The sequence below is a fragment of the Pseudomonas sp. EggHat1 genome (genome assembly GCF_014892995.1).
Classification (GTDB): Bacteria; Pseudomonadota; Gammaproteobacteria; order Pseudomonadales; family Pseudomonadaceae; genus Aquipseudomonas; species Aquipseudomonas chaetocerotis.
This window is the reverse complement of the sequence record NZ_JACKQK010000001.1, coordinates 628,187-684,243: the sequence shown is the minus strand read 5'-3', so window position 1 is coordinate 684,243 and position 56,057 is coordinate 628,187. Positions and strand designations below refer to the sequence as shown.

Here is a 56,057-nt window from a genome sequence, read left to right as displayed (position 1 = left end):
TGTCGCACTCACGGATCAGCAATTGCTTGAGCTCTTGTTCTAGTAATGTGTCGTCCATTGCGTTTGCTGCACTCGTTTGCGGAACAGGAAAAGCCCGGTGCCGCCCAGCAGGATGGCGAACAGCAGAAGACGGGCACAGTCAGGGGCGATGTCGGCAAGCGTTCCCTGGCCCACCAGCAGGGTCAGGAAGGCGTCCAGTGCCCAGCTCATCGGCGAGATTTCCGCCAGTTGGCTCATCGCTTCTGGCATCACGCTCTTGGGCACCATGATGCCGCCGATTGCGGCGAGGATGATATTGAGGCCACCGCCCAGCAGCAACGCCTGTTCGCCGCTACGTGCCAGTGCGGCCAGCAGCAGGCCCAGGCTGCAGGCCGCCAGGCTCAGGCTCAGGGCCAGCAGTACATAGGCCAGTGGCGAGCCTGGCAGGTTCAGGCCGCTCAGGCCGAGCAGCGGCAGGATATGGATGCCGATGGCCAGCAGCAGGGCGAACTGCAGCAGATTGATCGCCAGGTAGGGCAGCAACTTGCTCAGAACCAGGGTGGCAGGGCTCACGCCCAGCGCACGAAAACGAAGGAGTGCGCCGCTCTGTTGTTCGCGCTGGAAGCCGCCGGCCATCGGCAGGGCGACGAAGAACATGCCGAAGATCAGCCAGGCTGGCACGCTCAGCTGGCTGGCGTTGGCCTTGCCGCTGAGTTCGCCGCTGGCCAGTACCTGGAATTCAACGACTTCGCTCTGCGTACGCTGGCGGATAAGTTGCCAGCGTTCGTCTGCCGTCATCTCTGCTGGCAGCGCTTCGCTGTCTTCGAGGTAGGCGAGCAGGCGCGTCTGCGCCAGAGCGATGTTCAGCGCCGCGCGCAGGCGCTGACGGCTCTGACTGTCGAAGCGCGCGGGAAAGCTCAGTACCGGACCCTTGTGGGGAATGTTTAGCAGGGTCTCGGAGAAGTCGCTGGCAAGGCTGATTCGCGGCAGTGCTTCATCGCTGCTGGCCAGCAGCAGGCTGCCCGGCAGCTGGGCCATCAGCGCCTCATGGAAGAACTGGCTGGCCTCGCTGCTGCGTGGCACCTCCAGCACCACGCTCAGCGGTGGCGGCTGGTCGCGCAGGTAGTTGGACAGCGCGGCGGCCATCAGCACGAGAAACAGGATCGGCATGATGAACAGCACGGCCAGCGCGTGCGGGTCGCGCAGCAGCAGCAGGCATTCCTTGCGCACCAGCGCCAGCAACGGGCTCACAGGCGGCCTCCGTTGAGGCTCAGGTAGAGCTGTTCCAGTGATGGCCGGCCAAAGCGCAGCAGGCTCGGTGGGGTCGGCTGCGCGGCAAGGTACTGGGTGATGGCGAGCAGTTGCTGGCAGTCCAGATTACTGATGCGCAGACCATCCGGCAGCGCCTCGGCGCTCAGCTGCAGTTGGTCAAGCAGCGCTTGAAAACCGGCCGGTACCTGCTCCGGCCATTCCAGCAGCAGGCCGTGGCCGGCATCGAGCAGTTGATTCTTGTCCACATCGAGGCGCACCTTACCCTCATGAAGAAGCAGGATGCGCCCGGCCACGCGCTCGACCTCGTCCAGATAGTGACTGGTGTAGATCACCCCATGGCCTTGCGCAGCGAGTCGCTCTACGGCATCGAGCAGCAACTGGCGGCTGCCGGCGTCGACGCCGACTGTGGCTTCGTCGAACAGGTACAGGCGCGCGGGTTGGAGCAGGCCAATGGCGAAGTTCAGGCGACGTTGCTCGCCACCGGACAGGCGTGCTGCTCGGCGCGGCAACTTGTCTTCCAGGGCACTGCTGGCGATGCACAGCTCCAGGCGCTGGCGGCGCTGGGTGCCCTGCAGGCGATAGAGATCGGCGAACAGGGCGAGGTTCTCGGCTACTGTGAGTTCGGCGTAGAACGCCAGCTGCTGCGGCACCAGACCCAGGCTGCGCGGGCCGTGCCAGCGGATTTCGCCCTGTTGCAGGGCCAGCGTATCGCTGAGCAAGGCCAGCAGTGTGGTTTTGCCGGCGCCGTTGCTGCCGAGCAGGCCCAGGCACTGACCTTCCTCCAGTTGCAGATCGATGCCTTGCAGCGCCGAAGTGTCTGCGCCTGGGTAGCGAAAGCTGACGTTGCTTAGTTCAAGCACGGACGAGTACCAGCAGCAGTTTGCCGTCCAGCAGCGGTTGCGCGCCGGCATGGATGGCAAAGGCATAGAGGGCGCCGGCCGGGCTCAGCGCCTCCTGCTGGGCGCTCACCAGCAGTGGCTCTGCACTGCGTGTGACCGGGTGCAGATGGAGCTGGGAAAGTTTGCCGACCAGGGCCATTTCGATGGCATCCGCTTCGCCGTATAGGGCACCATGTGCGGCGCAAAGCTGGGCTGCGGCTTCGAACAGCAGGCACGGCGAGGCATTTTCGCCAAGCTTGTCGAGGTGATGCCAGGCACTGAGGCCGCGGATATTGAGACTGTCATGATCGACCAATGCATCCAGCCATAGCGCGTCGCCCTGGTGCGGCAGCAGTGTGTGCAGTTGGGTGCGATCCATGGCAGGCGGTCGGTACGTACGGGTGACGCAGTGTAACAGAGGCAGGGATAGAGGGAGGATGCAGTGACAATCTGGCAGTTGGCGGCTTTTGTGATGCTCAGCGCAGTGCTGGTAGGCATTTCCTGGCGCACCTTGGGCAATCCGCGCAGTCACGGCTTCTATCGATTCCTCGCCTGGGAGGCGATGGCGCTGATGCTGGTGCTCAATGCGCCGTCCTGGTTTGGCGACCGGGGTGAACTGCATCAGCGCATATCCTGGGGGCTACTGAGTCTTTCGCTGGCGGTGCTGTTTGCGGGCGTGTACCAGATGCGCCGTTTTGGTCAGGCGGGTACGCAGCGCCAGGATGATGAGCTATTCGCCTTCGAGCGCACGTCGCAACTGGTGACGGGCGGTATCTTCCGCTACATCCGCCATCCGATGTACTGCTCGTTGCTGCTGCTGGCCTGGGGCATCGCTTTCAAGCGCATCGATGCGCTGATCGTCCTGCTGGCTGTGCTTTCCAGTGTGCTGCTGTGGTGTTCGGCGCGCTGCGAAGAGCGCGAGTGCCTGGCCTATTTCGGCGAGGCCTACCGCGAGTACATGGGGCGAAGCTGGATGTTCGTGCCGCTCGTGCTCTGATCTCACACAGGGTTGCTATTGCGCGCTCTGGTGCTCCAGCAGCAACTGTCGATAGGCGCGCTGATAGTCTTCATAGCCGAGGTTCTGCTGTTGCAGGTCGCGCACTCGTTCATCCAGGCTTTTGCGTGGCCCGGGTGTCGAGGTGGCCTGTGTGGCAGGTGGGGTTGTGCTGCTCAACTGAGCGCTGGCCAGCAACTCGTCGATGACCGGGTCGATCTTGCTTTTGGTGCCTTGCCATTTCATCAGCGACAAACCGCCTTTGCCGCGCAGGTGATAGTTGGCCTTGGCCAGTGTCTGACGACGGGGGCCGAGTATGGTGATTTCGGCGGTGGACAGATAGGGCGCCATGTCCCAGGAGCGGCGGGCGGTGTATGTCACCACATAAGGGCAGTCTGCTCTGGGAATCTTCGAGTAGATCTGCGTCTGGATTCCATGCCGTGCGAAGCCTTCTTGCAGTACGGACACGAAGTCGCTGACCTGAACTTTTGGGTTCTCTTCGATACACATCTGGTCGGCCGCCGCCTTTAGTGGCGTGACCCGGGTAGCAGTGCAACCGCCGAGCAGCGTGGCCGCCGCGAGCAGAGGCAGGGCAATGCGTATTGTCGACATGTTAGAGGGCTTCCTTGCGTGAAAAGGCCACCTCGAAGGCGGCCTTTGCGTGAGTGCCGCTGGTGTCACTTCACCTTGGCGTATTTGGCCTTCAGCGCGACACCGGCCATGATGGCGCCGGCATGGCATTCGTATTTGCTGTCGTCGCGGTATTCCTTGTTCTTGTAGTTGCTGGCCAGGTCGACCACGGCGTTGGCACCGGCAGCCTTGGCGGCGTTCTGCAGTTTGATCAGGGCCGATTGCAGAACCCAACTGCAGGCTTCTTCATCACTCTTGTTGAAAGCGTTGGTCTTCTGGCTGGTGGTGACGTTGGCGTTGATGATCTGTGCGCCAGCCGGAGTCTTGTTCAGGTAGAACTTCACCGAACCATCGAGACGACCGGCCTGGGTGGCTTCGTTGACCACCGACTGGAAGTCGAGGAAGTGAGCGGTGTCGCGCGCCTGGCTGAGGCCGGGCAGCAGGGCGACGGAGAGAAGAGCGGCAGTGGTCCAGATTTTGGCTTGCATGGGTATCTCCTTGAATATCACTGTGTGTAAGAGCGCGTTCAACGTCTGCTGCGCGTGGGCCTGTCGCACTGATGAACAGGCCGTTACCAACCAGGCACCTGCTAGAAGGAAGCCCTGTTCAGTTCCTGCTGGATGCTGCGATCCAGATTATGGATCCAGTTGTTGTAATTGCGATGGATCTTGCCGTTCTTGTAGCCAAGGTTCTGGCTGTCGCGATAGCGGATCGAATAGCTCGACACGCTATAGGGAATGGTGATCTCGGCCTGGTGGCTGCGACGCTGGATCAACGCCATGATATTGCCCCGGTCGGCACGCTCGACCGTCCACTGGCGGTTTTGCAGGGCGCTGAGAATAGCGCGGCGCATATCATCCTCATTCCTGACCGCCGAAGTGGGTGTACGGTTCTCAATGTTCATCACCGGTTTTGACGTACAGGCTGCGACGCCCAGCAGCAGCGCAACGATCAGAGCAGATCGAGTGAAATGAGACATCATCCTTGTTCCTTGTCAGTTGAAGGTCAGTGCCAGCGCTTGAAGATCAGCGAGGTGTTGACGCCACCAAAGGCGAAGTTGTTGTTCATCACGTACTCATGGCTCATCTGGCGGAACTCGCCGCGCAGATAGTCCAGCTCACCGCAGGCCGGGTCGATCTCGTCCAGGTTCAGGGTGTAGACGTAGCTGTCCGAGTTCATCATTTCGATGCTGAACCAGGACTCCAGCGCGCCGCAGGCGCCCAAGGTATGGCCGAGGTAGCTCTTCTGCGAGCTGATCGGCATCCGCGCGCCGAACAGGCTGCTGGTGGCCAGGGTCTCGGCGACATCGCCCTGCTCGGTGGCAGTACCATGACCGTTGACGTAACCGATGGCGGAAGGTTCCAGGCCGGCGTCATCGAGCGCCAGCTGCATGGCGCCGCGCATGGTCTCCTGCACCGGCTTGGTGGCGTGCTGGCCGTCCGAGTTGCAGCCGAAACCGACGATCTCGGCATGGATGGTGGCGCCACGAGCGAGGGCATGCTCCAGCTCTTCGAGCACCAGGATGCCGGCGCCTTCACCGATTACCAGACCGTCACGGCCGCTGTCGTAGGGGCGCGGGCTGGTGTGCGGCGCGTCGTTTTTCAGGCTGGTGGCGTAGAGCGCGTCGAAGACCATGGCTTCGGTGGGGCACAGCTCTTCGGCGCCGCCGGCGACCATCATCTTCAGGCGTCCGAACTTGATCGCCTCATAGGCATAGCCGATGCCCTGGCTACCACTGGTGCAGGCGCTGGACGTGGGGATCAGGCGGCCCTTGAGACCGAAGAAGATGCTGATATTGGCCGCCGTGGTGTGCGGCATCATGCGGATATAGGAATTGGCGTTGAGGCCGTCCGCCACCGAGTTCAGCAGCATGTTGCCGAAGGCCTTGACCTCCTCGGTGCTGCCGGTGGACGAACCACAGGCCACGCCCATGCGCCCGTCGGCGATGCATGGGTCGCCGAGCAGCCCGGCGTGCTCCAGGGCGCGTTCGGCGGCGTACACGGCCAGCTTGGACACCCGGCCCATGCTGCGCGTCTGCTTGCGGTTCCAGTGCTTGGGCTGGACGAAATCGTCCACCGGCCCACCCAGGCGGGTGTTCAGCTCGGTGAAGCGGTCCCATTCGTCCATGCGGCGGATACCACTCTTGCCGGCCTTGAACGCGGCCGAGATGGTTGGCCAGTCGCTGCCCAGCGAGGTGATACCGGCCATGCCGGTGACGACTACACGTTTCATCAACACAAACCACCATTCACCGCGAGAACCTGGCGCGTAATGTACGCCGCCTCGTCGGACATCAGAAAGTTCACCGCACCGGCCACCTCTTCGGGGGTGCCCATACGGGCGGCCGGGATCATCTTGAGAATCTCGTCCACCGGTACCAGCTCGTCGAGGATCTCGGTATCGATCAGGCCGGGCGCTACGCAGTTGACGGTGATCTTGCGCTTGGCCAGCTCGATCGCCAGGGCCTTGGCGGCGCCGATCACGCCGGCCTTGGACGCGCTGTAGTTGACCTGACCGCGGTTGCCGACCAGACCCGATACCGAGGTGATGCAGACGATGCGGCCTGGCGCGCGGCGACGAATCATCGGCATGGTCAGCGGGTGCAGCACGTTGAAGAAACCGTCCAGGTTGGTACGCATGACCTGATCCCAGTCGTCCTCGGACAGCGCCGGAAAGGCGCCATCGCGGGTCAGGCCGGCGTTGCACACCACGCCGTAGTAGGCGCCGTGTTGCTCGACATCGGCCTCCAGCGCCTCGCGGCAGGCTGCGCGGTCGGACACGTCGAATTGCAGGATGCGCGCCTGGCGACCCAGTTCGGCGATCTGCGCCTGCACGGCTTCGGCCTCATCGCGGCGCGAGCGGCAGTGCAGGACGATGTCATGGCCCGAGCGCGCCAGGCGCAATGCAATGGCGCGGCCGATACCACGGCTGGAACCGGTGACCAGAACGGTGGCGGCAGAAGTGCTTTCAGTCATGGGATTGTTCTTGCTGTTCTTGTAGATAGACCGCCGGTTGCGGCGGGCGGAACACGTTGAGGCGGGCTTCGGCCTGGATGCCGGGGCCTTGCAGGTGGCATTCGAACACACCCATGCCATTGTCGTCCTGTAGCGAGCACAGGGCGCGGATGCGCAATTCGCTTCCGGCCGGAAAGCTCTCGACGTTGCAGGTGTACTTGCGGGTGCCGAGGAGAAAGCCCAGCTCCACCGGCAAACCAGCTCGCTTGGCCTGGATACCGGCAAAGGCGGCAATGGCCTGTGCCATCAGCTCGATGCCGGTCCAGGCCGGCAGGCTGCCGTCAGCATCGCTGAGCAGGCCGCCGGGGCGCACTGTGAGGCGTACCTCGATCGCTTCGCTATCGCAGCTCAGTACTTCATCGAGCAGCACCATGTTGCCCGCATGGGGTACCAGTTCGGCGACTGGCCACAGGCTCATGACGCATCTCCCAGGATCAGCGCGACATTGTTGCCGCCGAAGGCGAAGGAGTTGCTCATCAGGTAGCGACCCTTGTCGCGGGCCAGGCGTGCGCCAGGCTGGACGAGCTCGAGGGGCGCCAGTTCGGGGTCGTGCTGGCCATCCCAGAGGTGCGGCGGAAGCAGACCGTCGCGGTTGTATTCGCTCAGGGTGAGCCAGCAGAAGGCCGCCTCCAGCGCGCCGGCAGCGCCCAGGGTGTGGCCGGTCATGGGTTTGCTCGAAGAGCAGGGCAGGCCGTCGGGGAACAGCGCGTGCACGGCCTTGCTCTCCATCACGTCGTTATGTCGGGTAGCGGTGCCGTGCAGGTTGAGATAGTCGATTTCGCTGGCGCCGACGCCGGCCTGGATCAGCGCCTTCTCCATGGCTGCTCGGGCGCCGAGACCTTCCGGGTGCGGTGCGGAGATATGGTGGGCGTCCGAGGTGGCGCCTCCGCCGAAGAAGGCGATGGGACTATGCTCGCGGGTCATCAGGAACAACGCCGCCGCCTCACCGATATTGATGCCGTGGCGGTTCACCGAGAACGGATTGCAGGGTTCGGCGCAGACGGCTTCCAGCGATGAGAAGCCATTCAGGGTAAGGCGGCACAGGCTGTCGACGCCACCGCAGATCACCGCATCGCACAGACCCTGGCTGAGCAGGCGATGAGCGCTGAGCATGGCACGGGCGCTGGAGGTACAGGCCGTGGACTGGCAGTACACCGGGCCCGTCAGGCCCAGCCAGTCGGCGAGGAAGTTGGCCGGTGCAGCCATTTCCTGTTGGGCGTAGTCGTATTCGGCGGGCAGCACGCCTTCGTTGAAGTGACGCGCGATATGCTCACCCGCTTCACGGATGCCCGAGGTGCTGGTGCCCAGTACCAGGCCGACGCGCTGCGCGCCAAAGCGGGTGATGGCTGCGCGCAGCTCGGGCTCGATCTGCTGCGCAGCGGCCAGCAGCAACTGGTTGTTGCGGCTGTGGAATGCCTCGAAACCTGCAGGCATGTCGGGCAGATCGACATGCACGGCGCCTACCGTCAGGCTGCGGTCGCTGACCCAGCCCGCTTCGGCACGCATGCCCGAGGCGTCGCCGGCAAACAGCGCATCGGCCACGGCCTGCTTGCCTTCGCCGAGGGCGCAGAGCAGGCCGAGTGCATTGAGGTAGCCGGGGGTGGGGGAACGGTGCATCAGTCGCTTTCTTCCAGGTTCAGTACGCGTATCCGGTAGTTCAAACCGGTCTTGCCAAGGGTGAAATCCAGTGGGCCGTGGTAATCGATGACCCAGTCCGGCTCGAGTCGGCGCTGCTCATCATTCACCTGCTGCCAACTGCCGGGCGGGTAAGCATGCAGTGCGTCGGCGCGAGCCAGGGCGAACAGCAGCGTGGCGAACAGCTCGCGCGCTTCGCTATTGGGTGGCAGCAAGCCGTCGTTGTGCCACTTCCCGGCATCCAGCAACTGGCGGGCCAGGGGAATACCGAGCGGATCCAGCAGCGACCAGCGCAGGAGCGAACCTTCCTGCTGGATCACCAGCAACCAGTCTTGGAGCGCGTCCGCCTGTTCACGCCGGATCTGCAAGGTGAGCGGCAAGGGCGCGACTAGTGCCGGGGCCACTTGCGGCACGGGTGTGCGTGCGGTGCAGGCGCCCAGCAGCAGGCTGGCGACGAGCAGGAGTATGCGTGGCATCACGGTTTGCGCGCCACCACGTTGAGCAGCGTTTCGTCGCGTTGGCCGACCGGCTTGGGCCGCATCAGGCCCCAACGTTCCAGCAGGCCGAAGTCCTTGGCCCGGCTCCACCACAGGTAGGGGTAGGAAACGCGGGTATCGTCGAATTGGAAGCCCTGTGCACGCAGCATGTCCAGGTACTGCTCGGCGCTACGTTGCACGTGCATCGGATGGCGGAACAGCCAGCGGATCACCCAGGTGTCGATGTAGAACTTGGTCGACTCGGCCAGCAGCAGCCGGCCACCGGGCTTGAGCACGCGCCAGAATTCGGCGAGCGCCTGTTCCTGCTCCACCAGGTGGTGCAGGGTCTGATGGCAGAACAGCAGGTCGACGCTGGCGTCGGGCAGGTCGATGGAGGCGCAGTCGCTGGCGATCAGTTCGACCTCCAGGCCCAGGCGCTCGGCCTCGCGACGCGAGCACTCGAGGCTGTGCGGGTCGGCGTCGAGACCGATCATCCGTGTCGGTGCGAAGGCGGCGTTGAGCAGGCCGAAGGAACGGCCCTGACCGCAGCCGGCATCGAGCAGCACGGGTGCTTGCGGCAGCGGGCTGCCGGTCAGGCGCACCAGGTCGTTGATCGCGACCCGCAACACATGGTGTTGCCACACATGGCTCTGCAGGAACCAGAAGCCGAAGCGGGTTTCTTCGACGTAGGTGGGCGAGACGGGGCGCAGGGCGTTCATCGACGATCCTTGTCAGTTTGGGGAGCAAAGCTCTGCGAGTACTCGCAGGCGCCGGCGTGGTTCAGAAACATAGGGATTTTTACCGTCCCAGGCGTAGCCGGCAAGGATCGAACTGATCATGCGGCGAATTTCCGGGGAGGCGTTCTCGTAATAGATCACGTCCTGGAAGGAGCCCTCGTACCAGCCCTCGACGTAAACGCGGAAGGTATCGACGCCGCGTTTGAGCGGGATGGCGAACTCGTTTTCCCAGTCCACCGCTTCGCCGTTCAATTGCCGATGCAGCAGCCCGGCGGCCATGCTCGCCGAGCGCATGGCGATGGTCACGCCCGAGCTGAACACCGGATCGAGGAACTCGGCGGCGTTGCCCAGCAGCGCGAAGCCCGGGCCGTGCAGGCTCTTGACGTTGGCCGAGTAACCGTTGATCTCGCGCGCCGGGGTATCCCACACCGCATTGCCCAGCACCTTGCTCAGCGATGGGGTTTCGGCGACGAACTGCTTGAGGCAGGCATCGAGATCTTTCGGGGAGTTCTGGTAGTGCTCGGCCGCGGCGACCACGCCCAGCGAGCAGCGGCCGTTGCTGAATGGAATGGTCCAGAACCACACGTCACGCAGGGTCGGGTGAGTGGTGATAAGGATCATCTCGCGGTTGAAACCCGAGGCTGGATCGATGTTGTCCTCGATGTGGGTGAACACCGCGCGGCGGACCGGGAAGGCCGACGGCGTGTCGAGATCGAGCAGGCGCGGCAGTACGCGGCCATAACCGCTGCCGTCGAGGACGAAGGCGCACTCGACCTGGTATTCATGGCCGTCGGCCAGGCGACGTACCGACAGGCGCGGGCAGTCGCCGCTGAAGTCGGCAGCGAAGATTTCCTCTTCGTAGCGGATTTCTACGCCCTGACGCTCGGCCTCGTCGGCCAGCAGCTTGTCGAAGTCGGCGCGGATCACCTGATAGGTCGAGCCCTTGCCCTCGGTGAACTTGTCGCGAAAATCGAAGCTGGTATAGCGCTCGCCCCAGGCGAATGCGGCGCCGTGCTTGGTCTGGAAACCGGCGGCCTGAACCGCTTCGAGCATGCCGGCCTCTTCGACGAAGTCCAGGCAATGCGACAGCAGGCTCTCGCCGATGGAAAAACGCGGGAAGCGCTGGCGCTCCAGCACCAGTACGTCATGGCCCTGGCGCTTGAGAATAGCGGCGGCGATGGCGCCGGAGGGGCCGGCACCGATGACGACGATCTGACGTTGTTCGAGTTCAGGAGATTTCATAGCGGGCTTTCGCTTCATGATTGACGGTGTGCCGGCCCAGCAGGGCAGGCAACAGAGTAGAGAACAGACTCATCAGCAGCAGGCCGAAGTACACCGTTGAATCAATCAGCTGGAGCTGCAGGAGCAGGTTTAGGAACACGATTTCGGTCAGGCCACGGATGTTCAGCAGCAGGCTTTCACGCCACTTGATCCGCGCCGACGCAGCCGGGTCTGCCCAATGCAGGCCCAGCCAACTGCCAAGCACCTTACTGATGACCGGCAGTGCCAGCAGGGTACCTATCACCAGCCAGGACATGTGTTGATCCAGGCCATGGAAATCCACACGCAGCACGCCATAAGTGAGAATCAGCGGGACCGCGATACCATTCATCAGCAGCTTCCAGTGGCGCTGCGACAACGGCAGGACGAAGGGTTGCTTCAGATAGGCCAGACACAGCATGTAGGCGATGCCGAACACCAGCGCATTCAGTCCAAGCTGCTGAAACAGCAGCATCAGGGCGAAGAACGGCAGGCTGTAGCACGACGGGTGGCGCCACTTGAACGCGCGCGCGAGCAGCGGCAGCAATGCCGCCAATAGCGGCCAGAGCAGCGTCGCCGGTTGGCTACTGCCCTGGGCCAGGCCGAACAGGCTCCAGCACATGAAGTCCATCAGGATTGCCGCATGCAGCAGACGCTTGGTGTCGGCGGCCGGGTAACCGACGCTCTGCAGAAACAGATAGAGCACCGGGATGGCGGTGATGGAGAACAGCAGGCCAATGCCCACGGCGCTCAGCCAGCCGCGCTCGCCGGGCAGTAGCCAGAGCGAACAGACCAGGCCTGCCAGCATGGGCACGAGAAAACTCGGCAGGGCGATCTTCACGCAGGCCGGGCTTAGATCGAGGTCGATCACGTCGCTGAGGATGTAGCCGAGCAGCAGCGCGAAACACAGGCCATAGGCAACACTCAGCCAGTCGGGCGCCAGCAGCTCGTTGGCGCTCAACTGCCAGTGCGGCTCGGCCCACAGCAACAGCAGCGCAGGAATGACCAGCGCCGCTACCAGCAACTGGCCGACGATGGGAATCAAGCGGCGCCCGCCGCCGACCGCGACCAGTGCATAGATGGCCAGGGCCAGCAACCAAAACAGGGCGACCGTCATGGCTGCTTTTCCTTTGTCTGCGCGTCACCCGCCCAGGGGGCGAGGAGGAAGCTGAAGGCCAGGCCGATGCTGATGGCCAGGCCGAAGTTACTCACCGCAGGTGTACTGGAAACGGCCAGCAGGCCGAACGACAACCAGGTGGTCAGCGCCGACAGCAGTGTGCCGAGCAGGCTGGTGGCCGCACCGCCGACCCGCTCGCGAATGAGGATGGCGTAGTCCACGCCGATGGCGGTGACCAGCAGCAGGCCGAACAGGCTGAACAGGGTCAAGGGCTGGCCAAGCCAGCCGAGACTGGCCAGGCTGGCCAGCGCGGCCAATAGAGAAACCGCCAGTACGCGAGCGGCGCCGCGTGCGCCGAAGAAGATGCAGAGTACGGCGAAGATCAGCAGGCAGGAGGCCAGCTTCAGTTCGGCGGCGCTGACTTGCGTGGCGGCGAACAGGCGATTGAGCTCGCCGAGACGGTCGACCAGTTTTACCCCGTCGAGTCCTTCGGCCTGGGCGTCGAGCAGGTCGCTGTCGGTCAATCCTTGCAGGCTGATCAGCCCGGCGACCCGGCCGTCATCGGCGTTGCCCAGCCAGAGTGGTCGCCAGGGCTCACTCAGCGGCGCGGCGAGCACCTGCTCGATACTCAGCGTCGGCAGGGCTTGCAGCTGTTGTGCTTCCTGTTCGATGGCTGCGGCGGGGATGCCCAGTTCGCTGAGTGCGGTGCTGTGGCTAGGGAGTTGTGCCACGGCCTGACGCAGTTTTTCCTGCTGTGTGGCCGGCGCGATCAGTTGGCTCAACGCCAGATAGCCCTTCAACTGACCCTGCTCGACCAGCCTGTCCAGGCGCTGGCTCAACGACTGCTGGCGTTGCAGCAATTGCTCTTCATCGTCGCCGCGCACCAGAAAGAACTGACTGGTCGGTTGCATGCCGACGATCTGGCTGATGGTTTTCGATTGCTCCAGCAATTGCGGCGGCACGCTGGCCCACTGGCGCAGGTCGTCCTTGTGCGAGAGCTGCAGCAGGCCACCAGCGCAGAACAGGGCGAAGATCAACAGCAGCCAGGGTGTGGGCAGTTTACGCAGCAAGGCTTCGCGCCAGTCGAGCAGACGCTGTGCCAGGACATGCGGCGGCTGCCAGGGGCGGATCTCGGCTTTGCCGAGCAGCGTTGGCAGCAGGAACAGGGTGCTCAGGTAGGCGCCGAGCAGGCCGGCTGCGGAAAAGATCGCTACCTGCTTGAGTGCCGGGAACGGCGTGAAGGCCAGGGCCAGATAGCCGATGACGTTGGTCAGCAGACCGAGACTCAGACCGAGCAGCGTGGCGCGCAAGGCACGCCAGCTATCCCAGGGTTGCAGCGTCCAGCTCTTCGACAGCAGGTGCAGGGGGTAGTCGATGGCCACGCCGATCAGGCTGGCGCCCAGCACCAGGGTCATCACGTGGATGTGGCCGAACACCGCGACGCAAGCCGTGAGCCCGGCGAATACGCCAATGGCAGCGGGGATGAAGGCGAGCAACACGCGTACCCGGCGAAACACCAGCAGCAGCATCAACAGGACGCCGGCACTGGCGATGCTGCCCATCAGGCTGATTTCGCGTGTGGCCTCGCGCTGGCCGTGGGCGGAGTACAGCAACCCGCTGCTGGCGAGCAATTGGCCGCCGCGTGCCTGCACCTCGTCGCGGGCCTGAATGACCAGATCGTCCACCGCCAGCGCCAGGTTGCCGTCGAAGGCGTCGGCATTGGTGCGGGCGCGTAGCAGGGCCCAGGTGATTCCCTCGCTTTCGGCGATCAGCGCGCCGCTGAGATCGACCTGGACATTGTGGTGGTGGGGAAGGCCTTTCTCCACCAGGGTGCTGAGGCCGAGCAGGTCATCGTTGGTGGCAACCACGCCCTGGCTGCGGAAGGGGTCGAACAGATCCTGAACACGTCGTTCGACGAAGGCGGCCGGGTTGTCGATCAGCAATTGGCGGTCGGCAGCCGGCAACAGCGCCAGGCGCTGATCCTGCAATTGCTGACGTATGCCAGACAGGTCGGCTTGCGGCTCCCACTGCACCTTCTCGAACAGCGCCTGCTGCTGCCAGCGCGTGCCCAGTGCGGCTGCAAGCGCCAGGGCTTGTTCGCGCTGCGGGTGGCTGATCAGCACCAGCAGCTCGCGGTTGAGCGGCTCCTGCATGCGCTGCACGGCCTGCTGCTCGAGCGCGTCCGGCTTGCCGTTGGGTACCAGCTCCAGCAGGTTGGCCGTGATGGGCGCGCCGCCGCGCCACTGCCAGGCTGCAACGATAATGAGCAGAAGCAGGGCGAGCGGGAACAGCCGTGAACCCCAGTATTCAACTCTGGAAGTCATGTCGCTCCGCATCGCTCAGGGACTGATCGGCCTGACTGTCCTCAAGGCGCAGCACGGTGCTGTCGCCCTGGGTTTCCTGCAGCTCGATGCGCTGTACCAGCTCACCGCCATTGATGACGATGGCCTTGAAGACCTGCTTGAGCAGAACGCTGCGAGGCGTCAGATCGAGCTGCCAGGCCTCGGCTGTGCCGCTCAGGCTGAGCTCGAAATCCTGACGCAGGCCGCTGCTGTCGCCCTTGAGCACGGCGAGGAACAGGCGATTCTGCTGAGCGGTGGCGCTTTGCTGGGCGACGAACTGCCAGCCCTGCTCACTGCGTCGGGCGATGCCTTGGGTGTCGATACGATAATCCTGCTGCAGCGGGCGTTCGAGCAGCCAGAGCAGGCCGTGATCCTTGGCCAGGACGAAGTGGCCACGGCTGGTCAGCGGTTGCGGCAGGGCGCGCAGGTGTTTTTCCTGGATGAAACTGCCGCGCACTACCTCGGGCTCGCCGAGTTGTGCGCTGAGCTGGTCGAGGTCGAAGGCCATGGCCTGCTGGGCAAGGCCCGCCAGCAGGAGCCCGGAGATAATCCGGAAGATGCACCTGGCAATGAGGTTTTTCCCGGATTGCATCCGGGCTACGCCAGCCAGGGCGGCGCTGAGCAGGCGGTTCACGCGATGGCCCTCTGCACGGCATCGATGAAGACCTGTGGCGAGGCGAACTGCATTTCCCGCGTGGCGATTTCCACGGCGACCTGCACGGTGCTGCCGCGGGTCATGCGCTCGCCCGTCTCGGCATCGCTGATCAGGTAATTGATCTTCAGGCGGCTTTCCCACTCCACCAGATCGGCGCGCACGATGATGCGCTGGCCGAATTGCGCGCCGCGCACGTAGCGCACTTGCAGATCGATCACCGGCCAGGCGTAGCCGGAGTCGCGCATCTGCCGGTAGTTGTGGTCGAGCTTGTCGAGCAGGGCGCAGCGCGCCTGCTCGAAGTATTTGACGTAATGGCCATGCCAGACGATTTCCATCATGTCGACATCGTAGAACTGCACCTGCAGTTCGATTTCCGCCTGCAAGACGCCTGACTTACGCATGGATTGCTCCTGAGCCGATGGTGCGCATGGCGCACCCTACTTGGTAGTGGGGCATCGGGTGCGTCATGCGCACCAGAACAGGCTCAGGCATACAGCCTCCAGTGCTGGGTGCGGATGCGTTCCAGGCACAGGCGCAGTTCGCCTTCCAGGGCGCGGTCTTCGATCACCGGCGGGAAGTCGCTGGCCAGTTGCTCGCGCATGGCAGCCAGTGGCGCGGGGATGTCCTGCTTGCCGGCGCGCTCGCGCAGCCAAACGCCCTGGTTGGCGGCGAGCAGCGTGGCGGCAGCGACCTGCTCGGTCAGTTCCAGGCTGCGCAGGGCATCGCGCGCGGCGATGGTGCCCATGCTCACCTTGTCCTGGTTATGGCATTCGGTGGAGCGCGAGAACACGCTGGCTGGCATGGTGTTCTTCAGCGCTTCGGCGGTCCAGGCGCTGGCGCCGATCTGCACGGCCTTGAAACCGTGGTTGATCATCGCCGTTTCGGCCGGCGCGCCGGACAGGTTGCTCGGCAGGCCGTGGTTGTAGCGAGTGTCCACCAGCAGGGCGAGCTGACGGTCGAGCAGGTCGGCGACGTTGCCGACCAGGTTCTTCAGGCTGTCCATGGCGAAGGCAATATGCCCGCCATAGAAGTGGCCGCCGTGCAGGGTGCGCTCGGTCTCGGCGTCGAACAACGGGTTGTCGTTGGCGCTGTTGAGTTCGATCTCGATGAACTGACGCAGCAGGCCCAGGCTGTCGGCCAGTACGCCAAGTACGTGCGGCGCACAACGGATCGAGTAGCGATCCTGCAGGCGATGCAGTGGTGGCAGCGGCGCCTCGACGGCCAGATCCTGACGAATCCAGGCGGCGACCTGGGTCTGGCCCGGGTGCGGCTTGGCGGCGAACAGGCGCTCGTCGAAGTGCTCCGGGTTGCCCTCCAGGGCGATCACGTTGAGCGCGGTGATGCGCGTCGCCAGCTTCAGCAGGTAGTCGGCGCGGGCATAGGCCAGGCAGGCCAGGGCGGTCATCACGGCGGTGCCGTTCATCAGTGCCAGGGCTTCTTTCGGGCGCAGGGTCAGCGGCGTCCAGCCGAGTTCTTCATGTACCTCGGCGGCGCTGCGACGCTCGCCCTTGTACAGCACGTCGCGCTCACCGCTGAGGGTGGCGGCGACGTAGGACAGCGGAGTGAGATCGCCGCTGGCGCCCACCGAACCTTCTTCCGGGATCAGGGGCAGCACGTCGTGATCGATGAAGGCCTGGATGCGCTCCAGCAGTTCCACGCGCACGCCGGAAACGCCGTGGCACAGCGACTGCAGTCGGGCAGCCAGAACGGCGCGGCTGCTCGGCGCGTCGAGCAGTTTGCCCAGGCCGCAACCGTGGAAGGTAAACAGGTGCTTGGGCAGCGCCTCGACCTGATGCAGCGGCACCGCTACCACGCAGGAGTCGCCGTAGCCGGTGGTCACGCCGTAGATCACGCCTTCCTTGTCCAGCAGGGTGTCGAGGAAGCGTGCGCCCTTGGCGATCTTTTCCCGGTAGGCGGCATTATCCTGCAGCTGGGCGCGGGCCTGGCGCTGCGACAGGGCTACGATGTTCTCGATGGTCAAGGCGCGCTCGCCGAAGATCACCGGCTCAGGCTGGTATGTCGTCATCTCGCTTCCAGAAAGGGTAGAAGTTGAACCATTGCAGCGGTGCGTCCAGGCAGTGTTCGCCCAGGCGCTGCGCGTAACGTTGTGCCCAGCCGTGAACCACCTGGTCGCGCTCGCTGCGCTTCCAGCTCACCACATCGGCAAAGTGCTCCAGGCGCACCTGATAGCGCCCGTCGATCTTCAGGCAGTGCATCAGCCCGACCGGGCATTGCAACAGGCCGGCCAGCAGCCAGGGACCTTGAGGGAATGCTGCGGGTTGGCCAAGAAAATCGACCGTGACATTGCGTCCGCCATGCAGCGGCACGCGGTCTCCAGCGATAGCCAGCCACTCGCCGCGTTCCAGGCGCTCGGCCAATTGCAGCATGATCGCCGGGTCCAGTTCGCTGACCTGAATCAGGCGCAGGTGGCTGGCGCCGGATTCGCCCAGCAGGCGGTTGAAGCGCTCGGCGTGCTTGGTGTGCACCAGTACGTTCATGCGTACCCGCTCGCCGAGTTCGGCCAGTGCCCGACAGACTTCCAGGTTGCCCAGGTGAGCGCCTACCAGCAGCCGTCCACGGCCGCCGTCGTGCAGCGTGTCGCGCAGGTTGCCGGGGTCGACCAGTTGTAGTTCCTGCAAAGGCAGGCGGCCGTTCCACACATCGAGCTTGTCCAGCAGACTATCGGCGAATGCCAGGAACTGACGCAGTACCGAACGGCGGCTCGGGCGCAGATCGGGACGTGCGCCCCAGCTCGCCAGGTTGTTCTGGTACTGATGGATGCTGGTCCGCGCGCTGCGGCCGAAGATGTAGAAATACAGGACGATCAGGTACAGCAGTGGCACCAGGGGGCGACGGCCAAGCAGGCGCGCCGCTACGACGGTAAAGCGCATCAGCAGAAAACTGCCGCGCTCCTTCTGCCGGGCCCAGTGATCGTTGTGCTCGGCAGCGTTCATGCGACCAGCCTGCGCCATAGAATCCTCGGCGCGCGCAGCAGCATGCCGAAGAACAACCGGGCATGCATGCCCGAGATCAGCAGGTTGTCGTGCCACAGGCGAAAATGCGAAAGGCCATCGGCCGGGTAGTGCACGCGGGTCGGCAGCCAGTGCATCGGCTGTTCACGCCAGGCCATGCGCACCAGTATCTCGGTGTCGAAATCCATGCGCCGACCGAGTTGCACCGTATCGAGCAGGGCCAGAGTCGCCGGTAGCGGGTAGATGCGAAAGCCGCACATGGAGTCGCGAATCTGCAATGACAGGCAGTTGATCCAGACCCAGACGTGGGTCAGGTAGCGGGCGTAAAGGCGCGACCTGGGCACGCTCGCATCGTATTGCGGATAGCCACAGACCAGGGTTTGCGGATGAGCGCGAGCGGCGGCGATGAACTGATCCAGGGTGCTCAGGTCGTGCTGACCATCAGCGTCTACCTGCAGGGCATGGCTGTAGCCGAGGCGCGCTGCTTCGCGCAGGCCGGCCATCACTGCACCGCCCTTGCCCTGGTTGCTCGGCAGGCGTAGCAGGTGAATGTTCGGCTGCTGCGCCAGTTCGTCGATTACCGCAGCGCAGGTTGCGTTCGAGCCGTCGTCCACCAGCAGGCACGGCAAGCCGGCGCTGCGCAGTTGCCCGACCACACCGGGCAATGGCCGCTCGTGGTCGTACACCGGGATCACCGCGCAGGGATTGAAGCCTGGCTCAGCCATGGGCCTGCTCCAGCAGAATGCGCCCGGAAGAACAGGCAGCCTCGCCATTGCGATAAGCGAAATACAGCTTGCCGCGTTCGGCATCGAAACGCAGGGACAACTGCAGGGTGTCGCCGGGGCGCACCAGTTGCTGGAATTTCAGCACTTCCATGCCGGCGAAGCGCGGTGGCAGATGTGCGATCAACTGGCGGGCCAGTTGTTGGGCCCAGTCGACCTGTACCACGCCCGGCAGTACCGGCGTTTGCGGGAAATGGCCGGTGAAGTGGGCGAGGTCCGGCGGTACCTGCAATTGCAGCAGCCATTCGCCGTCGCGCTGTTCGGCGCTGACAGGCTCCACCCGCGTTGGGCGTGGCGCGGCCAGCAGGGCGTCGATCTGGCTCTGCGCCAGCTTGCCCTGGCTGCTGTAGGGCAACTCCAGGAGCAGGCGCCAGCGGCGCGGCAGGGCGATGGCCTCGCAATGTTCGGCCAGGTGCCGGCGCAGGGTTTCGGTGACGGTGCGACGCCCCTGGTTGCGCAGGGCATGCACGCCGTTCGTGCTCAGGGCCAGCACGGCACCGAGGAAGGCTCGACCTTCCTGAATCACGCCAAGGCGGGCATCGGTCACCCAGTCATGACTCACCAGCGCCTGCTCGAGCATGGGCAGGGAGATGCGCTTCTCTTCCAGCTTGACGATGCGGTCGAGGCGCCCACGCAGGACGAAACGGCCGTCAGTGCCGATCTCGGCGGCATCTGCGCTCTGTTCGATATGCCCAGCTGGCAAGTACGGCGAAGCGATGCGCAGGGCGCCGGTTTCATCGAGGCTCAGCTCGACGCCTGGGAACGGCTGCCAGGCCGTATCGCCCTGACGCCAGCCAATGCCGCCGGTTTCCGAGCTGCCGTAGATTTCCGTCGGCCACTGGCCCAGGCGTTCGTGCAGGGATTCGGCCGCTTCGCCGGGCAGCGCGCCGCCGGAGGAAAATACCTGTTTCACGCGGCTCAGCGCCGACCAGTCGAGGTTGTCGCCCATGCGCTTGAGCAAGGCCGGGCTGGCTATCCAGGCAAAGTCGCCCTGATCCAGGCTGATGCGCTGCAGATCCTCGGGGAAGGGCACGGCGCGGCGGTACAGGGGGCGGCCTGCGCACAGTGGCCACAGCAGGCGAAACAGCAGGCCATAGATATGCTGGCAGGCGACACTGCCGAGGATGCTGGCCTGGCCGAGGTTCTGGCCCCACAACCGCTCCAATGCTTCGACCTCGTTGGCCAGCTGCGCAAGGCTCTTGTCGATCAGCTTGGGTTCGCCACTGGAGCCCGAGGTGCACAGGGTCAGGCGGCAATGCTCGGGCAGCAGGCGTGCACCAGGCAGTGGCTCGGCATCCAGCTCGCTCAGGTCGTCCAGCCATAGGTCGATCTGGGCCGACAGGCGCTGCCGGGTTTGCGTCTGGGCATCGGCGGGCAGCAGTACCTGCACCCCGATGCGCCAGGCGCCGAGCAGAGCGATGGCCAGCTCGGCAGCATCTTCCAGATACAGCGCCACGCGTTGTACACCGCGCGCCTGCAGGGCTGCGGCCAGGCGCAAGGCGCGCTCACGCAGCTCTGGATGATGCAGCGCGGGCTCCAGAGCAACCTGACGCTCGGGCTGAGCCTTCAGCAACAGATCGGTGATGGGCAGCCAGGTCATTCGTATTTCCTTACCTGCTGGCGGATCAACCATTCGCCAGCGAACAACAGGCCAATCAGGCCGTAAGAGATGAATCCGGTGTAGAGCGTCCACCAGGAAAGCGGCGCCCACATCGCCAGCGCCATCAGCAGGAGCGTGTTGCCGAGGAAGAACAGCGCCCAGACCTTGGTGACGGTGCGCGTGTAGCGCACGGCGACGTCCGGCAGCTCCGGTTCACGCAGGCGCGCCATGCGTTCCACCAGTGGCGGGCCGAATTTCAGGCTGAGGCCAAACAGCGCCAGCAGCATCAGGTTGAGCAGTACCGGGTACCAGCGCAGCAGCGCCGGTTCGTTCGCGACTCCGAGCAGCAGGCAGAACACCAACGCCGCCACGGCCAGCCACAGGCCGCCCGGTCGGCGTCGTGCCGTCAGTGCGCGGGCAAGCCAGAGTCCGCCCAGCAATGCGGCGAACACACGTGGCGACCAATGCTCCAGGCCGTAATAGACTGCGAACGGATAGAGCACGCCGGCTATCAGCAAGAGCAGGCCAAACAGGCGAGCCATGGAGTCAGTCTTGGGCCTGAGGCGTGTCATTGATCAGGCGATAGACGGCTTCGACCACATCGCCCACGCTGCGCACGCTCTTGAACTCTTCAGCGGCGAGCTTGCGCCCGGTCTGGCGCTTGATATGGTCGATCAGGTCGACCGCATCGATGCTGTCGATCTCCAGGTCTTCATACAGGCTGGCGTCCAGGGTCACGCGCTCGGCATCCAGCTCGAACAGCTCCACCAGGGCGCTACGCAGGGTGACGAAGATTTCTTCACGGCTTTGCATCGGTGAAATCCTCAGGCAGCTTTCTGGGCGGAAACGAACGCAGCCAGGCTCGCGACGTTGGCGAAGTGCTTGCGCGTGTCCTTGGCTTCAGCGTCGATCTTGATGCCGAAGCGCTTCTGGATCGCCAGCCCCAGCTCGAGCGCGTCCACCGAGTCCAGGCCGAGCCCTTCGCCAAACAGAGTCTGCTCCGCGCCAATGTCATCGGCGCTCATGTCCTCGAGGCCGAGGGCATCGATGATCAGGTTCTTGATTTCAAGTTGCAGATCGCTCATCTGAGGCGAGCTCCTTCATAAAGTGTTGGTGCAGATGGTCGTTGAGCTTGCGCGAGGCAATCGGCAATGGCGCCTGCTCGGTGAATTGCCGCGGGTCGATATCCTCCCCGACCCGCAGCCGAAAGTGAAAGCGGCGCGATGGAATGCTGTACCAGGGTTCGGCCTTGGTCAGCGTCGTAGGTGTCACGCTGATGACCACCGGGGTCACCACACTGGCGCCGCGCACGGCAATCGCGGCGGCACCACGATGAAATTCCGGGTTGGTGCCGGGTACGGTGCGGGTGCCCTCGGGGAAAATGATGAGGGTTTCGCCGTTCTGCAGGGCGCCGGCAGCTTCGTCGAGCATGTCCATGCTGCCGCTGTTGCTGATGTACTGGGCGGCACGAATCGGCCCGCGCATGCAGGGGTTTTCCCACAGGCTCTGTTTGACCACGCAGTTGGCATCGCGGATGAAGGCAATCAGCACGACCACATCGATCAGCGAGGGATGATTGGCAATGACCATTTGTCCTGGACGGCCCAGGCGTTCTGCGCCCTCGACCTCATAGGTGAGAACACCGGTGCGGAACATGAACTCGACGAATAGGCGAAACGACCGGCTGACCACTGCACGCGCTCGGGTTCGCCGGCGCAGGGTGTCGCCGGGCAGCAGGCTGAGCAGCGGGAAGACAAGCACGCGCAGCAACACCCCGCCGACGCCGAATAGGGCGAAGCTCAGTGCGGTGGCGACAAGCCTCCATGCATAAGGCGGGCTGTAAGGGCTCAGGCCTCGTTGCGTGACCAGATCCATTGGCGGTCTTTCCAGTAGTGAATCAGCGTTGGCTGCCCACCATACAAGGCGCGCAGCAGGTTCAGGGGGTGTGGCCAGGCGGCGGGTAAGCCGGATTCGGCGGGGGCGAGGCTCAAGGTCCAGGTTTTGCCCGGTTTCAGCAGCAGAGCCAGCGCGTAGGAGAAGGGTACGTCATCTATATAGGGCGTGTAGAGGTCAGGCGGTAATTCTTCTGCAATAACCAGTAATACTGCAGGAGCACCTTCGGCAAGCAGGCCACTGGCTTCGAGCATGGCCTGTTCCAGACCGTCCCCGGCAGCAGCCATGGCGGTCATCTCGCTGGTGTCTTCGCGCAGGATCGACCACAGGCCGATGATGGCGTTATGCACCGAGAGGCTGAATTGGGTGGGCGACAGCGGTTCGTCCTTCGCCAGTTCGCTGAGGATCGCCAGCGTGCGCGGCGTCTCGCCATGACGCGAGGCGAACACCAGTGGCAGAGGGCCTTGACCCTCTGCCAGCGGCCAGGCGACATGGAACAGCATCCGCGCCAGCCGGCTGAGGCGGCGGCGCTGCATGGCGGGTAGGAAACTCACGTCCGGCTGCTGCTGGTCGTCGGGCACGACCACGGGGGCGTTGCACCAGGCTCGCCAATCATCCTCTGACTCCAGGCCGGGGGCCCAGGCGCGCAATCCTTCGATCTGGAAATTCATAGCACGAGGCTTTTCGCCACTCCGGGCATACTGGTCGGCACGACGAGACGCCTGAAAGAGACAGTGTCAGTCAGTGCCATGGCATAGTGCCGGTACTTGTTCGGGCGGGCATTATCTAGATGCACGCGGCGCTGTGCAAATGTTGCGCAGCTTCTTCTGATGGGCGGATGATGGCGATGTGGCCTACGTCTCGTGCTTGTCATGGGCTTTGCATAGTATTCGGAACATTCCAGATCAGGGAGAGCGGCGATGCGACGTGTGGTGTTCAACCAGAAGGGGGGCGTGGGCAAGTCCAGCATCGCCTGTAATCTCGCGGCAGTAAGTGCGGCGCAGGGCTACCGTACTCTGCTGATAGACCTGGATGCCCAGGCCAACTCGACCCATTACCTCACCGGGCTCACTGGTGAGGAAATCCCCATGGGCATTGCCGACTTCTTCAAACAGACCCTGTCTTCCGGGCCTTTCGCCAAGAAGGGCAAGGTGGATATCTACGAGACGCCGTTCGACAACCTGCATGTGGTCACCGCCACGGCAGAGCTGGCCGAGCTGCAGCCGAAGCTGGAGCAGAAACACAAGATCAACAAACTGCGCAAACTGCTCGACGAACTGGCCGAAGACTACGACCACATCTACCTGGATACGCCGCCAGCACTGAATTTCTATACGGTTTCAGCCTTGATCGCGGCAGACCGCGTGTTGATTCCCTTCGACTGCGACAGCTTCTCGCGCAACGCCCTGTACGGCCTGCTGGCCGAGATCGACGAGTTGAAGGAGGACCATAACGAGGATCTGGAGGTGGAGGGTATCGTGGTCAACCAGTTCCAGCCGCGTGCCACATTGCCGCAGCAACTGCTGGATGAGTTGGTCGCCGAGGGCTTGCCGGTGTTGCCGGTGAACCTGATGAGCTCGGTGAAGATGCGCGAATCGCACCAGGTGTGCACGCCACTGATCTATCTGGATGCACGGCACAAGCTGACCCAGCAGTTCGTCGAGTTGCACGATCTGCTGAACGCGGCAGATTGACGCTGTCCAGGACGGCTGAGTAATAGATTTCAACAAGAACGCCCCAAGGTTATCGGGGCGTTCCTGTTTCAGCTTGATGCATCAGAGTTTGTTGGCGGTTTCCTGGGCGATTTCCCGGAGGCCAGCTTCGGTGATGGCTTTCCAGTCGCTGTCGGTAACGGCTTGCATGCCATCGCTTTTCAGCGTGACGATCTCCATGTTCGGTTGGCCTGCGGCTTCGATGTTCAGGCGCGACTTGTTGTTCACCGTCACGTAGAAGAAGCCTGGCGAAAACCATGACCAGAACTCCTTGACGCGAACCTTCACCTCAGTGGCGCCTGCTGCGTTGGGCTCTGTCACCACGTCATAGCCGGCTTGCCGATAGGCAGAGGCCACAGACTCTTCGACCAGGGCGGAAACGGTGCGGCCAGAGGGCAGCAGAACGTCGCCAAGCGCTTTGCCGTAGCCATTTCTCTTGCGACCAACGGCCCGCTCGGTGATCGAGCGATCAGCAGTTTCCGCATTCTTCAGTGACGGGATGTCGGCCTGACTCGGCTTGATTTCGAAAACGCGTTCATCGACTGCGCTGATGTACACCTTCTTGCCGTTGCCGGCTTCGGGGTTAGCGGCCAGCTCCAGTGAAGGAACCTTCACATCGATCTCGGAACGACTCGTTGCGCAGCCAACGCAAAGCGCCAGCAGGAAGGTAACGGCGACCAGTCTGAAGGTCTTTTCCATACTCATGAAACTACTCCTTGTATGCATCGGTTTGGCCATTAGGCGGGGCGATTCTACAAGGGTGATGGCTAATTGGCATCCGTGCTGCTGTGTCCAGGCATCGAGGGAGTCGGGATGCCGACCATGGGTTTACGACGCCTCTGCTCGGAAGGCGCGCGTGTTGCCGCAGTGCAAAGGGCGGCAGATCGGCCGCCCCGAGTGAGGGTGATGGGTGGCGGGGCTTGGCGGCGATCTGACCGCGCGGGCTAGCGCACCACGAACACGTCGCACGGTGCCTTGTGCAGGAAATGCTGCGCCAGGCTACCCAGCAGTGCCTGGGAGAAGGCGCTGCGGCCGTGGCTGCCGAGCACCAGCAGTTCTGCTCGACGCGTCTTGATCTGCTCCTGCAGACTGCGCAGGATGCCGCCCTGCAGCACGTCGTGGCTCAGCTTCGGCCCCCCGGGTGGCAGGCTTTGCGCTTCGTCCTGCAACAGCTGATCGATCAGGCCGCGCTGGGTCTGCAGTTGCAGTTCGACCTGCTGCGGCGTGCCCTTGTCTGGTTCGAATACATGCAGGGCGTGCAGCTCGGCATCGCCGGGCAACAGGCGATAGGCCTGGCCGAGGGCACTGCAGGCGCACAGGGAGAAGTCGATGGCGGCCAGCGCCCGCTGGTAAGGCTGGGCGTCGTTGCGTGCTACCAGCAGCAGCGGCACCGTGCAGCGGCGGGCGATGCGATCGAGGCTGGTGCCGGAGAAAAAGTCATGGCGCTGGTGGTGCCCGCCCAGCACCAGCAGGTCGCAGCCGCTGTCCTGAACCTGTTGCAGGACGACCTCGGAAGGTTTGCCGCTGAGCATGCGCAGTTCGGTGCCGGGTGGAGCGTATCGGGTCAGGCTGCGATCCAGCGCCTGGCGCGCCTTTTCGTGCTGTTCGCTACTCTGGCTGGGGTCGAGTACATGCAGGATGCTCAGGCGGGCCTTGTGCTGCTGAGCCAACTGCGTGGCACGGCACAACGCCATGTCAGCGGTGTCGCGCAGGTCATGGGCGATAAGAATATGGTTGAACATGGTGACGGCTCTCCTGCCGATACCCCTCGGCAATTTTATTGTGCCTGTTCAGATAGCCGCTCTTTTGACCTATGGCAAGGTCGGGGACTGTTACCGATTGCGAATGCAGGCAGCGGCGTCATTCAGCGTAAACGCAATTGGTAGTGGCCGCGACTTTCTGCGACCACTTCGCCGCTGCCGTCGGTCAGTTGCAGCTCCAGCAGATAGTCGGCCTTGCCCTGCTGGCTGGCTTGTTCTTCCAGGTGGGCGATTTCCTCGGCCGAGAGGCGCGCCTCGACCTGAATGTCGCCCGTGGCCGGGCGGCGAAAGCGCAGGTTCATTTCCTTGATGATGGGGTAGAAGCGCTCGGCGTCGAAGCTGGTCAGAAACAGCGCGCCGCCGGGTATTTCGGCGAGGGTGAAGAGGGCGCCCGCGTACATGCTGCCGATATGGTTCTGGTTGCCTTGCAGGGGCATGCGCAGGCGCACGAAGCCTGGCTCCAGCACCTCGGCCCTGAGGCCGCTGCGTTTGACGAAGGCGATCTGTTCCTCGGTGAGCTGGCGAGCGATTTCAACGGGCAGCGGCATGGCAAAACTCCCTGAGTGGACGTTTTGCCAGACTAAGGGGCGGGAGGTGCGCTGCAATTGACCGCAGCGCCCGTGCTGACTGACCGAAGCGCTCAAGCGTCCCAAGCACGCAGCCCGGATGCAATCCGAGGATAGCCGGCACGTTTCCCAGATTGCATCCGGGCTACAGGGGCATCCTAGATGCCCTGCTGACGCAGCCAGGCCTGCAGTTGGGGGAGAGGCATGGCGCCGCTCTGGCGGGCGATCTCGACGCCGCCCTTGAACAGGATCAGGCTGGGAATGGAACGGATGCCGAGTTGCCCGGCCAGGTTCGGATTAGCCTCGCTATCGAGCTTGCCCAGACGGCAGCGGCCATGCAGTTGTGCGGCTGCCTGCTGGAAGGTCGGAGCGAAGGCCTGGCAGGGACCGCACCAACTGGCCCAGACATCTACCAGCAGTGGCAGGTCGCCCTTCAACTGACTGGCGAAGTTGGCTTGGGTGAGCGTGATGGGCGCCGCGGGCAGCACGTCACTCTTGCAGCGGCCGCAACGTGGGGCGTCCTGCAGACGCTCGGCGGGAATGCGGTTGAGCCCGTTGCAGTGTGGGCAGGGAATCAGCAGTGGATCGGACATGAGGCGAGGCTCCGTGGGGCATACGCCTTAGATGGAGCCAGTGCCTGCGGATATCAAGTCAGAGCGGGGTCAGCGGGAAGAACCAGGGGATGATCAGCGTGGCGACGCCCCACAGCAGCAGGTTCAGGGGAATGCCGATCTTCATGAAGTCGGTGAAGCGGTAGCCACCAGCGTTGTAGACGAAGGTGTTGGTCTGGTAGCCGATGGGCGTGGCGAAGCTGGCGCTGGCGGCGAACATCACCGCGACCACGAAGGCGCGTGGGTCGACGCCCAGATGTTGGGCCATGCCGATGGCGATGGGCGTAACCAGCACTGCCACGGCATTGTTCGACAGCATCTCGGTCAGGATGGACGTGAACAGGTAGATGAAACTCAGCATCAGCAGCGGCCCGGCCCAGGGCAGCCAGCCCATGACGTTTTCCACCAGCAGCTTGACCAGGCCGACCTTGTCCATGGCGATGCTGATGGCCAGCATGCCGAAGATCAGACTGAGGATCTTCCAGTCCACCGCCTTGTAGGCGTCCTCCACATCCAGGCAGCGGGTTGCCAGCACGGTCACCGCGCCGATGATCGCCAGGCCTTCGATGGGCATCACGCCAAAGGCGGCCAGCAGCATGACCGCCAGGGTCGAGAGAATTGCGATAGGCGCCTTGTCGCGGCGGAAGGCGCGCTCCTGCACGGCGTTGAGGCTGATCAGCTCGCCGTTGTCGGCGAAGCGTTTGATCTGTGCAGGTGTGCCCTCGACCAGCATCACGTCGCCGAATTGCAGCTCGAAATCATCGAGGTTGCCCTGCACGTTCTCGTCCTGGCGATGCACGGCGAGCACCGCGATGCCGTAGCGCGCGGTGAGGTCCAGATCGCGCATCGGCCGGTGGCTGTAGCGCGAGTTACGCCCGACGATGGCCTCGGCGAGGATAACGTCGTGACTGCTGATGGTCTCGAAGGCGTCGCTGCGGTTGAAGCTCAGGTGGCCGCTTTCGCGCAGTTCCACCACGTCCTTGACCTGACCATGCAGCACCAGGCGGTCGCCGCTGGCCAGCAGGGTTTCGGCGCCGGGCTCGGTCAGCTCCTGCTCTTCACGGAACAACTTGAGCACCTGCAGGCCGCTGCCGCCATTGAGGTTGGCTTCGTGCAGAGTCTTGCCGATCATCGGTGAGTCATGCGGTACCAGCAGTTCGGTCATGAAGGTGCGCGACAGATCCGGGCGCAGCTGGCGCGACAGGGTCTCGCGATCGGGCAGCAGGCGATGGCCGACGGTCAGCAGATAGAGCATGCCGAAGGCCGCCATCACCAGGCCGACGCCGGTAATCTCGAAAATGCCGAACGGCGCCATACCGGCCTTGCGCGCGACGCCGTCGACCAGGATGTTGGTCGAGGTACCGATCATGGTCAGGGTGCCGCCGAGAATGGTGGCGTAGGAAAGTGGAATTAGCAGTTTTGAGGGCAGGGTGCCGGCGCGGCGCGCCAGTGCGATGGCTACAGGAGTGAGGATGGCCACCACCGGCGTGTTGTTCAGGCAGGCGGACACCACCAGCGCGGTGACGGTGAGGCCGGTGAGCACGCGAATCGGGCTGGTGCCCACCAGATTGCCCAGCCAGTTGCCGAGGGCGTCGATGCAGCCGGTACGCTCCAGCGCGGCGGAGAGCACGAACATGCAGGCGATGGTCACGGGGGCCGAGTTGGACAGCACACTGAGCACTTCGCCTGGCGTCAGCAATTGGCTGACCAGCAAGGCGGCCACGGCGATGGCGGCGACTATATCCGGGCTCCATTTTTCGCGGACGAAGGCATAGAGCACCCAGATCAGCAGGGCACCGACGAACAGCAGCGGCAGGGAGTCCCAGAGCATGAAAATCCTTAGAACCGGCCTCTGGTCCGCTAGGTGGCCTGGCTGTTTGGGCAGCAGGTCCTGGCCAGCGGGATCGGGCGCAGATTCTTTGCGTCGAATCTCGTGTGAGGTATCGGGCACGCACTGGGCGGCCTGGCAGGGCGCCAAGATAGAGGGGTTCTCTTAGATAGTCTAAGAATGTTTGGGCAGATTGATATGCCTTTTCGGTTTAATGGATAAGACGTCCAGCCTGGGTGGCTGGCGCGTTCTCCACCAACCTGAGCTGACTGCCTGAGCAGGGCGGGTGCAACCTGCTGGCAGCTGTGGTGGGTTCTATTCTGCGCGATCAGCGGACGGTTGGTGCGCGCGGCGCACGCTGCCGCCAGGGGGCACGCCTTATTCACGACGAACAGCTGATCTCCAGGTGCTTGCCCCACTGTGGCGGGCGCTCGGCATAGCGCTGCATGTCCGGCTGTTCGTCGAACGGTCGTGACAGCACCGCGTGCAGCTCCCGCACCGGGCCATAGTCGCCTTGTTCGGCGGCCTCAATGGCCTGCTGCGCCAGGTAGTTGCGCAGGACGTACCTGGGGTTGACCGAATGCATGCGCAGCTGGCGTTCGGCCTGTTCGCCACCTTCACGTTCGCAACGGGCCAGGTAGTCGCGGCCCCAGGCGTCGAAGCCTGCCAGGTCGACGAAGTCGTCGCGCACGATGTTCAGCGCCTCGGCAGGCGCCTGCTCGCCCAGGCGACGGAAGAACAGGTTGTAGTCGGTGGCCCTGCCCTGCTGCATCAGTTGCAGCAGACGCTGGATCAGCGCTTCGTCCTGATCCTCGGCACTGGCGAAACCCAGGCGCTTGCGCATCAGGTCGAGGTAGTGCGCCTGGTAAAGCGGCAGGAACAACTCCAATGCCTCGCGCAAGTGTTCGACCGCGGCGAAGGGCGTCAGCGCCTGGGCCAGTGCGGCGAGGTTCCAGTGAGCGATGGGCACCTGGTTGCTGAAGCTGTAGCGGCCGGTGTCGTCGGAATGGTTGCAGATGTGGTTGGCGTCGAAATCGTCGAGGAAGGCGTAAGGGCCGTAGTCGAAGGTGATACCAAGGATCGACATATTGTCGGTGTTCATCACCCCATGGCAGAAGCCATAGGCCTGCCAGTTGGCGATCATCGCGGCGGTGCGTTCGATCACTTCACGCAGCATCGCCAGCCAGGGTTCGTCCTGTTCCAGGCAACGCGGGAAGTGGCAGGCCATGACATGCTCGCCCAGCGTCTTCAGGTGCTCGTGCTGGCGCGTGTAGTAGAAGTATTCGAAGTGGCCGAAGCGCACGTGGCTCTGCGCCAGGCGCAGCACCATGGCCGCGCTTTCCTGCTTCTCGCGCCAGACCGGCGTGCTCGACCCCGTCACGCACAGTGCCCGCGAGCTGGGGATACCGAGGGCGTGCAGGTGCTCGCTGGCGAGAAATTCGCGGATCGAGCTGCGCAGCACCGCGCGGCCATCGCCCATGCGCGAGTAAGGCGTCATGCCGGCGCCCTTGAGGTGCAGGTCCCAGTGCTCGCCGGCCTCGTTGACCACCTCGCCCAGCAGCAGCCCGCGACCGTCGCCCAGTCGCGGTGTGTAGCCGCCGAACTGGTGGCCGGAATAGACCATGGCGCGCGGCTCGGCCTCTTCCCAGAGTTTGTGCCCGGCGAACAGTTCGGCGAACTCGGGGCGGTGCGCTTCGCTGGCAGCGAGATCGAGAAGAGCGAGCGCCGACTCGCTCGCTACCACCAACCGCGGCTGCTCGATGGGCTCGGGCAATACCTCGGTGGAGAAGGTGTCACCGAGGCGGGCGAAGCGGTTGTCGAAGATCAGCGTGTCGAGACTTTTCACCTGGATTCCTATCGATCTTAGGGCGCTACGGGCGGTGTCGGCGGCTGCTGCACGCTGGCAGCGCCGGCTGCTGCGGCTGCGGCTTTGGCCAGGTCCTTCTGGTCGAGCTTTTGCTCACCATGCTCCAGGTTCTTCACATACACCTCGACCTGGCGGAACGCGATGTTGATGCCGTTCTTCGGGAACTCGCGGTCGATGAAGCGGTTTATCTCGTCGGTGGCTGGGTTGCGGTCGCCGAGGTCGCGCACATGGATGCGCAGTTCGTGATCCAGCGTGCTTTCACCAAAGTTGAGGAAGTACACCAGCGGCGCCGGATCCTTGAGCACGCGGTGGTTTTCCTGCGCGGCCTGCAGTAGCAGCTTGCGTACCAGATCGAGGTCCGAACCATAGCCGACACCGACCTTGAGGGTGACGCGGGTCACCGTGTCGCTCAGCGACCAGTTGATCAACTGGCCGGTGATGAAGGTCTTGTTCGGAACGATGATTTCCTTGTGGTCGAAGTCGGTGATGGTGGTGGCGCGGATGCGGATCTTGCTGACAGTGCCGGACAGGTTGCCGATGGTTACCACGTCGCCAATACGCACCGGGCGCTCGAACAGGATGATCAGGCCGGAGATGAAGTTGGCGAAGATTTCCTGCAGGCCGAAGCCCAGGCCCACTGACAGCGCTGCCACCAGCCATTGCAACTTGTCCCAGCTCACCCCCAGGGTGGACAGGGTGGTGACGATACCGATACCCACCAGCACGTAGGACAGCAGGGTGGTGGTGGCATAGGCGCTGCCCTGCGCCAGGCGCATGCGCGACAGTACCAGCACCTCGAGCAGACCCGGCAGGTTGCGCGCCAGGGCCACGGTGATGGCGACGATGATCAACGCACCGATCACGTCCATCAGGCTGATGGGCACCAGCGTCGCATTGTTCCCGGTACCGCTGCTGTACTCGTAGAGATTGATCGTATCGAGGTAGGTGAAAACACCGATCAGGTCGGCCCAGACCCAGTACAGGCAGACCAGGAAGCCGCCCAGCAGGGCCAGACGGATAAGGCGCAGCGATTGCTGGTTGACCTGCTCGATATCGAGCGTCGGCTCTTCGATCACCGCTTCGCCTTCGGCGCCCTCCTTGCTCTGGGCCTGGCGTTTGGCCAGGGCACGCTGATAGGCAAGGCGCCGTGCCGCCACGTTCAGCCCGCGCACCAGAGTGGCCTCGACGATGAGCAGGATGATCAGCAGATAGAGGGTGTCGATCAATCGGTCGGTGAGCTTGAGCGCCGTGTAGTAATAGCCGAAGGCAACCGCACCGATCAGCGCCAGTGGCAGCAGGTTGAACAGCACGCCGACGCTGGTGCGCAAGGCGGAGGTGTTCTCGCGCAGCGGTGCACTGAACAGCAGGTGGAACAGCAGCCAGGCCATCAGGGCGTAGCAGCTCAGGACCACGGCGATGCCGATGACGTCGTTGGCCAGGCTCGCCGGCTGGTGTTCGGCAATGCTCACCACGGCCACCAGCGCCATTACCACCAGACCCAGGCGGCGCAGGTGCTGACGGAAGAACGCGACGTTGGCTGGTGGCCAGTGGAAGTGCAGTATGGCTACGCCGTCTGGGGAAAGAATCCGGTGCAGGGTATAGAACACCAGCCAGGCTTCTGCCATTTCATAGAGCGCGGCGCCCAGATAGAGGTTCTGCCCGCGCGCATCATGCAGCAGGGCATAGCCGCAGAGCGCCAGGAACAATGTGACCGGCAGTGCGAGGATGATGTTCAGACCCAGTGCCATCGGTGTATGCAGCTGGCTGTCGTGCTTGTAGTGGCCGATGTCGCCATGCAGGGCGCTGAGCTTGCTGAACAGGTACTGGCGTCGCCAGAGGATCAGGGCGCAGAGCAGAATCAGCGGCAGGAACACCAGGGGGCGCTCGAACAAACCGGCGCCGAGCTCGCTGATGGCCATGCCCCAGGGCATGTCGGCCAATTGCTGCTGAAGGTGACGTGGCGCTGACTTCAGCCATTCGAGGTCGAGCGGTTTATTGCTGGGAATCCAGAACATCTGCTCATCGATGGTCGCGCGCAGGCTGCTGGCAGTGCTCTGCAGCTCCTTCTGATTGAGTTGCAGGGTGATCGACTCGTTGAGCAGCGCATTCAGTGAGCGGTTCAGGCGGTCGAGTAACTCACGGCGCGTGTCGAGCTGCTCCAGCAGAGCAGTGCGCAGTTCCTTGGTGATTTCCTCGTCTGGCTGATTGGCCAGCAGATCGTCCACATAGCGACCTGGATCGCTGATCTCATCGCGCTGTTTGTTCAGCTCGAACTGGTAGAGACGAATATCGGCGATCTCGTCGGCGAGCGCGCCGTCTTCGAGCTTCAGCTTTGGCAGAGCCTGCTTTTGCTGGTAGAGAATCTTCGACAGCAGCAGGCTGCCCTGCAGCACGCGAATCTGCTCGTCCAGGGCCTGATCGGCCTGCGCCAGGTTGTCCAGCTGCTGGCGGGTCTGGAGGTTCTGCTCGGTCAGGCTGTTCAGACGGTCGGTCGCGCGTAGCAGGTAGTCGGACAGCTTGAGGTTGAGCGTGCTTTCCTTGGCCAGCAGCTTGTCCGAACTGGCGCGTTCGGCCTCCAGCGACTGCTCGGCGACGGTCTGCTCCGATTCGGCGCGGCGGCGGTCGTTGATCAGGCTCTGCAGTGCCTGACGTTCCTGTTCGGCGCGGTTGATGCGTTCTTCAAGCAGGGCGCGCTGGGCACCGCCCAGATCCTGCAGCAGGCTGTTGCCTGCCAGCTCCTGGCGGCGCAGCTGCGTCTGCGCTGCGAGCAACGCCAGCTCTGCATTGAGCTGGTCGCGGCGTTCCGGAGTCAGCGTTTTGCCGTCATAGCGGCCGCTCTTGAGCGCATCGTTGATCAGCTGGCTGCGTGTCTGGTTCTGACTGATCTCTGATTGGGCACGTTCCGGTCGGGTCTGCGCGGTGATCACCATGCTGTTGGCTTCGATGATCGCCTTGTTCCATTCGCTGAGCTGATTGGCGCGCTCGTTAAGTAGTTGTTCCAGCTGCGCCAGTGATGTGCGTGCATGGCGTTCGGTCACCGGCTGATCGGGACTGGCCTTGAGGCGAGCAAGGTCGCGTTGGGCTTCGCTGATCAGGCGCGGTGCCTCGTCCAGCTGTTTGCGTAGATCACTGAGGCGCTGATCGGCAGCCTGCCGGTCCTTAAGCATGCGCAGCGTCTGCTCCAGCGTTTGCTTGAGCGCCAGCTGCTCGGCCTCTGGCAGCTTGCGGTCAGCCAGGCTGTCCAGGCTCTGCTGCACACTCTCGGCTTGGGGTGGTTCCTCGGCGAACACCTGCGGTATGCCGAGACACAGGGCAAACAGGATGGCTACTAGGGAGAGGCGCGACAGAGGCATGGTCGATTGATCTACTGAGTGAGCGATGACGATTGAGTTATCCGCGGCACAACGAGTGCGCGGGCCTGGTGGCCCGCGCTTGATGCTGATGCTAGCAGAGTCCTGGCAGGGACAATTCACCCGCTTGCTAGAAGTGCAGCCCTGGCCCGGGACGTGTGCCTTCGGGGAATTTGACGCCAACCTTGCGTACCTTGTTCCCTTCCATGGCCGCCACCGTCCAGGTCAGACCCTGCCATTCGACCTGGTCGCCAACTACGGGCTCGCCACCGATTTCGTGGGCGATGAAGCGCCCCAGTGGCTGATTGCCTTCCACGTCATCCAGCTTCAGACCATAGAGTGCAGCAACCGCGCTAAGTTCGGCGTCGCCTTCCAGCACGAAATCGCCGAAGAAACGCAGGTCCTGACCACGCTTGGGCGCCTGGCTGAACAGCTTGCCGAGCGCGGGCAGATCGTGTTCGTGGCCGATCACGCAGAGCAGATCTCCAGCCTCCAGGCGGGTACTGCCCGAGGGGTGAAGCAGATCGCGGCCACGGAACAGCGCGGCGATACGAGTGCCCTCGGGCATGTTCAGCTCGCGCAGGGCTGCGCCGATGCACCACTTTTCTGCGCCCAGGCGGTAGACGAACAACTCCCACTGGCTGGTCGGATGCACTTCCAGGCCTGCGCGTGATACGGGGGCAGGCTCTGGCGGCACGGTGACGCGCATCAGCTTGGCGGCCAGTGGCAGGCTGGTGCCCTGCAGCAGCAGGGAGATGATCACGATGAAGAACGCCACGTTGAAGAACAGCTGCGCATTGGGCAGGCCGGCCATCAGCGGGAACACGGCGAGGATGATGGGCACGGCGCCGCGCAGGCCGACCCAGGCGATGAAGATCCGCTCGCGATCGTGGAAGGCGCGGAAAGGCAACAGGCCGAGGAAGATCGACAGCGGCCGCGCGAAGAGAATCATCCACAGCGCCAAGGCCAGCGCCGGCAGGGCGATGGGTAGCAGTTCGTGCGGCGTGATCAGCAGGCCGAGCACCAGGAACATGCCGATCTGCGCCAGCCAGGTGAGGCCGTCGAGCATGTGCAGGATGCCGTGACGCGAGCGGATCGGCCGGTTACCCAGCAACAGACCGCACAGGTAGATGGCGAGGATGCCGCTGCCGCCGACGGCGGTGGTGATGGCGAAGATGATCAGGCCGCCGCTGACTACCAGCAGCGGGTAAAGGCCGGTGGCCAGTTCCATGCGGTTGATCAGCTTGAGCAGCAGCCAGCCGCCGCCGAGACCCAGCAGGGCACCAAGGCCGAATTGCTGCACCAGCTGAATCGGCAGATCCCAGCTGAAGCCGGTCTGGCCGCTGGCGAGCATGGCGATCAGGGTGACGGTGAGGAATACCGCCATCGGGTCGTTGCTACCGGACTCGATTTCCAGTGTGGAACTGACCCGCTCGTTGAGGCCGCGTCCGCCGAGCAGAGAGAATACCGCCGCCGCATCGGTGGAGCCGACGATGGCGCCGATCAGCAAGCCTTCCAGCAGGGTCAGATTGAACAGCCAGGTGGCAGCCAGGCCGGTCAGGCCTGCGGTTACCACTACGCCCACCGTCGCCAGTGACAGCGACGGCCACAAGGCCACACGGAAGCTGGAGACTCGTGTGCGCATGCCGCCGTCGAGCAGGATCACCGCCAACGCCAGGTTGCCGACCAGGTAGGCCAGGGGGTAGTTGTTGAAGACGATGCCGCCAGGGCCGTCGGTGCCGGCGAGCATACCGACGGCGAGGAAGATCACCAGGATGGGGATGCCGAAACGTGTGCCGAACGCGCTGACCAGAATACTGGCCGCCACCAGCAAGGCGCCGATCAAGAACAGATTGTTGATGGCGCTGGCATCCAACGGCGCTACTCCTGGCTGGGTCATTGGGTGCGCCGTTATGCATGGCGCGTGCCAGGGATTCTAACCGCAGCCTTCGTGCCGCTGTCAAAAAGGTTATTACATTTTTCCAGATTGCCCCGAAGCGCCCACGTTGGGGCGCCCGGGCGTCAGGCTCGGTTTCAGAACCAGGCGTCCTGCATGCTCAGGCAGGTGTCGTCGCGTGCTTCGAGAATGGCCAGGTCGTGGTGGCAGCTCGGCACCTCCCAGGTCAAGAAGTAGCGCGCCGCCTGCAGCTTGCCGCGATAGAAGGCCTGCTCCTCGGCATTGTCCGTGCGGGCCAGGCCTTCTTCGGCGCGAATCGCCTGCTCCAGCCAGCGCCAGCCGATCACCGTGTGACCGAACACCTTCAGGTACAGCGCCGAGTTGGCCAGGCCCTGGTTGACCTTGCCGCTCATCAGATCGCCCAGTAGCGCCAGGGTCACCACCTGCAGGCGTGCCAGCAGTTGTTCCAGGGGCTGGCGCAGGGCATCGAGCGATTCATGCGAGCTGGCGCGCTGGCAGCAATCGTTGATCAGCTTGAGCAGTTGCTTGAGGGCGGCGCCGCCATTCTGCGAGACCTTGCGCCCGAGCAGGTCGAGCGACTGAATGCCATGGGTGCCTTCGTGGATCGGGTTGAGGCGGTTGTCGCGGTAGTACTGCTCCACCGGGTATTCGCGGGTGTAGCCGTGGCCGCCGAGAATCTGGATGGCCAACTCGTTGGCCTTCAGGCAGAACTCCGACGGCCAGGACTTGACGATGGGGGTGAGCAGGTCGAGCAGTTCCAGAGCGCGGGTGCGCTCTTCGGCGGTTTCCAGGGTGTGGGTGTCGTCGAACAGACGCGCGGCGTACAGGCCGAGGTCGAAGGCACCTTCGACGTAGGCCTTCTGCGTCAGCAGCATGCGCCGCACATCGGCGTGCTCGACGATGGAAATCTGCGGGCTGGTCGGGTCCTTGCCATCGGGTTGGCGGCCCTGTGGGCGATTACGCGCGTAGTCCAGCGAATACAGGTAGCCGGCGTAGCCAAGCATGATCGCGCCCATGCCGACGCCGATGCGCGCCTCGTTCATCATCTGGAACATGTAGGAGAGGCCGGCGTGCGGCTTGCCTACCAGATAGCCGACGCATTCGCCGTTGTCACCGAAATTGAGCGCGGTGGACGTGGTGCCGCGCCAGCCCATCTTGTGGAACAGGCCGGCCAGGGTCACGTCGTTGCGTGCGCCCAGGCTGCCGTCTTCGTTGACGTGGAACTTGGGCACCAGGAACAGGCTGATGCCTTTAACACCGGGCGGTGCGTCCGGCAGCTTGGCCAGCACCATATGCACGATGTTCTCGGAGATCGGCTGGTCGCCGCCGGAGATGAATATCTTGTTGCCCTTGATCCGGTAGCTGCCATCGGCATGCGGCTCGGCGCGGGTGCGGATGTCCGACAGCGAGGAGCCTGCATGCGGCTCGGTCAGCGCCATGGTGCCGAAAAAGCGGCCGTCGATGATCGGCTGCAGGTAGCGTGATTTCTGCTCCTGGTTGCCGAAGGCCTCGATCAGATTGGCCACGCCCATGGTCAGCATCGAGTAGGAGCTGGTGGCGATGTTGGCCGACTGGAAATGCGCGAAGCAGGCCTGCGACAGCAGGTTGGGCAGTTGCATGCCGCCGTGTTCGAAGTCGCGGGTGGCATTGAGAAAACCGGCTTCGTGGAAGGCGCGCAAGGCAGGTTCGATCTCCGGGATCAGCACCGCGCCGCCATCGACGTACTGCGGTTCGTGCTCGTCGTTCTTGCGATTGTGCGGGGCGAACAGCGCCTCGGCGATGCCGCGTGCGGTGCTGATCGCCGCGTCGAAGGTCTCGCGGTTGTGATCGGCGAAGCGCGGGCGCTGGGTCAGGGCTTCGGCGTCGAGCACCTCATAGAGTTCGAACGCCAGATTGCGGGAGCTGAGCAGGGTCTCGGACATGGAACGGGCCTCCAGATGATCGACCGAGTCTAGGCAGTGGGCCGTCTGCCTGCACAGCATCATCAGTGGCGGTGATAATTGCTCGTTGGCGGGGGTGAAACCCGCTGCCTCGGCAATGGCGGGTTACACCCGCCCTACGAGGCTGCTCCTGGCTGTCAGGCGAAGCCTCGTGCCAGCTCGCGCGTCAGCTCGGCTGCGGGCATGGGGCGACAACTCGCGACGTTCTGCCCGGCCCACAGCGGTGAAAAGTCGCCGCTGCCCTGCGCCTCGGCCGCTGCGCGCAACGGCGCGATGGCTGCAGTGGCCAGGGGGAAAGCGGGTGCCTGCGTGCTCAGCGGCCCCAGCTCGCGCATCAGGCGATTGACGATGCCGCGCGCCGGGCGCCCGCTGAACAGGTTGGTCAGCGCCGTGTGGCGCGCCGCCGGGCTTTGCAGTGCCGCGCGGTGCAGGACGCTGGTCGTGGCTTCCGGGCACAGCAAGTACGCACTACCAACCTGCACGCCGGCTGCGCCGAGGGCCATGGCCGCCGCCACGCCACGGGCATCACTGATGCCGCCGGCGGCAATCACCGGCACAGACAGCGCATCCACCAGCTGTGGTAACAGAGCGAAGGTGCCGAGCTGACGGCTCAGGTCGAAATCCAGAAAGTGCCCGCGATGGCCGCCAGCTTCCAGGCCCTGGGCGATCACGGCATCGACGCCGCGCTCCTGCAGCCACAGTGCTTCGTCCAGGGTGGTGGCGCTGGAGAGGATCTTCGCCCCGCTGTCACGGACTCGCTTTAGCAAGGCCTCTTCCGGTAGGCCGAAGTGGAAGCTGACCACTGCAGGGCGGAACTCCTCCACCAGTGCGGCTGCTTCGTCGTTGAACGGCAAGCGCCCGGGTCCGCTGGCGATGTTGGCAGGGTCCACGCCCAGCTCGTCATAGTAGGGCGCCAGCGCATCGCGCCAGCCAGCCTCGCGGACTGCGTCTGGCTGTGGCGGTACGTGGCTGAAAAAATTGAGGTTGAACGGCCGCTCGGTCAGGCCGCGTATCGTTTGCAGCGCCTGGCGCAGGGCCGCAGGGGCGAGCATCGCGCAGGGAATCGAGCCCAGGCCACCGGCCTGGCTCACGGCGGCGGCCAGGCGGTGATCCTGTGAACCGGCCATTGGTGCCTGGATCAGGGGAAGTTCGCTGCCGAGCAGCTTTTGCAAACGCATGGCGGGGTTCTCGCTGTCCATGGAGGAGCAGGCAGCCTAGGCCTTGAAGGTGCAATGGAGCAAGCCGCGATGCGAGTCGTCAGCGGCCTGTTAAACTGCGCGCCTGATTCGAGGACTCCCGCATGAACTACCGCCACGCCTTCCATGCCGGCAACCACGCCGATGTGTTCAAGCACCTGGTGCTGACCCGCCTGATCGCCCTGCTGTCGCGCAAGGAGGCGCCCTTCGCCTATCTCGACAGCCACGCCGGCATCGGCCTCTACGACCTGCGGGGCGACCAGGCCAGCCGCACCGGCGAATACCAGGAGGGCATCGCGCGTCTGTGGCAGGCCACCCAACTGCCGGATGCGGTGGAGGCTTACCTGGAGGTGGTGCGGGCGATGAACCCGAATGGCGAACTGCGCTATTACCCCGGCTCGCCCGAGCTGGCGCGGCTGCTCAGTCGCGAGCAGGACGCTCTGCAGCTCAACGAGAAGCACCCCGAGGACGGCCGCCTGCTCAAGGACAACATGCGCGGCGATCACCGCGTCGCTGTGCACCTTGGCGAAGGTTGGCACGTGCCGCGAGCGCTGATGCCGACGCGCGAGAAGCGCGTGCTGCTGCTGATCGATCCGCCGTTCGAGAAGACCGATGAATTGCAGCGCTGCGTCGAGGCTTTGAACGAAGCGCACGGGCGTATGCGCCAGGCCATCGTGGCGATCTGGTACCCGATCAAGGATGAGCGCCAGTTGGCGCGCTTCTATCGTGACCTGAGCAAGAGCGCCGCGCCCAAGCTGCTGCGCGCCGAGCTCTATGTGCATGCGCCGGACGACGCCACGCGCCTGAGCGGCTCGGGCCTGGTGATCAGTAACCCGCCATGGGGCCTGGAAGATGAGCTCAAGCAGCTCCTGCCCTGGTTGGCCGCTACCCTCGGGCAGAGCCAGGGTGGCTGGCGCCTGGATTGGCTGATCGAGGAAAAGTCGGCCGGTTGAGCGAGTGCGAGGGGCGGTGCGCACGGCGCACCCTACGAGGGACGCGGCCGACTTAGCGCGTAGCCCGAATGAAGTCCGGGGCCGTGGCCCTCATCCCCGGATTGCATCCGGGCTACATGGGGCTCAAGCGGGCTTATGGTTGGGCTCGATGTGATAGCTCAGGTTGAGCCGCGGGCTGAGGTATTCCAGTACCTCCAGCGGTAGCTGCGAGGGGCGCAGGCTGCGGGCGATGGCGAGCTTCGGCTCCTGGACGAGATCGACGATCAGGGCTTCCTGCTTGGGCGTGTCGGCGTCGTAGAGAATCAGCGTCGGTTTCAACGCCTGAGTCGGGTTCATGCCCAGCACCAGCGCATAGCGCTCATCTTCCAGCTGCACCAGGCTGCCTGGTGGGTAGATGCCCATTACGCGAACGAAGGCCTTCAGCGCCACCTCATCGAAGCGCTCACGCTGCTGCTTGAACATCAGCGCCAGGGCTTCGTGTGGGCTTAGCGCCCGGCGCGGGTCGAGCGGGTTGCACAGTCCGTCGAAATGATTGGTGATCGCCACCAGACGACTCAGGCGACCGATGCCGGCCTCGCGCAGCCCGCGCGGGTAGCCACTGCCGTCACAGTGCTCGTGATGTTCGTGGATGATGCGCAGCACCTCGTCATCGAGCATCAGTTTCTGCCCCATGCGCAGGCCGAAGTCGGTGTGCATCTGCAGCAGCTGCTGCTCCGGGCGGCTCAAGGGTTCGGGCTTGAGCAGTACCTTGCTTGGCACTTCCAGCTTGCCGATATCGTGCAACAGGGCGCCGAGGCCGAGGCTATGACAGGCCTCGCTGTCGAGTCCGAGCTGGCGCCCGAGCAGCAGGGCCAACACGGTGACGTTGAGGGCATGGAAGTAACTGTCCTCGGCCGCCTTGCCAGTGATGCCATGCAGCACCACGCCGGGGGCGCCGAGCAGCGTCTCGACCATCTCGCCGACGATTGCACCAGCCTGGCGCATGGCATCTTCCGGGCGGCTGCGCAGGGTCTGGTTGAGCGTCTTGATGCGTTGGCTGGCCTCGATGAAGCGGCGATCCACCTCGGCCAGGCGGCTGCGCAGGTGACGTAGTTTTTCCACGCGTTCCTGGCGTGCCTGACTTTCCGGATCGACCGGCGGTTCTTCGACAGGAGGAGTGGTGACGTTGTCGACGAGAGGCGCGGGAGGGCAATCGCTGCGCGCAGGGTCGTAGCGCAGCTGCTTCAGGTTGAGCGCGCGCAAGGCGCGAATCTGCGCTTCGTCCTTGATCTTGAAGTTGCTGAAGGCGAAATCATGCTCCCACCAGCTCAGGTCCAGATGAACGTAGAGACCGACGCAAAGCTGATCGGGGGTGATGGTGGGGAGAGTGGCGGGCATGCCGGGCTCGTCGATCGATGGCTGATTGCCCGCAGTTTAGTTCGACTGATGGCCTGAAGGCATTAGTTGTTCAGGCCATCACATCGATGCTGTTGCCCAGGTTGGGCGGATTGCTGGGGGCGCTGACCGGTGCAACTGACTGCACCAGTCCGTTGGTGTTGGCGGCCTGCAGTTCCAGCGTCTTGCGCAGCAGCACAAGCGACATCTGCGCGGAGCTCTGCGCCGATGCCAGACTCGCTACCTGGCTGGAAATGCTGCTCAGCTCCACGACCCGTTACCCATGCTCAATATTCCGGGGGGAGACATACGCCTGTTCCGCCCAGGCCGCAATAGCCGCCCGGATTCTTCGCCAGGTATTGCTGGTGATAGGTCTCGGCGTAGTAGAAGGTCGGTGCCACGGCGATTTCAGTGGTGATGCTGCCCACTCCAGCCTTGTCCAGCTCAGCCTGGAAGCGCGCCTGGCTGGCTTTGGCGGCGCTCAGTTGAGCGTCGTCCTGGCAGTAGATCGCCGAGCGGTACTGGGTGCCCTGGTCGTTGCCCTGGCGCATGCCCTGCGTCGGGTTATGCACTTCCCAGAACACTTTGAGCAGCGCTTCGAAGCTGGTCTGCTGCGGATCGAACACGACCAGCACCACTTCGGTGTGCCCCGTCAGGCCAGAGCAGACTTCCTCGTAGGTGGGGTTGGGCGTGCGGCCACCGGCATAGCCGACCGCTGTGCTGAACACGCCAGGCTGTTGCCAGAAGCGTCTTTCGGCGCCCCAGAAGCAGCCGAGACCGAATACCGCCTGTTGCAGGCCGGCGGGGAAGGGCGCTTTGATCGGGTTGCCGTTGACATAGTGAGTATCCGCCACTGGCATCGCCTCTGGGCGGCCGGGCAAGGCCTGCTCGGCAGTTGGCAGGACATCCTTGTTAACGAGAATCTGGGAACGCAGAACCATGACGGTCTCCTGGAAGTGGGTGGGTAGTGGACTACGCGCAGTACGGCGTATTACGTCCGTTGGTCAGCCTGTGGCCGGCAGGGGTAGCGGCGCAGGCTTTCGATCAGTTCGCGGCCAGGAATCGGCTTGTCGAACAGGTAGCCTTGGCCTACGTCGCATTGCTGGCGGCGCAGGAAACCGAGCTGGGCGCCAGTCTCGATACCTTCTGCGACCACCTTGAGCTTGAGGTTGTGGGCCATGGCAATCACCGCTGAGGTGATCTCCATGTCGTCCTGGTTGTCGGGAATATCCTTGATGAAGCTGCGATCGATCTTGATCACGTCGATGGGGAATTTCTTCAGGTAGCTGAGCGAGGAATAACCGGTGCCGAAGTCGTCCATGGCCAGGGTCAGGCCCAGGCTCTTGAGGCGGCCGAGCTGGTGGCGGGTGTCCTCGGTGGCTTCCAGTAGCAGGCTCTCGGTCAGTTCCAGTTCCAGCAGGCGCGGGTCGAGCTGTTCTTCATGCAGGATGGCGGCGATGGAGCCGACCAGATCCGGATCGGAGAACTGCTTGGGCGACAGATTGATCGCCACCTGCAGTTCGCCCATGCCGATGGCGGCGATCTGCTTGCTCATGCGGCAGGCCTGGCGTACTACCCATTTGCCAATGGGAATGATCAGGCCAGTTTCCTCGGCGACGCTGATGAACTGGTCAGGGCGGATCATGCCCTTCTCCGGATGGTGCCAGCGCAGCAGCGCCTCCAAACCCAGCAACTGGCCGTTTTTCAGGCACAGCTTGGGCTGGTAGAAGACCTCCAATTCACTCTGGGTCAAGGCCCTGCGCAGGTTGTTCTCGACGAACAGCTTGTAGTTGGCCTCGGCGTTGAGCTCCTCGGTGAACAGCTGCACCTGATGCTTGCCGTTGGCCTTGGCCTTGTGCAGGGCGAGTCCAGCGTGCTTCATCAGCGTCTGCGGGTCGTCGCCATGCTCCGGAGCCAGGGCCAGGCCGAGCGAGCCGGTGATGCTGATCAGTTGGTTATCGACGAACAGCGGCTTGTCCAGGGTCTGCAGCACCTGATGAGCGACGCGCAGGCCGCTGTCCTGGTCGCAACCGTCGAGCAGGATGGCGAATTCGTTGCTGGCGAAGCGTGCCAGTGTGCCCTTGGCGCCGAGGCTGTTGCGCAGGCGTCGGGCCAGGGCCGAGAGCAGCTTGTCGCCGGTCTGGTGGCCGAGGCTGTCGTTGATCCGCTTGAAGTTGTCGATGTCCACCAGCAGCAGGACGAGTGGCTGCTGCGTATGCTGAGCGAAGCGTTGTTCGAGGCTGCGGATGAACGAGGGGCGATTGCCCAGGTTGGTCAGGTTGTCGGTATAGGCCAGGCGTTCGATGCGCTGCTGCGCCAGCTTGGCTTCGGTGACGTCTTCGTAGATGCCGATGTAGTGGGTCAGCTCGCCGTCGTCGCCATACACCTTGGATATCGACAGATGCCCCCAGTAGGGCTCCAGATTCTTGCGTCGGCTGCGGAACTCGCCTTGCCAGCTGCTGTGCTCGGCGAGACTGGAGCTGGCATCGAACAGCAGGTCGCTGAGGTTGGTCAGGGCGGGCAGTTCGGAGAGACGATGGCCGCAGACCTCGTCGCTGCTGTACAGGGTGATGGCGGTGAAGCTGGGGTTGACGTACTCCACCCGGCCGTCGCGGTCGACCAGCAGAAAGGCGCTGGCGCTCTGTTCGACGGCGCGCTGGAACAGATGCAGGGCGCTGGTGGCGCTGCGTTTCTGCTGGTTGATCAGCACCTGGGCGAACTGATCGGCAAGCTCACCGGCGAAGGCGATCTCGTCGGCCTGCCAGGTTCGTGTGCCGCCGATATGCTCCAGGCAGAGTACACCGACCACTTCGCCTTCGATGCGTATGCTGGCGTCGAGCATCGAGCAGATGCCCAGCGGCTGCAGGTAGCTTGCAGTCAGTTCGCAGGTGCGAGGATCGCACTGCGCGTCGTGCGCGTCGATCGCTCGGCCGCTGTGCAGTGCTTGCAGATACTGCGGGAAATTCCGCGCGTTTATCGACGGTAGTTGTTCGTGGCGGTCCAGGTCGCGGCGGTACAGCGACACGGAGTCCAGATGATGGCTGCCAAGCTTCCAGATACCGGCGCGAGCGACACCGTAGACCTCGCAGGCGGCCTGGGTGATCAGTTCGGCCGCTTCCTGCTGTGGGTCGCTGGAGGTGTAGCGCTGGCGCGCCAGGCGCACGATCAGTTGCTGCTGGGTGCGTGAACGGGCGAGGTGTTGCAGGTGGTCATTCTGGGTACGCTGATATTGCTGCAGCGAGCTGCGCAGTTGCTGATTCTGCGTGTGCAACTCCTGTTCGGCAGGGGCGAACTGATCAAGGCTTTCGTCCGCTACCAGCAGATAGCCGCGCAGCAACTGGCGGTTGCGCTGTTTGAAGGGTTCGCCCATCTCCAGCAGGGTCAGAGCACCTTGCGGTGTATGCAGGGTATAGCGCACCAGGTAATGCGGGCCTTGCAGCAATTGCTGCTGGATGGCGTCGTGCAGGCGATAGCGCGCCTCGGGCTCCATCAAACTGGCGTAGGGGGCATCCACCAGCGCGCAGAGATCGCTGGCGCTGATACCCAACTGGCGTTCGCAGGCCGGGTCGAGAAACAGCAGTGCCCAGCTTGGCTCGTTCAAGCGCTCGAAACGCAACATGCCAAGCCGCGAGGGCACTGGCAACTGCGTCACAACCTCGGCTGCCGAGCGTGCGCTGGCATCGGGATGGCTTTTCATTGGGCGGCGGGCTTCCAGTATGCTGACCAGGCGAGGCATCCGTTCTCAGTACAGGGCCGCTGCTGCCAGAGGGCGCATCGGCACGGACGGAGGCTAGGGCTCAGCCCTACTTCACTATAGCGTTCGGCAAGGGTGCATCATGCAAGCGAGACTGACAAGAAAACTCATGGCCATGGTGCTTGGCGGAGCACTTTTTACGGCCATACCCGCGGTTGCCGGCGCCGATGACGCGGCGCCGCTGCAGGGCACCGAGCAGGCAGTTTATCTGGACGGGCTCAAACGTCTTTATCTGACCGACAACGAGCGCAATGCGTTGCTCGCGCACAGCAACGCATTGCTGGAAACCTACGCCCTACGCGCGGGTTATCAGGTTGGCCAGGCGCAGCGGCAGGACCTGCTGTATCGCTTCAATATCGGCAATGCCGGTGAGCTTATCCTGCGTGAGGAGAGTCGTGGTGCGCAGGGTACCGCCATCTCGGTGCGCAATCAGCGTGTGCCGGTGTTCGGTATCGATCCGTTCATCCGCTACGAATGTCCGACCGGCGGTATCCGCTGCGTGCTGTTCAATCCGGCTGATGGCAGTCCGCTGCTGAGCATCGTGCGTGATCACCAGGGCGCAGGTGAGTTGGCCAAGGCGCTGAGCTTTCTGATTCGCAACGTGCAGAAGGGCTGAAAGGCATCACGCCGCGCTGAAGGAATGCAAAAAAAACCCCGCCTGAATGGGCGGGGTTGAGGATGCGAGCGTGGCGTGCTCGAAACGATTTACAGCAGGATGGTGCGGATATCGGCCAGCAGCTGCGACAGGCGCTGAGTGAAGCGTGCAGCAGCAGCGCCGTTGATCACCCGGTGGTCGTAGGACAGCGACAGCGGCAGCATCAGCTTGGGCTGGAAGGCCTTGCCATCCCACACTGGCTGCATGGTGGCCTTGCTGACACCCAGGATCGCCACTTCCGGCGCGTTGACGATCGGCGTGAAGCCGGTGCCGCCAATATGACCGAGGCTGGAGATGGTGAAGCAGGCACCCTGCATGTCATCAGCCGAGAGCTTCTTGGTGCGCGCTTTTTCCGCCAGTGCGGCAGCCTCGCCAGCCAGTTGCAGCAGGCTCTTCTGATCGACGTTCTTGATCACCGGTACCAGCAGGCCGTCCGGCGTATCGACGGCGAAGCCAATGTGCACGTACTTCTTGCGGATGATCGCCTTGCCACTCGGGGCCAGCGAACTGTTGAAGTCCGGCAGTTCCTTGAGCAGGTGGGCGCAGGCCTTGAGCAGCAGCGGCAGCACGGTCAGCTTGACGCCAGCCTTCTCGGCCACGGCCTTCTGCGCGACGCGGAAGGCTTCCAGGTCGGTGATGTCGGCCGAGTCGAACTGAGTCACGTGCGGCACGTTGAGCCAGCTGCGATGCAGGTTGGCGGCGCCGACCTGCATCAGGCGGGTCATCGCCACTTCTTCGATTTCGCCGAACTTGCTGAAGTCCACGGTCGGGATCGGCGGAATGCCGGCGCCGCCGGTGGCAGCAGCGGCAGTCGCCTGCGGTGCAGCCTTGGCCTTGTGCATCATCGCCTTGACGTACACCTGCACGTCTTCCTTGAGGATGCGGCCTTTCGGACCGGTGCCGGCGATATCCGCCAGTTCCACGCCGAAATCACGAGCCAGCTGACGCACGGCGGGGCCGGCATGCACCTTGGCACCATCACGCTTGGGCGCGTTGGCGACTTCGGCGGCAGCAGCCGACAGCGAGGCGATGGCGCGTACTTCTGCGGCCACTTCCGGTGCGGCACCTTCCGGTACGCGGTGCACTTGCTGACTGGCTTGCGCCGGCGCAGCAGCCGGAGCAGCGCCCGCCACCTTGAGCTTGAGGATCAGGTCACCGGTGCCGACTTCGGCATCCAGCTTGACCAGCACTTCTTCCACCACGCCGGCAGCCGGCGAGGGGATTTCCATGGAGGCCTTGTCGGACTCCAGGGTGATCAGCGACTGGTCGGCTTCGATGCTGTCACCAGCCTTGACCATGACCTCGATGACCTTGACCTTGCCGTCGGTGCCAATGTCCGGCACGTGCACGTCCTGCACCGAAGCAGCAGCCGGCGCGGCGGCAGCGGGAGCAGGTGCGGCGGCAGGCGCAGCAGCGGGTGCTGCGGCTTGAGCGGGTGCAGCACTGGCGGTTGCGCCGCCAGCAGTACGCAGCTTGAGGATCAGGTCGCCAGTGCCAACTTCGGCGTCCAGCTTGACCAGCACTTCTTCCACCACGCCGGCAGCCGGCGAGGGGATTTCCATGGAGGCCTTGTCGGACTCCAGGGTGATCAGTGACTGGTCGGCTTCGATGCTGTCACCGACCTTGACCATGACTTCGATGACCTTGACCTTGCCGTCGGTGCCGATATCCGGCACGTGCACATCCTGCACGCTGCTGCTGGTCGCGGCAGCGGCAGGAGCGGCCGCCGGAGCGGCTGCTTTCGGCGCTTCGGCAGGCGCGGCTTCGGCTTTCGGTGCAGGCGCCGCTTCGGCGGCACCTTCGACTTCCAGCACCAGCAGCTCATCGCCTTCCTTCAGGCGGTCGCCGATCTTGACCTTGATTTCCTTGATCACGCCGGCTTTGGGCGAAGGCACTTCCATGGAGGCCTTGTCGGACTCCAGGGTCAGTACGCTCTGGTCGGCTTCGATACGGTCGCCGACCTTCACCAGCAGTTCAATCACCTCGCCTTCACCGCCGAGGTCGGGTACGCGAATCAATTCACTCATCGCTACGCTCCTTAGCAGTCCAGGGGGTTGGCTTTGTCGGCGTTGATACCGAACTTGGCGATGGCGTCAGCCAGCACCTTGGCTTCGATTTCGCCACGGTCGACCAGGGCTTCCAGTGCGGCCAGCACGACCCAGTTGCGATCCACTTCGAAGAAGTGACGCAGTTGCTTGCGGCTGTCGCTGCGGCCGAAGCCGTCGGTGCCCAGGACCTTGTATTCCTTGCTCGGAACCCACTGACGAACCTGCTCGGCGAACAGCTTCATGTAGTCGGTGGAGGCGATGACCGGACCCTTGCGACCGCTCAGGCACTGCTCGATGTAAGTCTGCTTGGGCTTCTGTCCCGGGTGCAGGCGGTTGCTGCGTTCCACGGCCAGACCGTCGCGGCGCAGTTCGTTGAAGCTGGTGACGCTCCACACATCGGCGCCGATGTTGAACTCGTCACGCAGGATCTTCGCGGCTTCGACGACTTCTCGCAGGATGGTGCCGGAACCCAGCAGTTGCACGTGGTGCGCGGCTTCCTTCTTGTCTTCCTCGAGCAGGTACATGCCCTTGATGATGCCGTCTTCCACGCCTTGCGGCATGGCCGGCTGCTGGTACGACTCGTTCATCACGGTGATGTAGTAGAAGATGTCCTGCTGCTCTTCGGTCATCTGGCGAATGCCTTCGCGGATGATCACGGCGAGCTCGTAGCCATAGCTCGGGTCGTAGGTGCGGCAGTTGGGGATGGTCGCTGCCAGCATGTGGCTGTGACCGTCTTCGTGCTGCAGGCCTTCACCGTTGAGGGTGGTACGGCCGGCGGTACCGCCGATCAGGAAACCACGGGTGCGGCTGTCGCCAGCGGCCCAGGCCAGGTCGCCGATGCGCTGGAAGCCGAACATCGAGTAGAAGATGTAGAACGGCAGCATCGGCTGGTTGTGGCAGGAGTACGACGTACCGGCGGCGATGAAGGAACTCATGGCGCCGGCTTCGTTGATGCCTTCCTCGAGGATCTGACCTTTCTTGTCCTCTTTGTAGAACATCACCTGGTCTTTATCGACCGGCTCGTACAGCTGGCCGACCGAGGAGTAGATGCCGAGCTGGCGGAACATGCCTTCCATACCGAAGGTACGGGCTTCGTCCGGGATGATCGGGACGATGCGCTGGCCGAGTTCCTTGTCCTTGACCAACTGCGCGAGGATGCGCACGAAAGCCATGGTGGTGGAGATTTCGCGGTCGCCCGAGCCATCGAGGATGGCCTTGAGGGTATCCAGCGGTGGTGTCGGGATGCTGAAGCTCTGCTGGCGACGCTGCGGTACGAAGCCACCCAACGCGTTGCGGCGCTCGTGCAGGTACTTGTACTCGGGGCTGCCTGGCTCCGGCTTGACGAAGGGCAGGTTTTCCAGCTCTTCATCCTTGACCGGGATGTCGAAGCGGTCGCGGAACTGACGCAGGCTGTCGACATCGACCTTCTTGGTGTTGTGCGCGGTGTTCTTCGCTTCACCGGCGCCGGTACCGTAGCCCTTGATGGTCTTGGCCAGGATCACGGTCGGCTGGCCGCTGTGGTTTACGGCCTGGTGGTAGGCTGCGTAGACCTTGTACGGGTCGTGGCCGCCACGGTTGAGCTTCCAGATCTCGTCGTCGGAGAGGTCCTTGACCATCTCCTTGAGCTCCGGGCTATTGAAGAAGTTTTCACGAACGTAGGCGCCGTCTTTGGCCTTGTAGTTCTGGTATTCACCGTCGACCACTTCGTCCATGCGACGCTGCAGGGCGCCGTCCTTGTCCTTGGCGAACAGCGGGTCCCAGAAGCGACCCCAGACCACCTTGTTGACGTTCCACTGGGCTCCGCGGAACACGCCTTCGAGTTCCTGGATGATCTTGCCGTTACCGCGCACCGGGCCGTCGAGGCGCTGCAGGTTGCAGTTGATGACGAAGATCAGGTTGTCCAGCTTCTCGCGGCCAGCCAGGGAGATGGCGCCGAGGGATTCCGGCTCGTCGCACTCGCCGTCACCCATGAAGCACCAGACCTTCTGCTTGCCGGCCGGGATGAAGCCGCGCGCTTCCAGGTACTTCATGAAGCGGGCCTGGTAGATCGCCTGGATCGGGCCGAGGCCCATGGACACGGTGGGGAACTGCCAGAAGTCCGGCATCAGCCAGGGGTGCGGGTAGGACGACAGACCTTTGCCATCCACTTCGCGGCGGAAGTTCTTCATCTGGTCTTCGCTGATGCGGCCTTCCATGAAGGCGCGGGCGTAGACGCCAGGGCTGGCGTGGCCCTGATAGAACACCAGGTCGCCACCGTGTTCGTCGGTCGGGGCCTGGAAGAAGTAGTTGAAACCGATGTCATACAGCGTCGCGGAGGAGGCGAAGCTGGAAATGTGGCCGCCCAGATCCGGGTCGTCCAGGTTGGTGCGCATCACCATGGCCAGGGCGTTCCAGCGCACCAGCGAGCGGATGCGGCGCTCCATGAACAGGTCGCCGGGCATGCGAGCTTCATGGGTTACCGGGATGCTGTTGCGGTAAGGCGTGGTGATCGCGTAGGGCAGTTGCGCACCGCTACGGGTGGCCAGCTCGCCCAGACGGGTCATCAGGTAATGGGCACGGTCTTCACCCTCACGGTCGAGGACGGATTCAAGGGCGTCCAGCCATTCCTGGGTTTCGATCGGATCGAGGTCTTGCATGGCTTGCTCCAGGGCGGAAAGGCTTCCAGAATCGGAGGCCAGTTGGGTCTCACCGGCTTTTTGGGCGGGCGAGTTGAAATTCTTGGATTTACCGGGGGTAGGACCGGCCGCTTGTAGTTTTACTACATTTCGACGACGGATTCAGCCCTCTGGATACAATTCTTTCGTAGTAAAACTACAATCCGCGGCACCGCCGGCCGCGCGTGCCCCGCTGGTGCGGGGCTGCGGGCGATTGCACCGTGCGTCCGGCAGTCCGCCAAAAGGATAGACCATGAGCCTGCCGTTGCTGGTCGAGTTGCCCCCTTCCCTTGTCTCCCTGGCCGAACGCGCCGAACAGTCGTTGCAAACCGCTTTGGCAGAGCATGAGGCGCTGGCTGAACCTGTTGCCGCATGGCCGCAAGAACGCCGCGTTGCCTGGCGGCAGGTGTCGGCGCTGAGCGATTTCGTCGCCGAGCAGGCGCAGCGTGATCCGCAGATGTTCGTTGCGCTTGCCGAGTCCGGTGAGCTGGAACGCAGCCTGGCGCCGGGCGAGTTGCGCCAGCAACTGGAGGCGCAGCTGGCCGAGTGTGCCGATGAGGATGCCCTGGGGCGCTGCCTGCGGCGTTTTCGCAATCGTCAGCAGTTGCGCATCATCTGGCGCGATTTCAGCCGCCAGGCGGCGCTTGGTGAAACCTGTCGCGATCTGTCCGATCTCGCCGATGCCTGCATCGATCTGGCCTATCACTGGCTGTACCCGCGACATTGCACGCAGTTCGGTACGCCGGTCGGGCGGCGCAGCGGCCAGCCGCAGCACATGGTCATCCTCGGCATGGGCAAGCTCGGCGCGCACGAGCTGAACCTGTCTTCGGACATCGACCTGATCTTCGGCTATCCCGAAGGTGGCGAGACCGAGGGTGTGAAGCGCCCGCTGGATAATCAGGAGTTCTTCATCCGTCTCGGGCAGCGCCTGATCAAGGCGCTGGATGCGATCACCGTCGACGGCTTCGTGTTCCGTACCGACATGCGCCTGCGTCCCTACGGTTCCAGCGGTGCGCTGGTGTTCAGCTTCAATGCGTTGGAGCAGTACTACCAGGATCAGGGCCGTGACTGGGAGCGCTACGCGATGATCAAGGCGCGCGTGGTCGGCGGTGATCAGGCCGCGGGTGCCGAGTTGCTGGAGATGCTGCGGCCCTTCGTCTACCGGCGCTACTTGGATTTTTCCGCCATCGAGGCGCTGCGTGCGATGAAGCTGCTGATCCAGCAGGAAGTGCGGCGCAAGGGCATGAGCGAGAACATCAAGCTCGGTGCTGGCGGCATTCGTGAGGTCGAGTTCATCGCTCAGGCCTTCCAGCTGATTCATGGTGGGCGTGATCTCAGTCTGCAGCAGCGGCCGTTGCTCAAGGTGCTGACCACGCTGGAGGGGCAGGGCTATCTGCCGCCGCCGGTGGTCGCGGAAATGAAGGAGGGTTACGAGTTCCTGCGTTATGCCGAGCACGCCTTGCAGGGCATCGGTGATCGGCAGACGCAGATGCTGCCGGCCGACCCGCAGGATCAGGCGCGGGTGGCGGCGATCATGGGCTTTGCTGACTGGGCGAGTTTTCATGAGCGCCTGATGCACTGGCGCGGTCGCATTGAATGGCACTTCCAGCAGGTGATCGCCGATCCTGACGAAGATGAGTCGGATGCTGGCGAGGCCTGCGTTGGCGCCGAGTGGCTGCCGTTGTGGCAGGGGGCGCTGGACGATGAGGCTGCCGCGCTGCAGTTGCAGGAGGCGGGTTTCATCGAGCCTGGTGCAGCCTGTCGGCGCCTGGGGGATCTGCGTAACGGCCCGCAGGTGCGCGCCATGCAGCGCCTCGGTCGTGAGCGTCTGGATGCGTTCATTCCGCGTCTGCTGACGCAGACCGTCGAGCATGACAAGCCGGATCTGGTGTTGGAGCGGGTGTTGCCGCTGGTAGAAAAGGTCGCACGGCGCTCGGCCTACCTGGTGTTGCTGAGCGAAAACCCAGGCGCGCTGGAGCGCCTGATCAGCCTTTGTGCAGGTAGCCCATGGATCGCCGAGCAGATCGCTCGCTATCCACTGTTGCTCGACGAACTGCTCAACGAGGGGCGGCTGTACCATCCGCCGCTGGCCCCGGAGCTGGCTGCCGAGTTGCGCGAACGGCTGATCCGTATTCCCGAGGAGGATCTGGAGCAGCAGATGGAGGCGCTGCGCCACTTCAAGTTGGCCCACAGCCTGCGCGTGGCCGCTTCGGAAATTGCCGGCACGCTGCCCTTGATGAAGGTATCGGACTACCTGACCTGGCTGGCCGAGGCGATTCTCGATCAGGTGCTGGCGCTGGCCTGGCAGCATACGGTGCAGCGTCACGGCCGGCCGCATCGTGCCGATGGCACGCCCTGCGACCCGGACTTCATCATCATTGGCTATGGCAAGGTCGGTGGCCTGGAGTTCGGCCATGGCTCGGATCTGGACCTGGTGTTCATCCATGACGGCGATCCGCAGGCCGAGACCGATGGCGCCAAGCCCATCGACGGTGCGCAGTTCTTCACCCGGCTGGGGCAGCGCATCATTCACCTGTTGACTACCCAGACCACCTCCGGTGCGCTCTATGAGGTGGATATGCGCCTGCGACCATCTGGCGCAGCGGGCCTTCTGGTCAGCTCGCTGGGTGCCTTCCAGCGCTATCAGGAGACCGAGGCCTGGACCTGGGAGCATCAGGCGTTGGTGCGGGCGCGGGTACTGGTGGGATGCCCGCGCCTGGCCGGCGAATTCGCTCGCGTGCGCGCCGAAGTGCTGGGTCGCGAGCGCGATACCGAGTCGCTGCGCGTCGAGGTCAGCGAGATGCGCGCGAAGATGCGTGACAACCTTGGCACCAGGAATACTGTGGCCGGAACGTCAGCGAATGCCTTCGAGGCCACGTCCTCCTTCGATCTGAAGCAGGACGCCGGTGGTATCGTCGATATCGAATTTATGGTGCAATACGCGGCTCTGGCCTGGTCGTGGCAACACCCGCAGCTACTCGAGTTCACCGATAACATCCGCATTCTGGAAGGCCTGGAGCGGGTCGATCTGATGAGCGCCGAGGATGCCGCATTGCTGCGTGAGGTCTACAAGATCTATCGCTCGGCTGCCCATCGCCAGGCGCTGCAGAAGCAGCCTGGGGTGGTGCCGGGGGATCAGTTCCAGGATGAGCGTCGCGCCGTGATGCGCCTGTGGCGTGAGCTGGGACTGAGTTGAACGACGGGGTTTGAGGCCCCACCTACTGATCGAACCGTGAAGCGAATTTGAGGAGCAGGCAAGATGTCGATGTCCGACCGTGATGGCGTGATCTGGTACGACGGCGAACTGGTGCCGTGGCGCGAAGCCAACACCCATGTGCTGACCCATACCCTGCACTACGGCATGGGCGTGTTCGAGGGCGTGCGTGCCTATAACACCCCGGACGGCACCGCGATCTTCCGCCTGCAAGCGCACACCGACCGCCTGTTCGATTCGGCGCACATCTTCAATATGCAGATCCCTTTCAGCAAGGAAGAGATCAACGAGGCGCAGCGCGCCGCTGTACGTGAGAACGGCCTGGAAAGTGCCTACCTGCGTCCGATGGTGTTCTTCGGCAGTGAAGGCATGGGCCTGCGCGCTTCCGGCCTGAAGGTGCACGTGATCGTCGCCGCCTGGCACTGGGGTGCCTACATGGGCGAAGAGGCGCTGGAAGCCGGCATCAAGGTGCGCACCAGCTCCTATACCCGCCACCACGTCAACATCGCCATGACCCGTGCCAAGGCCAACGGCAACTACATCAACTCGATGCTGGCCCTGCAGGAAGCCATCTCTGGCGGTGCCGACGAGGCCATGCTGCTGGATCCGGAAGGCTACGTGGCCGAAGGCTCGGGCGAGAACATCTTCCTGGTCAAGGACGGCGTGGTGTACACCCCGGAAGTGACCTCCTGCCTCAACGGCATTACCCGCAGCACCATCCTGACCCTGGCCGAAGAGCACGGCATCAAGGTGGTCGAGAAGCGCATCACCCGCGATGAGGTGTACATCGCCGACGAGGCTTTCTTCACCGGCACCGCCGCTGAAGTCACCCCGATTCGTGAAGTGGATGGTCGCAAGATTGGCGCCGGTCGTCGCGGCCCGGTCACCGAGAAGCTGCAGAAGGCCTACTTCGACCTGGTCACCGGCAAAACCAGTGGCCACGCCGAATGGCGTACGCTGGTTAAATAAGCGATTGCTCGAAGGCTCGACGGGGAGGCGAAAGCCTCCCCGGTCGTTTCTGGAAAGAATATGAAGATACTGATCGTTGGGCCAAGCTGGGTAGGCGACATGGTGATGGCGCAGACGCTGTTCCAGTGCCTGAAGCAACGCCACCCCGCATGCGAGATCGACGTGCTGGCGCCGGACTGGAGTCGGCCGATTCTCGAGCGCATGCCCGAGGTGCGCGCCGCGCTGAGTCTGCCACTGGGTCATGGTGTGCTCGATCTGGCCACGCGCCGGCGCATTGGCAAATCGCTGGCTGGCCAGTACGACCAGGCGATCCTGCTGCCCAACTCGCTCAAGTCCGCGCTGGTGCCCTGGTTCGCCGGCATCCCCAAGCGCACCGGCTGGAAGGGCGAGATGCGCTATGGCTTGCTCAACGATATTCGTACGCTGGACAAAGACCGCTATCCGCTGATGATCGAGCGCTTCATGGCGCTGGCCTATGAACCTGGCGCTGCCTTGCCGCAGCCCTATCCGCAGCCACGTCTGGTGATCGATGAAACCAGTCATGATGCCGCGCTGGTCAAGTTCGAACTGCAACTGGACCGCCCGGTGCTGGCGCTGTGTCCCGGTGCAGAGTTCGGCGAGGCCAAGCGCTGGCCGGCCGAGCACTACGCCAAGGTGGCCGAGATCAAGATTCGCGAAGGTTGGCAGGTCTGGCTGTTCGGCTCGAAGAACGACCATGCCGGCGGCGAGGACATTCGCATGCGCCTGATTCCGGGGTTGCGTGAGGAAGTCAGCAACTTGTCCGGGCAGACCAGCCTGGCCGAGGCCATCGACCTGATGTCGGCGGCCACTGCCGTGGTGTCCAACGACTCCGGGTTGATGCACGTGGCGGCGGCGCTGAACCGTCCGCTGGTGGCGGTCTATGGTTCCACCTCGCCAGCGTTCACTCCGCCGCTGGCTGACCGCGTCGAGATCGTTCGCCTGGGCCTGGAGTGCAGTCCCTGCTTTGATCGAACTTGCCGTTTTGGTCACTACAACTGCCTGCGTGAGCTCAAACCGCGGCCTGTGATCGAGGCGCTGGATCGGCTGGTCGGCGAAACCTTGACCCTGGTCGAGGGCGACTGATTTGCGGGTACTGATCATCAAGACTTCGTCGCTGGGCGACGTGGTGCATACCCTGCCGGCGTTGACCGATGCGGCCCGCGCCATTCCCGGCATTCGTTTCGATTGGGTGGTGGAAGAAGGCTTCGCCGAGATCCCCGCCTGGCATCCGGCAGTTTCCCAGGTGATTCCGGTGGCCATCCGCCGCTGGCGCAAGCACCCGTTGCGCACCTGGCGTAGTGGTGAGTGGGCGCGCTTCAAGCAGCGTCTGCGCGAGACCCGCTACGACCTGGTGATCGACGCCCAGGGCCTGCTCAAGAGCGCCTGGCTGACGCGCTACGTGTCGGCGCCGGTGGCCGGGCTGGATCGTGA

51 protein-coding genes (2 of these 51 running past the window's edge) are annotated in these 56,057 nt (G+C 63.7%); 8 read left to right on the top strand and 43 right to left on the bottom strand.

The genetic code is table 11. The features are described 5' to 3' along the window. The 4 genes in view from INS93_RS03125 to INS93_RS03110 are tightly spaced (each overlapping or abutting the next) and all read right to left on the bottom strand, a layout consistent with a single transcriptional unit that may run on beyond the window. Positions 1–58, bottom strand: the 5' end (the start) of a protein-coding gene (locus INS93_RS03125; RefSeq protein WP_074676408.1) for an acyl carrier protein. It extends 209 nt beyond the left edge of the window; only the first 58 of its 267 coding nucleotides appear in the window; it begins with the start codon at positions 56–58; its stop codon lies off the left edge, out of view. After that, entirely contained in the window at positions 40–1,230 is a 1,191-nt protein-coding gene (locus INS93_RS03120; RefSeq protein WP_192980262.1) for an ABC transporter permease, read from the bottom strand. The genes INS93_RS03125 and INS93_RS03120 overlap by 19 nt, the downstream gene beginning before the upstream one ends. After that, positions 1,227–2,111 (bottom strand): ABC transporter ATP-binding protein, encoded by an 885-nt coding sequence (locus tag INS93_RS03115; protein WP_192980261.1) that lies wholly within the window; start codon positions 2,109–2,111, stop codon positions 1,227–1,229. The genes INS93_RS03120 and INS93_RS03115 overlap by 4 nt, the downstream gene beginning before the upstream one ends. Next, on the bottom strand, positions 2,104–2,508 hold the full coding sequence (locus tag INS93_RS03110) for a beta-hydroxyacyl-ACP dehydratase (protein ID WP_160019125.1): 405 nt from the start codon (positions 2,506–2,508) through the stop codon (positions 2,104–2,106). Before INS93_RS03110 ends, INS93_RS03115 begins: the two co-directional genes overlap by 8 nt. Before the next feature lie 63 nt (positions 2,509–2,571). On the opposite strand from INS93_RS03110, the gene INS93_RS03105 reads away from it, so the two are divergent. Then, positions 2,572–3,126, top strand: coding sequence for a methyltransferase family protein (locus INS93_RS03105; RefSeq protein ID WP_192980260.1), 555 nt, complete (start codon positions 2,572–2,574; stop codon positions 3,124–3,126). Positions 3,127–3,141: 15 nt separating this feature from the next. Here INS93_RS03105 and INS93_RS03100 read toward each other — a convergent pair whose 3' ends face one another. The 23 genes from INS93_RS03100 to INS93_RS02990 form a co-directional block, all read right to left on the bottom strand. Further along, complete coding sequence (locus tag INS93_RS03100; protein ID WP_192980259.1) at positions 3,142–3,735, bottom strand: Sbal_3080 family lipoprotein; 594 nt, start codon at positions 3,733–3,735, stop codon at positions 3,142–3,144. Between the two features lie 65 nt (positions 3,736–3,800). After that, entirely contained in the window at positions 3,801–4,241 is a 441-nt protein-coding gene (locus INS93_RS03095; protein WP_074676402.1) for an excinuclease, read from the bottom strand. A gap of 101 nt (positions 4,242–4,342) precedes the next feature. Beyond that, the gene (locus INS93_RS03090) at positions 4,343–4,606 is read right to left on the bottom strand and encodes a hypothetical protein (RefSeq protein WP_192980258.1); all 264 of its coding nucleotides are present in this window, start codon (positions 4,604–4,606) and stop codon (positions 4,343–4,345) included. A gap of 152 nt (positions 4,607–4,758) precedes the next feature. Next, positions 4,759–5,985: a beta-ketoacyl-ACP synthase gene (locus INS93_RS03085; RefSeq protein WP_192980257.1), complete on the bottom strand. Its 1,227-nt coding sequence runs from the start codon at positions 5,983–5,985 to the stop codon at positions 4,759–4,761. Then, positions 5,985–6,728, bottom strand: a complete 744-nt coding sequence (gene fabG, locus INS93_RS03080) for a 3-oxoacyl-ACP reductase FabG (RefSeq protein WP_160019131.1) — start codon at positions 6,726–6,728, stop codon at positions 5,985–5,987. The genes INS93_RS03085 and fabG overlap by 1 nt, the downstream gene beginning before the upstream one ends. Next, positions 6,721–7,185, bottom strand: a complete 465-nt coding sequence (locus INS93_RS03075) for a hotdog family protein (RefSeq protein ID WP_160019132.1) — start codon at positions 7,183–7,185, stop codon at positions 6,721–6,723. Before INS93_RS03075 ends, fabG begins: the two co-directional genes overlap by 8 nt. Next, positions 7,182–8,384, bottom strand: a complete 1,203-nt coding sequence (locus INS93_RS03070; RefSeq protein WP_192980256.1) for a beta-ketoacyl-[acyl-carrier-protein] synthase family protein — start codon at positions 8,382–8,384, stop codon at positions 7,182–7,184. The genes INS93_RS03075 and INS93_RS03070 overlap by 4 nt, the downstream gene beginning before the upstream one ends. Further along, complete coding sequence (locus INS93_RS03065) at positions 8,384–8,878, bottom strand: hypothetical protein (protein WP_160019134.1); 495 nt, start codon at positions 8,876–8,878, stop codon at positions 8,384–8,386. The genes INS93_RS03070 and INS93_RS03065 overlap by 1 nt, the downstream gene beginning before the upstream one ends. Further along, on the bottom strand, positions 8,878–9,597 hold the full coding sequence (locus INS93_RS03060; RefSeq protein ID WP_178094695.1) for a class I SAM-dependent methyltransferase: 720 nt from the start codon (positions 9,595–9,597) through the stop codon (positions 8,878–8,880). Before INS93_RS03060 ends, INS93_RS03065 begins: the two co-directional genes overlap by 1 nt. Positions 9,598–9,609: 12 nt before the next feature. Further along, positions 9,610–10,857 carry an NAD(P)/FAD-dependent oxidoreductase gene (locus tag INS93_RS03055; RefSeq protein ID WP_160019135.1) on the bottom strand — a complete coding sequence of 416 codons (1,248 nt, stop codon included), beginning with the start codon at positions 10,855–10,857 and terminating at the stop codon, positions 9,610–9,612. Then, positions 10,844–11,992: a sodium:proton antiporter gene (locus INS93_RS03050; RefSeq protein WP_192980255.1), complete on the bottom strand. Its 1,149-nt coding sequence runs from the start codon at positions 11,990–11,992 to the stop codon at positions 10,844–10,846. Before INS93_RS03050 ends, INS93_RS03055 begins: the two co-directional genes overlap by 14 nt. After that, positions 11,989–14,316: an MMPL family transporter gene (locus INS93_RS03045; protein ID WP_192980254.1), complete on the bottom strand. Its 2,328-nt coding sequence runs from the start codon at positions 14,314–14,316 to the stop codon at positions 11,989–11,991. The genes INS93_RS03050 and INS93_RS03045 overlap by 4 nt, the downstream gene beginning before the upstream one ends. Next, positions 14,300–14,842: an outer membrane lipoprotein carrier protein LolA gene (locus INS93_RS03040; protein ID WP_226945321.1), complete on the bottom strand. Its 543-nt coding sequence runs from the start codon at positions 14,840–14,842 to the stop codon at positions 14,300–14,302. The genes INS93_RS03045 and INS93_RS03040 overlap by 17 nt, the downstream gene beginning before the upstream one ends. Positions 14,843–14,964: 122 nt before the next feature. Beyond that, positions 14,965–15,390, bottom strand: coding sequence for an acyl-CoA thioesterase (locus INS93_RS03035; RefSeq protein WP_074913745.1), 426 nt, complete (start codon positions 15,388–15,390; stop codon positions 14,965–14,967). Between the two features lie 83 nt (positions 15,391–15,473). After that, complete coding sequence (locus INS93_RS03030; RefSeq protein ID WP_192980253.1) at positions 15,474–17,015, bottom strand: HAL/PAL/TAL family ammonia-lyase; 1,542 nt, start codon at positions 17,013–17,015, stop codon at positions 15,474–15,476. Further along, positions 16,996–17,943 (bottom strand): glycosyl transferase, encoded by a 948-nt coding sequence (locus INS93_RS03025; protein WP_372241835.1) that lies wholly within the window; start codon positions 17,941–17,943, stop codon positions 16,996–16,998. The genes INS93_RS03030 and INS93_RS03025 overlap by 20 nt, the downstream gene beginning before the upstream one ends. After that, on the bottom strand, positions 17,940–18,686 hold the full coding sequence (locus tag INS93_RS03020) for a glycosyltransferase family 2 protein (protein ID WP_192980251.1): 747 nt from the start codon (positions 18,684–18,686) through the stop codon (positions 17,940–17,942). Before INS93_RS03020 ends, INS93_RS03025 begins: the two co-directional genes overlap by 4 nt. Further along, positions 18,679–20,343: an acyl-CoA synthetase family protein gene (locus tag INS93_RS03015; protein WP_192980250.1), complete on the bottom strand. Its 1,665-nt coding sequence runs from the start codon at positions 20,341–20,343 to the stop codon at positions 18,679–18,681. Before INS93_RS03015 ends, INS93_RS03020 begins: the two co-directional genes overlap by 8 nt. Then, complete coding sequence (locus INS93_RS03010) at positions 20,340–20,885, bottom strand: hypothetical protein (RefSeq protein WP_192980249.1); 546 nt, start codon at positions 20,883–20,885, stop codon at positions 20,340–20,342. Before INS93_RS03010 ends, INS93_RS03015 begins: the two co-directional genes overlap by 4 nt. Before the next feature lie 4 nt (positions 20,886–20,889). After that, on the bottom strand, positions 20,890–21,156 hold the full coding sequence (locus INS93_RS03005; protein WP_192980248.1) for an acyl carrier protein: 267 nt from the start codon (positions 21,154–21,156) through the stop codon (positions 20,890–20,892). A gap of 11 nt (positions 21,157–21,167) precedes the next feature. After that, positions 21,168–21,428 carry a phosphopantetheine-binding protein gene (locus INS93_RS03000; RefSeq protein ID WP_017678587.1) on the bottom strand — a complete coding sequence of 87 codons (261 nt, stop codon included), beginning with the start codon at positions 21,426–21,428 and terminating at the stop codon, positions 21,168–21,170. Next, complete coding sequence (locus INS93_RS02995) at positions 21,409–22,218, bottom strand: lysophospholipid acyltransferase family protein (protein ID WP_192980247.1); 810 nt, start codon at positions 22,216–22,218, stop codon at positions 21,409–21,411. The genes INS93_RS03000 and INS93_RS02995 overlap by 20 nt, the downstream gene beginning before the upstream one ends. Further along, complete coding sequence (locus INS93_RS02990) at positions 22,191–22,907, bottom strand: beta-ketoacyl synthase chain length factor (RefSeq protein ID WP_192980246.1); 717 nt, start codon at positions 22,905–22,907, stop codon at positions 22,191–22,193. The genes INS93_RS02995 and INS93_RS02990 overlap by 28 nt, the downstream gene beginning before the upstream one ends. 249 nt (positions 22,908–23,156) lie before the next feature. Between INS93_RS02990 and INS93_RS02985 the strand changes: the two genes are divergently transcribed. Beyond that, positions 23,157–23,930, top strand: coding sequence for a ParA family protein (locus INS93_RS02985; protein WP_192980245.1), 774 nt, complete (start codon positions 23,157–23,159; stop codon positions 23,928–23,930). Positions 23,931–24,011: 81 nt separating this feature from the next. Here the strand turns inward: INS93_RS02985 and INS93_RS02980 are convergent, their stop codons facing one another. The 10 genes from INS93_RS02980 to INS93_RS02935 form a co-directional block, all read right to left on the bottom strand. Next, on the bottom strand, positions 24,012–24,653 hold the full coding sequence (locus tag INS93_RS02980) for a flagellar biosynthesis protein (protein WP_160019147.1): 642 nt from the start codon (positions 24,651–24,653) through the stop codon (positions 24,012–24,014). A gap of 239 nt (positions 24,654–24,892) precedes the next feature. Continuing rightward, on the bottom strand, positions 24,893–25,690 hold the full coding sequence (locus INS93_RS02975; protein WP_192980244.1) for a universal stress protein: 798 nt from the start codon (positions 25,688–25,690) through the stop codon (positions 24,893–24,895). A gap of 122 nt (positions 25,691–25,812) precedes the next feature. Then, positions 25,813–26,256: a YiiD C-terminal domain-containing protein gene (locus tag INS93_RS02970; RefSeq protein ID WP_192980243.1), complete on the bottom strand. Its 444-nt coding sequence runs from the start codon at positions 26,254–26,256 to the stop codon at positions 25,813–25,815. A gap of 176 nt (positions 26,257–26,432) precedes the next feature. Beyond that, a complete protein-coding gene (gene trxC / locus INS93_RS02965) occupies positions 26,433–26,867 on the bottom strand; it encodes a thioredoxin TrxC (RefSeq protein ID WP_192980242.1) in 435 nt (144 codons plus the stop codon). Positions 26,868–26,925: 58 nt separating this feature from the next. Continuing rightward, a complete protein-coding gene (locus INS93_RS02960; RefSeq protein ID WP_192980241.1) occupies positions 26,926–28,716 on the bottom strand; it encodes an SLC13 family permease in 1,791 nt (596 codons plus the stop codon). Between the two features lie 379 nt (positions 28,717–29,095). Further along, positions 29,096–30,559 carry a protein adenylyltransferase SelO gene (gene selO / locus INS93_RS02955; RefSeq protein ID WP_192980240.1) on the bottom strand — a complete coding sequence of 488 codons (1,464 nt, stop codon included), beginning with the start codon at positions 30,557–30,559 and terminating at the stop codon, positions 29,096–29,098. Between the two features lie 17 nt (positions 30,560–30,576). Continuing rightward, complete coding sequence (mscK, locus tag INS93_RS02950) at positions 30,577–33,933, bottom strand: mechanosensitive channel MscK (RefSeq protein ID WP_192980239.1); 3,357 nt, start codon at positions 33,931–33,933, stop codon at positions 30,577–30,579. A gap of 127 nt (positions 33,934–34,060) precedes the next feature. After that, positions 34,061–35,806 (bottom strand): potassium/proton antiporter, encoded by a 1,746-nt coding sequence (locus INS93_RS02945; protein ID WP_160020170.1) that lies wholly within the window; start codon positions 35,804–35,806, stop codon positions 34,061–34,063. 158 nt (positions 35,807–35,964) lie between these two features. Then, positions 35,965–37,770 carry an acyl-CoA dehydrogenase gene (locus tag INS93_RS02940; RefSeq protein ID WP_192980238.1) on the bottom strand — a complete coding sequence of 602 codons (1,806 nt, stop codon included), beginning with the start codon at positions 37,768–37,770 and terminating at the stop codon, positions 35,965–35,967. Between the two features lie 155 nt (positions 37,771–37,925). Next, on the bottom strand, positions 37,926–38,966 hold the full coding sequence (locus INS93_RS02935; RefSeq protein ID WP_192980237.1) for an NAD(P)H-dependent flavin oxidoreductase: 1,041 nt from the start codon (positions 38,964–38,966) through the stop codon (positions 37,926–37,928). Positions 38,967–39,088: 122 nt separating this feature from the next. Here INS93_RS02935 and INS93_RS02930 point away from each other — a divergent pair, with 122 nt between their 5' ends. After that, complete coding sequence (locus tag INS93_RS02930) at positions 39,089–39,937, top strand: 23S rRNA (adenine(2030)-N(6))-methyltransferase RlmJ (protein WP_192980236.1); 849 nt, start codon at positions 39,089–39,091, stop codon at positions 39,935–39,937. 123 nt (positions 39,938–40,060) lie between these two features. Here the strand turns inward: INS93_RS02930 and INS93_RS02925 are convergent, their stop codons facing one another. The 4 genes from INS93_RS02925 to INS93_RS02910 all read right to left on the bottom strand — a co-directional run bounded on the left by INS93_RS02925 (position 40,061) and on the right by INS93_RS02910 (position 45,008). Beyond that, positions 40,061–41,314 carry an HD-GYP domain-containing protein gene (locus INS93_RS02925; protein WP_192980235.1) on the bottom strand — a complete coding sequence of 418 codons (1,254 nt, stop codon included), beginning with the start codon at positions 41,312–41,314 and terminating at the stop codon, positions 40,061–40,063. 70 nt (positions 41,315–41,384) lie between these two features. Continuing rightward, a complete protein-coding gene (locus INS93_RS02920) occupies positions 41,385–41,582 on the bottom strand; it encodes a putative motility protein (RefSeq protein WP_192980234.1) in 198 nt (65 codons plus the stop codon). A gap of 16 nt (positions 41,583–41,598) precedes the next feature. After that, positions 41,599–42,252 (bottom strand): peptide-methionine (S)-S-oxide reductase MsrA, encoded by a 654-nt coding sequence (gene msrA, locus INS93_RS02915; RefSeq protein WP_192980233.1) that lies wholly within the window; start codon positions 42,250–42,252, stop codon positions 41,599–41,601. Between the two features lie 50 nt (positions 42,253–42,302). Further along, on the bottom strand, positions 42,303–45,008 hold the full coding sequence (locus INS93_RS02910) for a putative bifunctional diguanylate cyclase/phosphodiesterase (RefSeq protein ID WP_160019162.1): 2,706 nt from the start codon (positions 45,006–45,008) through the stop codon (positions 42,303–42,305). 166 nt (positions 45,009–45,174) lie between these two features. Between INS93_RS02910 and INS93_RS02905 the strand changes: the two genes are divergently transcribed. Then, positions 45,175–45,681, top strand: a complete 507-nt coding sequence (locus INS93_RS02905; RefSeq protein ID WP_192980232.1) for a hypothetical protein — start codon at positions 45,175–45,177, stop codon at positions 45,679–45,681. Between the two features lie 89 nt (positions 45,682–45,770). On the opposite strand, the gene aceF is transcribed toward INS93_RS02905, so the two are convergent. Together aceF and aceE are read right to left on the bottom strand one after the other, a co-directional pair. Next, complete coding sequence (gene aceF / locus INS93_RS02900; protein WP_192980231.1) at positions 45,771–47,747, bottom strand: dihydrolipoyllysine-residue acetyltransferase; 1,977 nt, start codon at positions 47,745–47,747, stop codon at positions 45,771–45,773. A gap of 11 nt (positions 47,748–47,758) precedes the next feature. Further along, positions 47,759–50,404: a pyruvate dehydrogenase (acetyl-transferring), homodimeric type gene (aceE, locus tag INS93_RS02895; protein WP_192980230.1), complete on the bottom strand. Its 2,646-nt coding sequence runs from the start codon at positions 50,402–50,404 to the stop codon at positions 47,759–47,761. Between the two features lie 271 nt (positions 50,405–50,675). Between aceE and glnE the strand changes: the two genes are divergently transcribed. From glnE to waaC, 4 genes are all read left to right on the top strand, one after another. Beyond that, complete coding sequence (glnE, locus tag INS93_RS02890; RefSeq protein WP_192980229.1) at positions 50,676–53,618, top strand: bifunctional [glutamate--ammonia ligase]-adenylyl-L-tyrosine phosphorylase/[glutamate--ammonia-ligase] adenylyltransferase; 2,943 nt, start codon at positions 50,676–50,678, stop codon at positions 53,616–53,618. 63 nt (positions 53,619–53,681) lie between these two features. After that, positions 53,682–54,605: a branched-chain amino acid transaminase gene (locus tag INS93_RS02885; protein ID WP_160019167.1), complete on the top strand. Its 924-nt coding sequence runs from the start codon at positions 53,682–53,684 to the stop codon at positions 54,603–54,605. Positions 54,606–54,665: 60 nt separating this feature from the next. Next, positions 54,666–55,709 (top strand): lipopolysaccharide heptosyltransferase II, encoded by a 1,044-nt coding sequence (gene waaF, locus INS93_RS02880; RefSeq protein ID WP_192980228.1) that lies wholly within the window; start codon positions 54,666–54,668, stop codon positions 55,707–55,709. Position 55,710: 1 nt separating this feature from the next. Then, positions 55,711–56,057, top strand: the start of a protein-coding gene (waaC, locus tag INS93_RS02875; protein ID WP_192980227.1) for a lipopolysaccharide heptosyltransferase I. 658 nt of this gene lie beyond the right edge of the window; the window shows 347 of its 1,005 coding nt (coding positions 1–347); it begins with the start codon at positions 55,711–55,713; the stop codon falls past the right edge of the window.

Excerpts from the sequence above, each read along its gene's own strand:
- INS93_RS03000 (WP_017678587.1), bottom strand. The coding sequence starts at position 21,428 with ATGAGCGATCTGCAACTTGAAATCAAGAACCTGATCATCGATGCCCTC.
- INS93_RS03015 (WP_192980250.1), bottom strand. The coding sequence starts at position 20,343 with ATGACCTGGCTGCCCATCACCGATCTGTTGCTGAAGGCTCAGCCCGAG.
- INS93_RS02910 (WP_160019162.1), bottom strand. The coding sequence starts at position 45,008 with ATGAAAAGCCATCCCGATGCCAGCGCACGCTCGGCAGCCGAGGTTGTG.
- INS93_RS03100 (WP_192980259.1), bottom strand. The coding sequence starts at position 3,735 with ATGTCGACAATACGCATTGCCCTGCCTCTGCTCGCGGCGGCCACGCTG.
- INS93_RS03020 (WP_192980251.1), bottom strand. The coding sequence starts at position 18,686 with ATGGCTGAGCCAGGCTTCAATCCCTGCGCGGTGATCCCGGTGTACGAC.
- INS93_RS03035 (WP_074913745.1), bottom strand. The coding sequence starts at position 15,390 with ATGCGTAAGTCAGGCGTCTTGCAGGCGGAAATCGAACTGCAGGTGCAG.
- INS93_RS03030 (WP_192980253.1), bottom strand. The coding sequence starts at position 17,015 with ATGACGACATACCAGCCTGAGCCGGTGATCTTCGGCGAGCGCGCCTTG.
- INS93_RS02990 (WP_192980246.1), bottom strand. The coding sequence starts at position 22,907 with ATGAATTTCCAGATCGAAGGATTGCGCGCCTGGGCCCCCGGCCTGGAG.
- INS93_RS03075 (WP_160019132.1), bottom strand. The coding sequence starts at position 7,185 with ATGAGCCTGTGGCCAGTCGCCGAACTGGTACCCCATGCGGGCAACATG.
- INS93_RS02985 (WP_192980245.1), top strand. The coding sequence starts at position 23,157 with ATGCGACGTGTGGTGTTCAACCAGAAGGGGGGCGTGGGCAAGTCCAGC.
- INS93_RS03085 (WP_192980257.1), bottom strand. The coding sequence starts at position 5,985 with ATGAAACGTGTAGTCGTCACCGGCATGGCCGGTATCACCTCGCTGGGC.
- INS93_RS02970 (WP_192980243.1), bottom strand. The coding sequence starts at position 26,256 with ATGCCGCTGCCCGTTGAAATCGCTCGCCAGCTCACCGAGGAACAGATC.
- aceF (WP_192980231.1), bottom strand. The coding sequence starts at position 47,747 with ATGAGTGAATTGATTCGCGTACCCGACCTCGGCGGTGAAGGCGAGGTG.
- INS93_RS02930 (WP_192980236.1), top strand. The coding sequence starts at position 39,089 with ATGAACTACCGCCACGCCTTCCATGCCGGCAACCACGCCGATGTGTTC.
- INS93_RS02980 (WP_160019147.1), bottom strand. The coding sequence starts at position 24,653 with ATGAGTATGGAAAAGACCTTCAGACTGGTCGCCGTTACCTTCCTGCTG.
- INS93_RS02975 (WP_192980244.1), bottom strand. The coding sequence starts at position 25,690 with ATGTTCAACCATATTCTTATCGCCCATGACCTGCGCGACACCGCTGAC.
- INS93_RS02940 (WP_192980238.1), bottom strand. The coding sequence starts at position 37,770 with ATGTCCGAGACCCTGCTCAGCTCCCGCAATCTGGCGTTCGAACTCTAT.
- INS93_RS03060 (WP_178094695.1), bottom strand. The coding sequence starts at position 9,597 with ATGAACGCCCTGCGCCCCGTCTCGCCCACCTACGTCGAAGAAACCCGC.
- waaF (WP_192980228.1), top strand. The coding sequence starts at position 54,666 with ATGAAGATACTGATCGTTGGGCCAAGCTGGGTAGGCGACATGGTGATG.
- fabG (WP_160019131.1), bottom strand. The coding sequence starts at position 6,728 with ATGACTGAAAGCACTTCTGCCGCCACCGTTCTGGTCACCGGTTCCAGC.
- msrA (WP_192980233.1), bottom strand. The coding sequence starts at position 42,252 with ATGGTTCTGCGTTCCCAGATTCTCGTTAACAAGGATGTCCTGCCAACT.
- INS93_RS02905 (WP_192980232.1), top strand. The coding sequence starts at position 45,175 with ATGGCCATGGTGCTTGGCGGAGCACTTTTTACGGCCATACCCGCGGTT.
- INS93_RS03005 (WP_192980248.1), bottom strand. The coding sequence starts at position 21,156 with ATGCAAAGCCGTGAAGAAATCTTCGTCACCCTGCGTAGCGCCCTGGTG.
- INS93_RS03070 (WP_192980256.1), bottom strand. The coding sequence starts at position 8,384 with ATGCACCGTTCCCCCACCCCCGGCTACCTCAATGCACTCGGCCTGCTC.
- INS93_RS03050 (WP_192980255.1), bottom strand. The coding sequence starts at position 11,992 with ATGACGGTCGCCCTGTTTTGGTTGCTGGCCCTGGCCATCTATGCACTG.
- INS93_RS03040 (WP_226945321.1), bottom strand. The coding sequence starts at position 14,842 with ATGGCCTTCGACCTCGACCAGCTCAGCGCACAACTCGGCGAGCCCGAG.
- INS93_RS02885 (WP_160019167.1), top strand. The coding sequence starts at position 53,682 with ATGTCGATGTCCGACCGTGATGGCGTGATCTGGTACGACGGCGAACTG.
- INS93_RS02935 (WP_192980237.1), bottom strand. The coding sequence starts at position 38,966 with ATGCGTTTGCAAAAGCTGCTCGGCAGCGAACTTCCCCTGATCCAGGCA.
- INS93_RS03010 (WP_192980249.1), bottom strand. The coding sequence starts at position 20,885 with ATGGCTCGCCTGTTTGGCCTGCTCTTGCTGATAGCCGGCGTGCTCTAT.
- INS93_RS03055 (WP_160019135.1), bottom strand. The coding sequence starts at position 10,857 with ATGAAATCTCCTGAACTCGAACAACGTCAGATCGTCGTCATCGGTGCC.
- INS93_RS02995 (WP_192980247.1), bottom strand. The coding sequence starts at position 22,218 with ATGGATCTGGTCACGCAACGAGGCCTGAGCCCTTACAGCCCGCCTTAT.
- glnE (WP_192980229.1), top strand. The coding sequence starts at position 50,676 with ATGAGCCTGCCGTTGCTGGTCGAGTTGCCCCCTTCCCTTGTCTCCCTG.
- INS93_RS02960 (WP_192980241.1), bottom strand. The coding sequence starts at position 28,716 with ATGCTCTGGGACTCCCTGCCGCTGCTGTTCGTCGGTGCCCTGCTGATC.
- INS93_RS03090 (WP_192980258.1), bottom strand. The coding sequence starts at position 4,606 with ATGCGCCGCGCTATTCTCAGCGCCCTGCAAAACCGCCAGTGGACGGTC.
- INS93_RS03065 (WP_160019134.1), bottom strand. The coding sequence starts at position 8,878 with ATGCCACGCATACTCCTGCTCGTCGCCAGCCTGCTGCTGGGCGCCTGC.
- aceE (WP_192980230.1), bottom strand. The coding sequence starts at position 50,404 with ATGCAAGACCTCGATCCGATCGAAACCCAGGAATGGCTGGACGCCCTT.
- INS93_RS02925 (WP_192980235.1), bottom strand. The coding sequence starts at position 41,314 with ATGCCCGCCACTCTCCCCACCATCACCCCCGATCAGCTTTGCGTCGGT.
- INS93_RS03025 (WP_372241835.1), bottom strand. The coding sequence starts at position 17,943 with ATGAACGCTGCCGAGCACAACGATCACTGGGCCCGGCAGAAGGAGCGC.
- INS93_RS03045 (WP_192980254.1), bottom strand. The coding sequence starts at position 14,316 with ATGACTTCCAGAGTTGAATACTGGGGTTCACGGCTGTTCCCGCTCGCC.
- trxC (WP_192980242.1), bottom strand. The coding sequence starts at position 26,867 with ATGTCCGATCCACTGCTGATTCCCTGCCCACACTGCAACGGGCTCAAC.
- INS93_RS03095 (WP_074676402.1), bottom strand. The coding sequence starts at position 4,241 with ATGCAAGCCAAAATCTGGACCACTGCCGCTCTTCTCTCCGTCGCCCTG.
- INS93_RS03110 (WP_160019125.1), bottom strand. The coding sequence starts at position 2,508 with ATGGATCGCACCCAACTGCACACACTGCTGCCGCACCAGGGCGACGCG.
- mscK (WP_192980239.1), bottom strand. The coding sequence starts at position 33,933 with ATGCCTCTGTCGCGCCTCTCCCTAGTAGCCATCCTGTTTGCCCTGTGT.